Source organism: Anabaena sp. UHCC 0204, assembly GCF_009711975.1.
In the GTDB taxonomy this organism is placed as follows: Bacteria; Cyanobacteriota; Cyanobacteriia; order Cyanobacteriales; family Nostocaceae; genus Dolichospermum.
Genome location: NZ_VIKW01000005.1, coordinates 194,496 through 252,166, shown reverse-complemented (window position 1 = coordinate 252,166; position 57,671 = coordinate 194,496). Strand labels below are relative to the sequence as shown.

Annotated in this window: 45 protein-coding genes (2 of these 45 cut by a window edge); 33 read left to right on the top strand and 12 right to left on the bottom strand. The window is 38.6% G+C overall.

What is annotated here, in order from left to right; genetic code table 11:
• Nucleotides 1-254: the 5' end (the start) of a GTPase Era gene (gene era, locus FJR04_RS06525; RefSeq protein ID WP_168492873.1), read on the bottom strand. 721 nt of this gene lie to the left of the window's left edge; 254 of the gene's 975 nt are visible here — the first part of the coding sequence; its start codon is at nucleotides 252-254; its stop codon lies off the left edge, out of view.
• Between the two features lie 164 nt (nucleotides 255-418).
• Here era and FJR04_RS06520 point away from each other — a divergent pair, with 164 nt between their 5' ends.
• Entirely contained in the window at nucleotides 419-1,795 is a 1,377-nt protein-coding gene (locus FJR04_RS06520; protein ID WP_174764087.1) for a carotenoid oxygenase family protein, read from the top strand.
• A 99-nt stretch (nucleotides 1,796-1,894) separates the two neighbouring features.
• Here the strand turns inward: FJR04_RS06520 and FJR04_RS06515 are convergent, their stop codons facing one another.
• Both FJR04_RS06515 and FJR04_RS06510 read right to left on the bottom strand, forming a co-directional pair.
• Entirely contained in the window at nucleotides 1,895-2,758 is an 864-nt protein-coding gene (locus FJR04_RS06515; protein WP_168492871.1) for an alpha/beta hydrolase, read from the bottom strand.
• A gap of 118 nt (nucleotides 2,759-2,876) precedes the next feature.
• Nucleotides 2,877-4,373, bottom strand: a complete 1,497-nt coding sequence (locus FJR04_RS06510) for an HlyD family efflux transporter periplasmic adaptor subunit (protein ID WP_168492869.1) — start codon at nucleotides 4,371-4,373, stop codon at nucleotides 2,877-2,879.
• A 406-nt stretch (nucleotides 4,374-4,779) separates the two neighbouring features.
• Here FJR04_RS06510 and FJR04_RS06505 point away from each other — a divergent pair, with 406 nt between their 5' ends.
• Nucleotides 4,780-5,655 (top strand): alpha/beta hydrolase, encoded by an 876-nt coding sequence (locus FJR04_RS06505; protein ID WP_168492867.1) that lies wholly within the window; start codon nucleotides 4,780-4,782, stop codon nucleotides 5,653-5,655.
• Nucleotides 5,656-5,983: 328 nt separating this feature from the next.
• Here the strand turns inward: FJR04_RS06505 and FJR04_RS25710 are convergent, their stop codons facing one another.
• The 4 genes from FJR04_RS25710 to FJR04_RS06485 all read right to left on the bottom strand — a co-directional run bounded on the left by FJR04_RS25710 (nucleotide 5,984) and on the right by FJR04_RS06485 (nucleotide 7,645).
• Complete coding sequence (locus tag FJR04_RS25710) at nucleotides 5,984-6,346, bottom strand: hypothetical protein (protein WP_174763511.1); 363 nt, start codon at nucleotides 6,344-6,346, stop codon at nucleotides 5,984-5,986.
• Between the two features lie 11 nt (nucleotides 6,347-6,357).
• The gene (locus FJR04_RS06495) at nucleotides 6,358-6,801 is read right to left on the bottom strand and encodes a hypothetical protein (protein WP_254445220.1); all 444 of its coding nucleotides are present in this window, start codon (nucleotides 6,799-6,801) and stop codon (nucleotides 6,358-6,360) included.
• A 227-nt stretch (nucleotides 6,802-7,028) separates the two neighbouring features.
• A complete protein-coding gene (locus FJR04_RS06490) occupies nucleotides 7,029-7,265 on the bottom strand; it encodes a DNA-directed RNA polymerase subunit omega (RefSeq protein WP_104389471.1) in 237 nt (78 codons plus the stop codon).
• A gap of 20 nt (nucleotides 7,266-7,285) precedes the next feature.
• Entirely contained in the window at nucleotides 7,286-7,645 is a 360-nt protein-coding gene (locus FJR04_RS06485) for a hypothetical protein (protein ID WP_168492863.1), read from the bottom strand.
• A gap of 71 nt (nucleotides 7,646-7,716) precedes the next feature.
• Here FJR04_RS06485 and bchD point away from each other — a divergent pair, with 71 nt between their 5' ends.
• From bchD to FJR04_RS06460, 5 genes are all read left to right on the top strand, one after another.
• Entirely contained in the window at nucleotides 7,717-9,738 is a 2,022-nt protein-coding gene (gene bchD, locus FJR04_RS06480) for a magnesium chelatase ATPase subunit D (RefSeq protein WP_168492861.1), read from the top strand.
• Nucleotides 9,739-9,868: 130 nt separating this feature from the next.
• On the top strand, nucleotides 9,869-10,186 hold the full coding sequence (locus FJR04_RS06475) for a hypothetical protein (protein ID WP_168492859.1): 318 nt from the start codon (nucleotides 9,869-9,871) through the stop codon (nucleotides 10,184-10,186).
• Nucleotides 10,183-10,545: an aspartyl protease gene (locus FJR04_RS06470; RefSeq protein WP_168492857.1), complete on the top strand. Its 363-nt coding sequence runs from the start codon at nucleotides 10,183-10,185 to the stop codon at nucleotides 10,543-10,545. The genes FJR04_RS06475 and FJR04_RS06470 overlap by 4 nt, the downstream gene beginning before the upstream one ends.
• A gap of 62 nt (nucleotides 10,546-10,607) precedes the next feature.
• Nucleotides 10,608-10,874 (top strand): ribbon-helix-helix domain-containing protein, encoded by a 267-nt coding sequence (locus FJR04_RS06465; protein ID WP_168492855.1) that lies wholly within the window; start codon nucleotides 10,608-10,610, stop codon nucleotides 10,872-10,874.
• 181 nt (nucleotides 10,875-11,055) lie between these two features.
• Nucleotides 11,056-13,590, top strand: a complete 2,535-nt coding sequence (locus FJR04_RS06460) for a DEAD/DEAH box helicase family protein (RefSeq protein ID WP_168492853.1) — start codon at nucleotides 11,056-11,058, stop codon at nucleotides 13,588-13,590.
• Between the two features lie 141 nt (nucleotides 13,591-13,731).
• Here the strand turns inward: FJR04_RS06460 and FJR04_RS06455 are convergent, their stop codons facing one another.
• A complete protein-coding gene (locus FJR04_RS06455) occupies nucleotides 13,732-14,685 on the bottom strand; it encodes an RsmB/NOP family class I SAM-dependent RNA methyltransferase (RefSeq protein ID WP_168492851.1) in 954 nt (317 codons plus the stop codon).
• 234 nt (nucleotides 14,686-14,919) lie between these two features.
• Here FJR04_RS06455 and FJR04_RS06450 point away from each other — a divergent pair, with 234 nt between their 5' ends.
• Both FJR04_RS06450 and FJR04_RS06445 read left to right on the top strand, forming a co-directional pair.
• Nucleotides 14,920-16,476: a DUF2157 domain-containing protein gene (locus FJR04_RS06450; protein WP_174763510.1), complete on the top strand. Its 1,557-nt coding sequence runs from the start codon at nucleotides 14,920-14,922 to the stop codon at nucleotides 16,474-16,476.
• A 389-nt stretch (nucleotides 16,477-16,865) separates the two neighbouring features.
• The gene (locus FJR04_RS06445) at nucleotides 16,866-17,597 is read left to right on the top strand and encodes a GDYXXLXY domain-containing protein (protein WP_168492849.1); all 732 of its coding nucleotides are present in this window, start codon (nucleotides 16,866-16,868) and stop codon (nucleotides 17,595-17,597) included.
• A gap of 141 nt (nucleotides 17,598-17,738) precedes the next feature.
• Here FJR04_RS06445 and FJR04_RS06440 read toward each other — a convergent pair whose 3' ends face one another.
• Complete coding sequence (locus tag FJR04_RS06440) at nucleotides 17,739-20,765, bottom strand: Npt1/Npt2 family nucleotide transporter (RefSeq protein WP_168492847.1); 3,027 nt, start codon at nucleotides 20,763-20,765, stop codon at nucleotides 17,739-17,741.
• Between the two features lie 331 nt (nucleotides 20,766-21,096).
• Complete coding sequence (gene infC, locus FJR04_RS06435; RefSeq protein ID WP_168492845.1) at nucleotides 21,097-21,630, bottom strand: translation initiation factor IF-3; 534 nt, start codon at nucleotides 21,628-21,630, stop codon at nucleotides 21,097-21,099.
• A 403-nt stretch (nucleotides 21,631-22,033) separates the two neighbouring features.
• On the opposite strand from infC, the gene FJR04_RS06430 reads away from it, so the two are divergent.
• A complete protein-coding gene (locus FJR04_RS06430) occupies nucleotides 22,034-22,942 on the top strand; it encodes an alpha/beta fold hydrolase (RefSeq protein WP_168492843.1) in 909 nt (302 codons plus the stop codon).
• Nucleotides 22,943-22,944: 2 nt separating this feature from the next.
• On the opposite strand, the gene FJR04_RS06425 is transcribed toward FJR04_RS06430, so the two are convergent.
• Nucleotides 22,945-23,283 (bottom strand): BON domain-containing protein, encoded by a 339-nt coding sequence (locus tag FJR04_RS06425; RefSeq protein WP_168492841.1) that lies wholly within the window; start codon nucleotides 23,281-23,283, stop codon nucleotides 22,945-22,947.
• Nucleotides 23,284-23,386: 103 nt separating this feature from the next.
• Nucleotides 23,387-24,607: an RNA-guided endonuclease TnpB family protein gene (locus tag FJR04_RS06420; protein WP_168492839.1), complete on the bottom strand. Its 1,221-nt coding sequence runs from the start codon at nucleotides 24,605-24,607 to the stop codon at nucleotides 23,387-23,389.
• 312 nt (nucleotides 24,608-24,919) lie between these two features.
• Here FJR04_RS06420 and ilvN point away from each other — a divergent pair, with 312 nt between their 5' ends.
• From ilvN to FJR04_RS06310, 23 genes are all read left to right on the top strand, one after another.
• Nucleotides 24,920-25,438 carry an acetolactate synthase small subunit gene (gene ilvN / locus FJR04_RS06415; protein WP_168492837.1) on the top strand — a complete coding sequence of 173 codons (519 nt, stop codon included), beginning with the start codon at nucleotides 24,920-24,922 and terminating at the stop codon, nucleotides 25,436-25,438.
• Between the two features lie 206 nt (nucleotides 25,439-25,644).
• A complete protein-coding gene (locus FJR04_RS26445; RefSeq protein ID WP_256366788.1) occupies nucleotides 25,645-25,767 on the top strand; it encodes a hypothetical protein in 123 nt (40 codons plus the stop codon).
• 174 nt (nucleotides 25,768-25,941) lie between these two features.
• The gene (locus tag FJR04_RS06410; protein WP_168492828.1) at nucleotides 25,942-27,987 is read left to right on the top strand and encodes a nucleoside-diphosphate sugar epimerase/dehydratase; all 2,046 of its coding nucleotides are present in this window, start codon (nucleotides 25,942-25,944) and stop codon (nucleotides 27,985-27,987) included.
• A 56-nt stretch (nucleotides 27,988-28,043) separates the two neighbouring features.
• A complete protein-coding gene (locus FJR04_RS06405; protein WP_168492826.1) occupies nucleotides 28,044-29,018 on the top strand; it encodes a hypothetical protein in 975 nt (324 codons plus the stop codon).
• On the top strand, nucleotides 29,005-30,273 hold the full coding sequence (locus FJR04_RS06400; RefSeq protein WP_168492824.1) for an oligosaccharide flippase family protein: 1,269 nt from the start codon (nucleotides 29,005-29,007) through the stop codon (nucleotides 30,271-30,273). Before FJR04_RS06405 ends, FJR04_RS06400 begins: the two co-directional genes overlap by 14 nt.
• A complete protein-coding gene (locus FJR04_RS06395) occupies nucleotides 30,248-32,167 on the top strand; it encodes a glycosyl hydrolase family 28 protein (RefSeq protein WP_168492822.1) in 1,920 nt (639 codons plus the stop codon). Before FJR04_RS06400 ends, FJR04_RS06395 begins: the two co-directional genes overlap by 26 nt.
• Nucleotides 32,168-32,264: 97 nt before the next feature.
• Nucleotides 32,265-33,407, top strand: coding sequence for a glycosyltransferase family 1 protein (locus FJR04_RS06390; protein ID WP_254445215.1), 1,143 nt, complete (start codon nucleotides 32,265-32,267; stop codon nucleotides 33,405-33,407).
• 146 nt (nucleotides 33,408-33,553) lie between these two features.
• The gene (locus tag FJR04_RS06385; protein WP_168492818.1) at nucleotides 33,554-34,966 is read left to right on the top strand and encodes a hypothetical protein; all 1,413 of its coding nucleotides are present in this window, start codon (nucleotides 33,554-33,556) and stop codon (nucleotides 34,964-34,966) included.
• Nucleotides 34,967-35,251: 285 nt separating this feature from the next.
• Entirely contained in the window at nucleotides 35,252-36,442 is a 1,191-nt protein-coding gene (locus FJR04_RS06380) for a glycosyltransferase family 4 protein (protein ID WP_168492816.1), read from the top strand.
• Nucleotides 36,443-36,459: 17 nt separating this feature from the next.
• Nucleotides 36,460-37,419: an SDR family NAD(P)-dependent oxidoreductase gene (locus FJR04_RS06375; protein ID WP_217359226.1), complete on the top strand. Its 960-nt coding sequence runs from the start codon at nucleotides 36,460-36,462 to the stop codon at nucleotides 37,417-37,419.
• Nucleotides 37,416-38,564: a glycosyltransferase family 4 protein gene (locus tag FJR04_RS06370; RefSeq protein ID WP_168492814.1), complete on the top strand. Its 1,149-nt coding sequence runs from the start codon at nucleotides 37,416-37,418 to the stop codon at nucleotides 38,562-38,564. The genes FJR04_RS06375 and FJR04_RS06370 overlap by 4 nt, the downstream gene beginning before the upstream one ends.
• A 381-nt stretch (nucleotides 38,565-38,945) precedes the next feature.
• Entirely contained in the window at nucleotides 38,946-39,554 is a 609-nt protein-coding gene (locus tag FJR04_RS06365; RefSeq protein WP_168492812.1) for a sugar transferase, read from the top strand.
• A 50-nt stretch (nucleotides 39,555-39,604) separates the two neighbouring features.
• Nucleotides 39,605-40,261: an acetyltransferase gene (locus FJR04_RS06360; RefSeq protein WP_168492810.1), complete on the top strand. Its 657-nt coding sequence runs from the start codon at nucleotides 39,605-39,607 to the stop codon at nucleotides 40,259-40,261.
• A 162-nt stretch (nucleotides 40,262-40,423) separates the two neighbouring features.
• The gene (locus FJR04_RS06355) at nucleotides 40,424-41,548 is read left to right on the top strand and encodes a DUF362 domain-containing protein (protein ID WP_168492808.1); all 1,125 of its coding nucleotides are present in this window, start codon (nucleotides 40,424-40,426) and stop codon (nucleotides 41,546-41,548) included.
• 245 nt (nucleotides 41,549-41,793) lie between these two features.
• A complete protein-coding gene (locus FJR04_RS06350) occupies nucleotides 41,794-46,359 on the top strand; it encodes a MupA/Atu3671 family FMN-dependent luciferase-like monooxygenase (protein ID WP_168492806.1) in 4,566 nt (1,521 codons plus the stop codon).
• 201 nt (nucleotides 46,360-46,560) lie between these two features.
• Complete coding sequence (locus tag FJR04_RS06345; protein WP_168492804.1) at nucleotides 46,561-47,802, top strand: decarboxylase; 1,242 nt, start codon at nucleotides 46,561-46,563, stop codon at nucleotides 47,800-47,802.
• Nucleotides 47,799-48,827 (top strand): ATP-grasp domain-containing protein, encoded by a 1,029-nt coding sequence (locus FJR04_RS06340; protein WP_168492802.1) that lies wholly within the window; start codon nucleotides 47,799-47,801, stop codon nucleotides 48,825-48,827. Before FJR04_RS06345 ends, FJR04_RS06340 begins: the two co-directional genes overlap by 4 nt.
• A 205-nt stretch (nucleotides 48,828-49,032) precedes the next feature.
• Nucleotides 49,033-49,605 (top strand): hypothetical protein, encoded by a 573-nt coding sequence (locus FJR04_RS06335; RefSeq protein ID WP_168492800.1) that lies wholly within the window; start codon nucleotides 49,033-49,035, stop codon nucleotides 49,603-49,605.
• Between the two features lie 176 nt (nucleotides 49,606-49,781).
• Nucleotides 49,782-50,834 carry a 3-oxoacyl-ACP synthase III family protein gene (locus FJR04_RS06330; RefSeq protein WP_168492798.1) on the top strand — a complete coding sequence of 351 codons (1,053 nt, stop codon included), beginning with the start codon at nucleotides 49,782-49,784 and terminating at the stop codon, nucleotides 50,832-50,834.
• 12 nt (nucleotides 50,835-50,846) lie between these two features.
• On the top strand, nucleotides 50,847-51,473 hold the full coding sequence (locus tag FJR04_RS06325; RefSeq protein ID WP_168492796.1) for an acetyltransferase: 627 nt from the start codon (nucleotides 50,847-50,849) through the stop codon (nucleotides 51,471-51,473).
• Complete coding sequence (locus FJR04_RS06320) at nucleotides 51,474-52,607, top strand: aminotransferase class I/II-fold pyridoxal phosphate-dependent enzyme (protein WP_168492794.1); 1,134 nt, start codon at nucleotides 51,474-51,476, stop codon at nucleotides 52,605-52,607.
• Nucleotides 52,608-52,628: 21 nt separating this feature from the next.
• On the top strand, nucleotides 52,629-54,830 hold the full coding sequence (locus FJR04_RS06315; RefSeq protein ID WP_174763509.1) for a polysaccharide biosynthesis tyrosine autokinase: 2,202 nt from the start codon (nucleotides 52,629-52,631) through the stop codon (nucleotides 54,828-54,830).
• Between the two features lie 581 nt (nucleotides 54,831-55,411).
• On the top strand, nucleotides 55,412-57,671 hold the 5' portion of the coding sequence (locus tag FJR04_RS06310) for a phycobilisome rod-core linker polypeptide (protein ID WP_168492792.1). 1,136 nt of this gene lie beyond the right edge of the window; the window shows 2,260 of its 3,396 coding nt (coding positions 1-2,260); it begins with the start codon at nucleotides 55,412-55,414; its stop codon lies off the right edge, out of view.

Genomic DNA, 57,671 nt, shown 5'->3' with positions numbered 1-57,671 from the left:
ACAAAAATTAATTGGGCTGTTTCTGTGGTTAAAATCCCCTTTAACCGATTGCGAGTAGTTTGGGAGACGGGGGAAGTAATGGCGATTTTTTGCCCAACTAATTCATTCATTAAAGTGGATTTACCCACATTAGGACGGCCGATAATGCCGATAAAACCTGATTTAAATCCAGCAGGTGATTGAGGAATCATTACCCCACCGAAATCAGTAAAAATATTATTATCAATATTAGATACTTGTGATTCTACTTGCATTGTTTAGATTTATGATAAATAGATTATTTTGAATTTGATTAAATTAATTATTACATAATTATGATCATAAAAAAAAGGAAAAATCAGAATTTTACTGTCTCTTATAGCACAAATAGCGATCGCTTATTATATTAAGTAAAGTGTCGCTATCTAACTCACTGACTATGACCATAGCATCAACAGTCATAAATCCCTATTTAGAAGGCAACTTTGCCCCCATAAATACTGAAATCACCACTGACACCCTAGAAGTAATCGGAGAACTACCCCCAAAATTATCAGGGATGTTTATTCGGAATGGTCCTAACCCGCAATGGCAACCCATTGGCCAATATCACTGGTTTGATGGTGATGGAATGTTACATGGAGTAGAAATTAAGAACGGTAAAGCTACTTATTGTAATCGCTACATCAGAACGAAAGGATGGAACATTGAACATGAAGTGGGTAAAGCTGTGTGGAGTGGACTTTTAGAACCACCGCAAATAGATAACCCCCACGGATCTGGCAAAAATACCGCTAATACAGCCCTAGCATGGCATAATCAACAACTTTTGGCTTTATGGGAGGGAGGTGCGCCCCATCAAATCAGCGTTCCTGATTTAGCCACTATTGGGGAACACACCTATAATAATAAACTAGTTTCCGCCTTTACTGCCCACCCCAAGGTAGATCCAGTCACAGGGGAAATGATGTTTTTCGGTTACGGTTTTGAACCACCTTATCTACAATATGGCATAGTTTCTGCCCAAGGTGAATTATTGCGAACAGTACCCATTGACATCCCCATGGCGGTGATGATGCACGATTTCGCCATCACAGAAAATTATACCATTTTTATGGATTTACCCCTGACATTTAGTGTGGAACGAATGCAACGGGGAGAACCAATGATGATGTTTGAGAGCGATCGCCCCAGTCGGTTTGGTATAATGCCTCGTCATGGTGACAACAGCAATATTCGCTGGTTTGAAAGTCCCTCTTGTTACGTCTTCCACACCCTCAACGCTTATGAAGCAGGAGACGAAGTGGTACTTATCGCTTGTCGCATGAATTCTAGTAATGTTCTTGTTTCTGAAGATACATACCGTGACGAAAAAGGAGATATTCCTCTTCTCCACCGTTGGCATTTTAACCTTTCTACAGGTGCAGTCACAGAAGAAAAACTAGATGATATACCGGGAGAATTTCCCCGTATCAACGAAAATCTGTTAGGGAGAAAAACCCAATTTGGCTATGTAGGAAAAATGGCACATAGTCAAAATCCTTTATTTGATGGTGTTATCAAATACGACTTTGAAAATGGTAAATCTCACATCCATGAATTTGGTAAAAATCGCTATGGTGGAGAAGCAGTATTTGCACCATGTCCTAATTCCACAGTAGAAGACGAAGGATGGTTAGTAACATTTGTTCATGATGAAAATTCCCAAACATCAGAACTTGTAGTTATTAACGCCCAAGACATGACTAATGAACCCATAGCACGGGTAATTATCCCCCAACGTATACCTTACGGATTCCACGGAATTTGGATTTAATGTAAGGGTAGCGCCCCCGTGCCTACCCCGTTATTTGGGGCAACCACAGGGGGTTTGCTCCTACGTCATTTATTTAATGTAGGGGTAGCGCCCCCGTGCCTACCCGTTATTTGGGGCAACCACAGGGGGTTTGCCCCTACGGTGATTTTTCTCAACCAAATCAGCAAACTTTTTTAACATCTCTCCATACTTTTCTCCTGCAACAAAAGATAAATCATTATGGCTGGCTTTTTCTACCCAAAAAGAAAGTTTGGGAGAAGATACCGCAGCAAATAATTTTTCTCCATGAGTAAAAGGAATAATTTCATCATTTTTACCATGTATGATCAAAACTGGGGAATTTACCTTTTTGATTTTTGCGCGATTAGTAAATTTATCAAAGGGTAAAAGTGGCACAGGAACAACTACCCGAAAAATAGAAGTAAAGCTACTTTCAACTATTAACCCACCAACAGGTTTTCTTGATGCTAAATCTACGGCTGAACCACCACCAACGGAACGCCCAAATACTATAATTTGTTGAGGAGGAATTTTTAACGTTTGAGTTAAATAATTGTAAGCAGTATCAATATCTTGATAAGCAGTTTTTTCTGTAGGTGTGCCTTCACTTGTACCATATCCACGATAATCATAAGCAAAGACACTAAAACCCAAATTGCGAATTTTTTCTAAATGTGGTTTAATATATCCCAAATCTTCAGCATTGCCATGAGCATAAAGAATTGTATATTTAGCTTGATTATTGGGTAAATAAATAGCAGAAATATTTTTATTATCTGTATTTTTGAGTTTGAGAATATCCTGATTATCTTGATAGCTGGATGGTTGAGGTAAAAAAATCATGCTGTCAGCACGAAAATAAACATAAACCGCAAAAAAGGCGTAAATAAAAAGTAATGATTTTAACATTCGTTTCCAGGTTAAATCACCAATAAGCAGTTTTTGTAAATGCTGTTTATCCATATTTTGTTTTGATTTCGCGCAGAGACGCTAAGGAGCAAAAACGCAAAGGAAGAAAGACAGGAAAACTGTATTCAAACAAAAACTCCTGTCTTTGGTCATTTTTAGATAACTTTTTCCATTATCTCACAGAAAAGGCTTCGCTAAATCGTCGAGTAATTGGTTCAATAATGAATGTCAAAACCGACTTTTTGCGAGTGACAATTTCGGCGTTAGCAGCCATACCTGGATTGAATTCTACCTCTTGTCCGCGCACGTTCAAGGAATGTTTACTTAACTTAATTCTTGTCGGAAAGATTAAACCTAAATCTTTATCAATTATGGCATTGGGACTGATTTGTAATACTTCTCCTTCAACTACACCAAATTCTTGAAAAGGAAAAGTGGCAATTTTGACTTTTGCTTTCATTCCCTGATTAATAAAGCCAATATCACGGTTAAGAACTTTTACTTCGAGGAGCATTTCTTCTCCTGCTGGTAAAATCGAGAGTAGTTCTTCTCCAGATTGTACTGGACCTTTGGTAGCTTTAATTTTGTAAATTGTCCCAGCCACAGGGGCTTTGATAGTTTCTCCGTCTTTTTGTTGTTTAGCTTGTTCTAATTGACCAACAATATTAGCTAATTCTTCTTTACGTCTATTGATTTGGGTGAGAATTTCACTTTGACGTTCTGAGGTTAAACGAATATTTTGATTAAGTGCTGTTTGATAGGCTTGTTCTGCTTGACTCACTGCTTGAAATTGAGCAGCAATATCTTTTTCTAAAGATGTAACTCTATCTTGAGCTTCTGTTAAACTATTTTGAGTTTTTGTAACTTCATCGGAACTTCTAATAATATCTGTATTGGCACGATTTAATCTTTCTTGAGCTTCGAGATAATCAACTCTAGCTAAAGCACCGGGTTGAATTAAGGTACGGAGATTTTCTTCACGTTGTTTAGCAATTGCCAAATTATTATCTAACATAGAACGCAGGCTTTTTACATTCTCTAAGTTTTTTTGAGCATTAGTAAAACTAATTTTTGCATTCGCTAAATTTTCTTGTAAACGACTCAAACGAACTTTGGCTTGATTAATAGTTGATTTTTGACGTTTGGCTTCGGCTTCCGCTGCTGCTTGTTTGGCTTTGTAGTCTAATAAACGGGAGTTTAAAAGTTCATCTTGGATAATTGTTCCTGTAGTCTTACCTCCAGAACGTTCAGCTTGTAATCGTTGTAAGTCGTCTTCAATTAATTTACTAGATTTAGCGAGACGGTTAACATTACTTTGTTGAAAATTGGGATCACGTTCAATTAAGATTTGATCTTTGGTGACGCGATCGCCTTCTTGGACTTTTACTGCTAAAATAGAACCATTACCCAAAGCTGTCACCGGTCTAACTTGGGTGGAAGCAATTAATTCTCCTGGTGCTGTAGCGACTTCATCAATTTCCGAAAAATTTGCCCAGGAAATCGCCCCAAATATAATCATACTAATTGTTCCCGCTAACAATCTTGTATAAAGCGGTGGTAGTTCCTGTACGGCTTTACCCAATTCATAGGATAATTGTTCTTCTGGTTTTGCAAATCGTTCTTTTGTCTGACGGGATTGAACAGCATTTGCAGCTAGGGAGAATTTCATAATTTGTTAGTTATTAGTTGTTTCTGTGAGCGAGTGATAGCAATTTCATGTCAGCCCATATATAACTAACTTCTGATAGCATAGCTCAAGCCATAGAAGAAGAGGCAAAACATGGTAATTTTGTGAAGCTGCATTCAGAATTGCTATAAGCAATAACTAATCACCAAATTGCTAAATTTGTAATACTAAACCCTTTTGGCATAAAGTTTTGTACTGTAAATCACATCTTTGCAGATATATTTTTTAAATTTCCCAAGATCCAACCTCAACTATGCTGGTTATTTTCAGAACATGATAATTTTTGCGGAATTATCTGTATTTCTTCCTACAGTGAGAAGCAATTTTCTCTACAATATACGTTGATAGGCTAGTAGCTTGCTAGTTAAAGACGTAAAAAATTAACTCTATGATTTACCATAGCGACACGATTGCATCTTATCAAGAAGGGACATTTTCAGGTGTGGGGGGGCTGGATTTGTATTACCAAAGCTGGCATCCTGAAGGTGAGTTAAGGGGAATATTAACTATTGTGCATGGACTTGGAGGACACAGCGGACTTTACAAAACTATAGTTAAACATTTGTTATCGAAGGGATATGCTATTTATGGTTTTGACTTACGTGGTCATGGCCGTTCAGCAGGTCAAAGAGGTTACATTAATACCTGGGCTGAATTTCGAGATGATTTACAAGCTTTCCTCACATTAATTCAACAACAACAACCAGGAATCCCAACTTTTCTATTAGGACATAGCCTGGGGGGTGTGATTACATTAGATTATATTCTCCGTTATGTCCAAGATAAATCTGCGTTGCAAGGTGTGATTGCTTTTGCACCCAGCATTGGTAAAGTAGGAGTGCCACGGAGTCGTATAATTTTAGGTAAGTTGCTTTCCCGTGTGTGGCCGAGGTTTTCTTTAAATATTGGTTTGGATTTTAACGCAGGTTCACGAGATCAGAAAATTTTAGATACCTATACTCAAGATAAATTACGTCATACTCTCGCTACTGCTAGGTTATCTACAGAGTTCTTTGCTACAGTAGATTGGATTCATACTCACGCTGAAAAATGGCAACTACCGCTGTTAATTTTACATGGTGGTGCTGATAGAATCGCTTTACCAAAAGGAAGTGAAATTTTTTACCAAAATGTGACTTATCCAGATAAGTTAAGAATTGAGTATCCTGGAGGCTATCATGATTTACACTATGATATTAATTATCTGGAAGTAATGACTGATTTAAGTAGTTGGATGGATCAACATTTAGTTTCTATGGTATAGAAATTTCCATTTTATTGAGGTACAAGAAGAAAGAATTAACCGCAGATGAAAGAGGATAAACGCAGATGAACGCAGATAAATTTGTACCTCGTTAGATGAAGAAATACTATAATGCCATGAGAATCAATATAGCGGTTATTGTTAGCAATACAATCGAGGGCGCAGACCCTGCGCCCCTACAGAGTTTGCGATTGGCTGACTGTATCTCACAAAGAGTGCATACCGCTATAGTTAGCCATGAATAACCATTTAACAATTGACAATTGATAATAATTTAGAGATGTTCTATGGAACGTCTCTAAAAATATTCTAGAATAGGAAATAATCATTAATTAATACGAAATAGATAAAAACCGGCAAGTACAAGAATAAAGATCATAGTTGCAGAATAGACAATTACATCTTTCACCAGAAAGTTAATCCAATCTTTTCTTAATTCTTGTTTAAACTTGAGTTCTCGTAATTTACGTTCAAGTTCTAAATCTTCTTGATTGGGTAATCTGCTGTAAGGACTAATCTGTAAATCGTCAATGACTGCTTCTGTGGAATCTGGATTTTGCCAATTGTCTAATACAGGATGGGATTCAGTAATAACAAGAGGTACATCATCCTGATTGAGGTTTTTGATCTCTTTTTTGATTACTTTCTTAACAATTTTGACAATTAAATCTTCTAAGTTTTTATCCGCCATATCTGCTGAAGTTACATCTTGTTTTTAGGAGGATTAAAAATATCCACTAAAACTTGGACAAGGTTGTTTCTTTGAACACGAGTAAGTTTACTAATAATCAGGCGATCGCTTGCCAAAGGATTTTGTTTTAAACTATCATTACCTGGATAATCATCAGCATATATAGTCTCGTTGGCATCCAAGTAATCAGCTAAAGTCAATTTCCAATCAAGGCGATAAATAGGGGATCTACCTTTATTATAAATATGATAACGAATTAGACGACTAGCAAAAGTATTATTTGCTGCAATTTGTCCTGTTGTTTTACTAATATACTGATTTTCTTGAGGTAAATCAGGAATTTGCTGGTATACTCTTTGCCATACATCACTAGGACTAACTCTTTGGGCTGTTGCGGGTGAAATATGCAATAAATTAGTATTTCCTGTTCCCAAAACAATTATTACCATCGTCATTAAGGTAATAATAAATAGTGTAAAGAATTGCCGATTAAAAATTTTTTGCTGTTTCATTAGCATTACAAAAAAAGGGAACAGGGAACAGGGAATAGGGAACAGGAAGAAGAGAGTTTTGGGCGATTTTACTTTTCTTCACATACCTTTACTTTTTCTGTTCATCTACTTAGCATTACCTGAGAATACCGCCAAACCTATTACAGATATGACGGTGATTAATTTAACTTTTATAATTCGCCAATAATTTCGGGCTGATTTAACTCATCAGACATTTCGATAATTGCTCTGAGTACGGGTTTCATGATTGCATCTTCGTTATTTTCAAAGTCTTCATAACGTCGCCGTTTGGCACGATTTGCGACTTGTACTGTAATGCGGTAGCGATTTGATGCAGCACTAATTAGTTCTTCTGCACGGTGCATGATTTGAGACTGAGTAGTCTCGAATTTTGAACGCTTAAGCATAATTTATGACTTTGGAGATTCTATCCCAGTTTACCCGGATTTTTCGATTTAGGATGATTTTTATTTTTGAGATTAGATATGGGCAACCAAAATGATCCTTGAGCAATTTGTTTAACTAATAAAATGAGATTGAGAATTTGCCGCAGTTGTTGGATTTGCTGTTTGAGGATTTGATTATCTAACCGTAAATTATTAATCTTTTGTTGACCTATATAAATATTTTCTGGTGCTGTGTGTAAAGCTGCATAACTAGCGCGTTCATATTTGTCAAAGCTGGCGGTTACAACTGCTAAAGTATGTTTTATTTTCCATAATTGTTGAGCTAAATAAAAAAGTGCGAAGGAAATCAGGAAGTTAATCAAGACGACGATAGTTACCATACACTTTGAAAACATCTCCTAAATGTGCCAGAAATTGCTATGCTAAAACCATAATAACTATTAAGGAAACAATGCCTGCGCCTACTCTTACCCCGACAATGACTGCTTTTCCGCTGACTGCTGTAGTTGGTCAAGAAGCGATTAAGATAGCCTTGCTGTTGACAGCAGTTGATCCCGTTTTGGGGGGTGTGGTAATTGCAGGTCGTCGCGGTACGGCTAAATCTGTGATGGCGCGTGCTATTCACGCTTTATTACCACCAATTGAAGTTGTTAAAGATTCCGTTAGCAACTGTGACCCCAACCATCCAGAAGAATGGGATGATAAACTCTTGGCGGAAGAAAGACAGGAGATAGAAACGGAAATTATTCCTGCACCTTTTTTGCAAATTCCTTTGGGGATTACAGAAGACCGGCTTTTAGGTTCTGTGGATGTGGAACAGTCGGTTAAACAAGGTGATACAATTTTTCAACCGGGATTACTGGCTACAGCTAACAGAGGTGTGCTGTATGTGGATGAAATCAATTTATTAGATGACCAAATTAGTAATCAACTTTTATCGGTATTATCGGACGGACGTAACCAAATTGAACGGGAAGGGATAAGTTTTCAACATCCTTGTAAACCGTTGTTTATCGCTACCTATAACCCGGAAGAAGGTGCGTTAAGGGAACATTTACTTGATAGAATAGCGATCGCCTTATCAGCAGACGGAGTTCTGGGTATAGATCAAAGAGTACAGGCAGTTGAACAAGCGATCGCCTATTCTAAGTCTCCTTCAGAATTTCTCCAACAATACAGCGAAGACATAGACTCACTCAAAACCCAAATTCTCCTCGCACGAGAATGGTTAAAAGAAGTCACCATTACCCCAGAACAAATTACCTACCTCGTCAATGAAGCTATTCGCGGGGGTGTGGAAGGACATCGGGCAGAATTGTTTGCGGTGCGAGTAGCCAAAGCCGCCGCAGCCTTAGAAGGACGCAATACCGTCAATGCTGAAGATTTACGTCGGGCTGTCGAATTGGTGATAGTTCCCAGAACCACGATAGTGCAGACACCACCCCCAGACCAACCACCTCCACCTCCCCCACCACCACCAGAAAATCAAGACGAGTCGGAATCAGAAGAAGAACAAGAGGAAGAACAGGAAGAGGAAAAAGAAGAAGAACAAGAACAGCAAGAACCCCCAGACATTCCCGAAGAGTTTATTTTTGATCCTGAAGGGGTAATTCTTGACCCGGAAGTGCTTTATTTTACCCAAATGGCACAGCGTCAAGGTAAATCTGGAAGTCGCAGTATTATCTTCTCAGACGATAGAGGACGGTACATCAAGCCGATGATTCCTAAAGGTAAAGCCCGCCGCATAGCCGTAGATGCCACATTGCGAGCCGCAGCCCCGTATCAAAAATCACGCCGTGCCAGACAACCTGATAAAAAGGTGATTGTGGAACAGGGAGATATCCGTTCTAAGCGGTTGGTGCGAAAAGCCGGCGCTTTGGTGGTGTTTGTGGTGGATGCTTCTGGTTCGATGGCTTTAAATAGAATGCAATCTGCTAAGGGTGCGGTAATGCAGCTTTTAACAGAAGCCTATCAAAATCGGGATCAAGTATCTTTGATACCTTTTAGAGGAGAACAAGCAGAAGTTTTGTTACCTCCTACCCGTTCGATTGCTTTAGCCAAAAATCGGTTAGAAAGATTACCCTGTGGTGGTGGTTCACCCCTCGCACATGGTTTAACTCAAGCGGTGCGTGTAGGTGTAAATGCTCAAATGGGTGGCGATATCGGTCAAGTTGTGATTGTGGCAATTACTGATGGACGTGGTAATATTCCTCTGGCTCGTTCTTTAGGTGAACCCATAGAACCAGGTGAAAAACCAGATATCAAAGCCGAATTATTAGATATTGCTGGCAGAATTCGGGCTTCAGGGATGCAATTGTTGGTCATTGATACTGAGAGTAAGTTTGTATCAACTGGCTTTGCTAAGGAATTGGCAAAATCAGCCGGAGGTAAATATTATCACTTACCCAAAGCGACTGATAAAGCGATCGCAGCTATGACTAGAGGAGCGATCGCAGATATGAAATCAAAGTAATTTGATGAAAAATTAGGCAAGGGCGAAGCATTCGGACAAAAAATCAATGGTTTTAGTAATAGGTTATCCCCCAAATGCTTCGCCCCTACTACTCATATTAAAATAATAGTAAAAATGGAGTTAAAAAAATATGACACAATTAACATCACAACAACCAAGAAGAAGAGGCAGAATTTTTCCTGAATTGACTTTATCACCGGAAGAATTAGCTAAACGTAAAGCGGAAGATGAACTATTTTATCAACGTTGCTGGGCAATTTTTGAGCGTTTGCGTCCTGATCTGATGAAAGAACATTATGGTTGGTATATTGCTATAGAGCCAGATAGTGGTGATTATTTCGTTGATCAGAATAAGGAAGTTGCTAGTAAACAAGCACGGGAGAAACATCCTAATCTGATACCTTTTGTATTTGGCATCAATGACACTGGAGTAACTGGCAGAATATGATACAGGGTTATTTTGGTGATGGGGGGCGGTTATTTTTTGAAGTTGAATTAATTACTGCTGATGCTTTAAATCTGCCTGTGGATGCTTTATTTGATACAGGTTTCACAGGCTTTATGGCTATTAACAAACAAGATTTAGACGGTTTAAATTGGTCATTTATATCCAAGGAAAAGTTACGCACTGCACAAGGAGAATCACGATTTGATCTTTATGTAGGTAAGGTAATTTTGGATAATCAAGAGTATGAAATTCCTGTTTATGCTGGGGATGAGTTAACGGAGATTTTATTAGGTTCAGAATGGTTGGAGTTTTTGTCTTTAGTGGTGAATTTCCAAGCTGGTATTTTAACTTTGGGATGATTTTTTGATAAAATAAAAATGGTTGATAGTTAAGCATTAATCTTCCAATTAGAGGTAATTTTATGCAATTAGAAATTCAACTTGATGATGATTGTGTTGAAAAACTTGCTTATATTCAGAAACAGACGAATCAAGATTTTAGTGAAGCTATTAAACAAGCTATTGAAAAATATTATAATCAAGTTCAGGCTAATAATAAACCTCCATTGGCAATATTTAAAGAACTTGGTTTAGTTGGATGTTTTAATGGTGATTCTGATCTGTCTGTTACTTATAAAACAAAAATGGCTGATTATCTTCAGGATAAACAAGAAGAAGAGAGATTATGATCATTGTTGATACTGGTGCTTTTTAGCGATGATTTATCTCACACAGAGACCCAGAGAACGCAGAAACAAAATAAATTATATACTTATACTCCCAGTATCTTACCTGTAACGCCTTAAATTAGCTATACTGTTATATATACGTTAGTACAGTATAGAGTTTAGTGGGAGGCTTGAGCTTACAATGGTAGATTTTAAGAAATTACGTGAATCTAAAATTCAACCAACTGTTATAGACCCAGTAGCAATTTACCGACGCTTGCCACCAATACCCGGTTTCAACGATATTTACACTAGCCAAGCAGAAGTATTAAATAATTGGTTCAATCGTAGACATGAACGTGATCTAGTAATTAAGTTGCACACAGGTGGGGGCAAAACCTTAGTTGCTCTACTTATTGCTCAGTCAATTTTAAATGAACATCGTGAACCAGTAATTTACTTATCACCAACAGTTCAACTTGTGGAACAGACTTTGGCAAAGGCTAAAGAGTACAATATTCCCGCAGTTGCTTACGGCAGCAGATTTTCTGAGGATTTCCTTTCTGGCAAGAGTGTTCTTGTTTGTACCTATCAATCATTATTTAATGGTGAGAGCCGATTTGGACTTCGTGGCGGCATAAAACAAGTTGTTACAGCAGCAGCTATCATACTTGATGATGCCCACGTTGCTTTTTCAAATATGCGGGATATTTTTACATTAAGTCTTGAAAGAAGTAAAAATCAAAAAAATCAAGAGGATTATTCTGAGCTTACAAGTATATTCCGTAGCGATTTTGAGAAACTTGGAAAGTTAGGTTCATTTGATGATCTTGTCAGTGGTAAACCAGGCAGTGGGATTTTAGAAGTTCCTTATTGGAGTTGGAAAGCTAAGTCTGAACAGGTCAGGGAATTTCTGCGTCATAAAGCAGATAATTATACATTTGTGTGGCCATTTATTCGGGATAATTTTAATTATTGTCACTGCCTGATTAGCAAAGATACTTTCGTAATCACACCAATTTTTCCATTGGTAGATATGATTCCAACTTTTGCAGATTGTCCTCGACGTATTTTCCTGTCAGCCACAATAAGTGACGATACTGCTATTGTAAGAACATTTGATGCTGATCCTGTTTCTATATCTAAGCCAATTACATCAAACTCTTTAGCTGGTGTTAGTGAGAGAATGATTCTTGCTCCAGAACTTATGCCTTTCCCTGCTATTGATATTCCAAAAATTATCAAAGAATTGGTTCAAGAAATAGCTAAAAAAAAGATGGGAACAGTAATTCTTGTACCATCGAAAACGGCTGCACAAAAGTGGCAAGATGTGGCAACTTATTCAGATTCATCTGAGAAAGTAGCTGTTGATGTTAAACAACTTCAAGAAGGAAATTCTTATGGTCCTTTCGTTTTTGCTAATCGCTATGACGGAATTGATCTTCCTGGTTCAGCTTGTCGGCTATTAATTTTATCAGAATTACCTCGTGGAAGTAGTGAGTACGATCAATATCGGGCAAATACATTCGTTGGAGGCTCTGAACTCACTAGTACATTAGCACAACGTATTGAACAGGGTATGGGAAGAGGTGCGCGAGGTCATGGGGATTATTGCGTAGTCATACTTACTGGACAAGACCTAACTGCCTGGATAAGCCGTTCCGCTAGTCTCAAATTCTTAAATAAGAGTACCCGCGCACAGTTTGAAATAGGAATAGAAATTAGTAAAAACGTTGTTGATAAAAAAGCCTTGCATGACACTATTATACAATGTTTAAATCGTGACAAAGACTGGATAGAGTACCATTCAGAAACATTAGCTGAACTTACTGAATCATTAGAAGAAGATAAAACTTCTCTGGATCAGGCATCTCTGGAACGCAAAGTATTTAAACTTATGCGTGATGGCTATTTTGAAAAAGCTATTAATAAGCTAGAAAAGTATTGGGAGAATACAGTGGAAATTGATCAAAAAAGCAGAGGATGGTTAAAACAATTAGCTGCTCGTGCTGCATTTTTCTGGGAAAAAACTGATCTGTCTCAAAAATTTCAACAACAAGCATATGCAGACAATTACAACCTATTACGTCCTCAAGTCATTCCACCCTATGTGCCACTTACCAATCCAGGTAAGCAAGCAGAAGCTATGATAAATATAATTATTAGCAACTACAAAAATAATAGACGAGGTTATCTTGCTTGGTTTCGACAAGTTTCTTGTGACTTAGTTCCAGAGGCTTCTTCTAATATATTTGAGAAAGCTCTTGAACATTTAGGCTTGATACTTGGATTTCATGCTGAAAGACCAGAAAAAATTTACGGTGATAAAGGACCAGATGTACTGTGGTTACTTGATGATAAGCTCGGTTTAGTTATCGAAGCTAAAAGTAGAAAATACGAAAATAATCCTTTAAATAAGGATAACTATGGTCAACTATTGGCTTCAGTAGAATGGTTTAAGAAAGAATATCCCAAGCATTCATGTATACCTGTGTCTGTTCACCGGAATACTGACACAACAAAATCTATCGTAATTAACGATTCTAGAGCTTTAACTCTTAATAAATTAAATCAACTTATTACAGATTTAAGTCTTTTTCTTCAAGAACTTTGTGAATCAAGAGTATCTGACGATCAACTTATGATTCGATGTGAACAATTTTTGGATAATTCTAAGTTTAAACCGGACTCATTAATAAAAGAATACCTTGTACCATTTGCAGAAACTGAAAGTTGATACTACAAACTAAACTAGGAGCAAGGTTTTAAAGTTTTAAAATTCACCTTGCTCTTTCATCAGTATTGGATAAATAGAGAAATCTTAAAGATTAGAAACTACAAAAAATTAAGGTTTACCCCCTTTGATAGAAGAGGTATATTACATATTCTGATATCTCCACATAGCAGAAAGATCCTCTAAATCAATCCCCTTAACATCACCTTCCACCGTATTTTTAAACAGCACCGTAAAAGCACCAGCACCCAACCTATCTTGAGGAAACATCCGATAACAAGGAATACTAGTTAAATGAGATTGATAGGCAGATAAATGACCAACTTCCACCGCTTGAAAATCAGGAAATCGTTCTAAAAACCATTCACAAACCTGCTCATTTTCTTCCGGGGAATAAGTACAAGTCATATAAGCCAAATAACCTTGAGGGGCAACCATTTGGGCAGAATTAGCAATAATTCTTTTTTGGCGATTGGCACTTTTATTAATTGAAGTTGAGTGAAAACATCCCGGTGCTTTCTCACCCTTAGCTAATAAAGATTGCCCAGTACAAGGGGCATCAACCATGACTAAATTACTCGAAGCCGGTAACAATTCCGCAAAAATACTAGAATCTCTATTTACTACCCCACTGGGTTTAATTTGGCAACGTTTTAAATTAGAAATTAGCATTCCCAACCGTTTCCCAATCACCTCATTACTAATTAATAAATCAGGTTGTAAAGCCCTCCAAGCAAACACACTTTTACCACCAGGGGCAGCACACATATCAAAAACAACAGATATTGATTCTGGAATAGCCAACAAAACAGAAGCAGAAAATACCGAAGAAAAATCTAAACAATAAAAAGATCCTTGTTGATGTAAAAGATGTTTACCAGGTTTTTCTCCCACAGATAACCTATCTACAAAATGCGGTTGCCAAAGTGTTGGCATTTCCACAGCAAAAGGCGAAATATCTGGTTTATCTTGACACCAGAGAATACAAGGTGCAAAAGGTTGGGGATGAACTAAAGCATCAATAAACTTTGTTTGTTCATCTACATTTGTAAATAACCGACGGGTAACTTTAAGCAATAAATTAGAAGCTTTTTCCATATTAATTTTCACAAAATTAAGTCAGCAGAGAAAGTGTTACAGAAGAACAATGCAATCAATATATTTGGCTGCATACTGAAAAGACAATGACCACCCTAAAAAATTGAATATTCAGATGGCGTTTGTAAAGCGCGTCCAGTACGGCTTGTGGCTAGAAGCTAACCTTATTTTGATATAGCAGGGAACGGGAAGGATCAGGAAACGGGTTTAAAAGTCTTTTGTACCGGAGAGGTCATGATATTTAACAATTTTCTGCAAAAACTGCGCCAAGAAGCACAACGTTGGCGAGATGAAGGAATTATTAGTTCTTCCCAGTATGACCAAATAGCCAAGCGTCATCAATTTAATAACATAGAAGAGTCTACCCGTGAGAGTTTTGGTGCGATCGCTATTGTCATCGGTGGCTTACTTTTAGGGTTAGGTTTAATGACCTTAGTGGGCGCAAATTGGCAAGGTTGGTCACGGGAAGTCAAGTTTATCTTGTTAATGAGTTTATTTCTCTCCACCGCCATTACTGGTTTTTTAACCTGGAGAGAACCAACCATGATCACAAATCAAGGTAAAAAGTCTCAAAAGGGTAAACGGGCAATCGGGGAAGCATTATTAATTCTCAGTGCTTTCATTTTAGGGGCAACTTTACTGTTGATGGCACAAATATTCAATATTAGCGGTTCAGCTTCCGAGTTATTTTTAGCTTGGGGGTTTGGAGTGTTAGTCATGGCTTATAGTCTTTCCCTCAACTCTTTGGGAATTATGGCCATTGTCCTCATCCAAATTGGCTATTGGATAGGAATTGGTGATTTATGGTCTGGTTCTGGGGAAGTGACTTGGGCGCGGTTAGCTGTGCGCCATATGCCCTTATTATCATGGTTACTGTTTGTCCCCCTAGCTTATATTTGCAGATCCCGGTGGATTTTTGGACTAGGGGTTGTAGCATTTACTGTATCTTTGCAATATAACCTCAGACCTTTGCCACTGTTGACATTTTCTGATGTCGTGCCATGGATAGCTTCCTTTGCTTTAGCCCTTCCAGCCGCCTTACTTTGGAGTTATGACGATTTACTTTTCCCCACAGTTAATTACAGATTGTTTCAACCCCTAGCCCGGAATTTAGGCTTGATCTGTTTTGGGGTAGTTTTTTATCTTCTGTCTTTCCGTTGGCAATGGCAAGCTGTAGATTTCAGCTATTCTCAATCTAACAATTTATCAAGTGTATTCCGGTCTTTGCCAATCATTGATTTAGGGATTCTCAGTGGTTTAGCAGTGTTGCAATCGTTGTTTCTCATCCGTCATAGCAACAGTCCTCTCCGTCGGGAAGTATTTTTCACACTTGGCATCATTACTACTTTTTTGGGATTCATTCTGATTACTCCCTTTTGGCATCAAGCTATCACCAGAATTACAGAACTAGGCATTTTTATCTTCAATGTTTTGTTAGCGATATTAGCCTGGGGATTAGTTCAAGAGGGATTAAAGTTACGGAATAGAACCTCTTTTTGGTGTGGTATGCTATTATTCACCCTGCAAATTATCAGCCGGGTTTTAGAGTATAACACTGATGTCCTTTTCCGAGCTTTAGTATTTGGTATTTGCGGTTATTCCCTAATTGCAGCCGGACTTTGGTTTGAACGTCGTTTTACTACTTCTAAAACTAGTAATAGTGGTGGTAGTTGGAATAGCGGTGGTAGTGGAAACAGCGGTGGTAGCGGAAATAGCGGTGGTAGCGGAAATAGTGGAAATAGCGGAAATAGTGGAAATAGTGGAAATAGCGGAGGGAGTAATAAAAAGTAATAGAGCAATTTCGACTAAAATGAAGACATATTCATGAAAGAGAATTCAGTTGTTAAAATCAGTTATTTGGTGATACTCTAACGGATATTGCTACATCTATAAATGATTCTGAATTCTTTCTATATAAATCTCTGCGTATAAATTCCTATCAAAAAATCCGAGGTAATGGGAAAAGTATTTTTTCCTATTATCTATTAACCCAAGTTACGGGTAATAATCTAGGAGTTGTACGGGCGAAGCATTCGGACGGAAAATCAATGGTTTGAAGAATAGGTTATCGCCCGAATGCTTCGCCCCTACTATTTATTTTACCCAGCACTCCCTAAATCATCATGACTATAACTAGCAACTTGGGTTATTACCTCCTTACCAATTACTAAATTAATCACATGAAAAGTGACTCCCCTGAATCAAAAAGAACCTTAACTCCCGAAATGGAATTTTCCGAAAAGTTGACCTTTCGGGATTATCTAATTGCTACAGAACAAAAGGCTAATAAACCTTTACCAATTTGGCGATTAATTGCCCCTTTAATAGTCCAGGTAGGTTTGATTCTCGCTGTACCTGTCCAAGCAATGTACACAGATGTCACTGGTAAAACAGTAATTTTGCAAACTACATCTGCAAATTCTAATGATGTGTTACGGGGTTCTTCATTAAACTTGGATTATAATATTTCCCGTCCCGAAACTTTGAGAAGAGTAAGAGGTTGGAATGAATGGTTACAGAGAAATTCCCGCAGAAATAGACAAATTATTCAGGGAAGTACCTTATACCTAATTTTGCAAGAACGACAATCTTTTGATAGAAGTGAACTTCAGTCTTGGCAACCTGTACGGGTAAGCAGTAATCGTCCTAATACTCTTCCTAATAATCAGGTAGCCTTAAAAGGTAATTATCAAGATGGCTTGGTTAATTATGGTTTGGACAACTATTTCATTTCTGACGAACAAAGACAGCAAATTAATAATGATCTGGCACAATTCCAGGGAAACAGAAATAGCAATAGAAATAGAAATAGTAGACAACAACCAATATTCGTCCGAGTAAAAGTAGATCCTCAAGGTAATGCTATTCCTTTGGGTTTATCCATTAGAAATCGCAATTACCGTTTTGAGTAAGTGTCACACTAAAAATCTGGGCATTGCTGATAGCCTGCGTGGCGATAGCCATATTAGGGGATAAAATTGAAAAATCAATGATTTCAAACTCTTACTCTCTGCACCTCTGCGCCTCTGCGTGAAACAAAATCATACTCTTAATCAGCAACGCCCCGATTTTTTCATTAATTCCTGAACTTGAGCCGCAACTAAAGGATGTGGATCTGTTTTTAAGTAGGGAAGAATTTCTTGGATAACCTGTCCAGAAACAACACTCAGATAGGAAATAGCTGCTTCCCGAACAAAGCCTGTAGGATGACGCAAAGTTGCCACAATTTCATCAGAACTCACTCGGATATGAGCCGCTTGGGCAAAATGAAAACAACAAGCCAAACACCAATCAGAAAGCAAGTTACCGAGCATAATTAACTTACGAAGACGATTAGCAATAATCGTGGATTCTTGCTCATTTATTCCTGGTCTTTTTTCACGTTCCACAATCCCATTGTCTATAAGATACTGGAGTTTTTCGTATGGAGAACGGCGGTCTAAAATATGTAGTAAAATTGATTTAGATGCTAACTTCACTGTGTGATCTAAGATTTCTAAACCTCTGGATAAACTTACCACTGACTCAGATTGAAGGTTTAAGGATGCCGCTTGGATCTTCGCGGGAGAATAAAGTAATTTTAGTAGTAATAGTAAGCGATCTTTAACGTCAATTTCTACTTCTAATAGTGCGGTTTGCAATAATTCACCAATGGCAATTAGTCTTTCATGGGAATGATGATGATCTAGGGAATTGATCATTTCTAAATCTATATAAGCAGCATAGATTTCTCCTAAAAATCGCACTTCTTCTTTAATTAAAGCTTCTATCCTCGTTTCATCCAATTTATCGCCAACATGATTGTTTTCTGACTGTTGGAGGATTTTGATTAAGCTACGGAGAATATATTCCCTGGTACTACCCCAAGATGTATCCAAATTCAGCCATAAACTTTCCTGTGCTTCTACAGTACCGATTTGGGCAATTGTCCGCCAAGCGTGCATTCGCACTACTTCGGGTTTATAAATATTTGTTGCTAATTGTAATAACAAATGGAGTCCTTCATTCTCCAATCGCACTAAGGAACGGATGGCGGTAGTGCGGGTAGATTTGTAATATAGGGCTGCTAATAGTGTCGGATAGTATTCTTCTAATCTAGTTGCAGCGATCATTTCTAAGACGGCGCAACGCACCCGCAATGATTGATCTTTTAATAAGTTGGGGATATATATTTGTAGTTCTTGTAAATCTACAGATTCGCGGAAAGCTTTGACCGCATTGATCCGTTCTTGCTCTTGAGGATGAGTCAGCATTCCTCGCATAGTATCGGTGGCTGCTATTCTTTGCTGAGTTGTTCCTTGACGCAGAAGTAAGGCGGCAGCGGTAGCTCGAATTAGGGAATGATGTTGGGGGTGTAGGTATTTTTCTAAGAGACTCAAATCAGGATTAGGATCAGCTAACCAAATGTAGCGCAAAGCGAGGGCAAACACTTCCGGTTCAAATGCTTCTGGGGATTGTTCTAATAGGGGGCTAACTGCATTCGTATAGGCTGGGTTTGCACCTGCTAACAGCATGACTTCTAGGCTTTTAGATTGTAAATCTGGTGGTAATTGTCCAAGTAAGGGGGCTAAAACCTGGGCTGCTCCCTGGAGATCAATTTGGGCTAAAAGTTCGACACAAGCGCCTTTATCGGCTGCGTTGCCTGTTTCTACTAAGGCTTTGACTACCCCTTGTTGAAATACTCGTAAACCGACGGTAGCAGCACTGACTTCGCCTCTTTCGGCGCTTAATACTAATAGATCAACGTAGCGCGATCGCAATTCCCAAACTACTTTTAAACAACTGGCGGCGATAATCACTGTTTCTCCCACAAACACCCATTTTTGTAAGGATGTAGGCACATATTGTTCGACAAAAAACAAAGTGATAAAAATTGCTATCCCCGTTAAACCAGATGAGATTGCTTCGGCTGTACCACCGGATAATGTTTGTATCCAACTGCGAATTTCTTCGGGAATGGGTTGATATAAGACGGGTCCACTACTGACAACAAAGGTATAACGGAGGAGTTCATCACAGAACTTCAAGCTGACTAAGCCCCAGAATACTGTTTGTGCTTGAATAGCAGGAAAGAAACTCAAAAGAGCGATCGCTGATGGTAATAAAAATCCTACAGTGATTGGTAAAAGTGCTGCTGTCGAAAATACCCCAATCTTCTCAATTAACCGACTAGAAACAAACCATTGGGTAAATAATTCACATACCCCCACAATGCCACCAAACAGCCCCAAAAAACTCGCTAAGTCCTGATTACCAAAATTAGAATTTAGTTCTCTCAAATATTGAAAATCTATTAACAAGCCCATGACTTGCAACAGAGCTACAAAAATAAATAAATACCAGACATAACGTTTCAAAGGAGTTTGCAAGCGACGATGGCGAGAACCTTGTTCTTCGGGAATATCCCTTTGAGGCTTACTAGGAAAAGCGCCACGATATTTATAAGTTAAAAGAAATAAAATTACTGAACCACAAAGAACCACCAAACAAGCCATAATGATCACCTGATTCAGTGACATTATTTTCACTAACCAAGGTAAACTAAAACCGCTGATTACATCTGCTACCAACAAACCACTACTAACTAGTGGGTAAGTCCGCTTAATTTCCCGAATATTGAATAGTTGATTAGCAACAATGGAAGCATTGAGATCAGTAACTACATAACAAGCATCTACCCACAATCGCAGTAGAAAAATAATTATCATAGATACGGACGGAATACTTATTCCCCACCGCAATAATACTAATAAAAATAAAGGCACGATCATACAAGGGACAATCCCTACAATCACCCAACGCAGAGGGAAAATCCTTTGCAACCAAGAAAATAAACCTACTAATCCTGCACCCAGAGCAGCACTAGCAATATAAATCCAAGGTAATTGTCCCGCTCCATATTGATCTAAAAATAGGGCTACAGTGCTATCTTCTGCCCATCGTAATCCTACAGCCACAGTTGTGTAGAAGGCAAACATCATCCAAGTCCGTTCAACTTCTTCCGGACGGAGATTCACCCACTGAAGCAATCGGGACAGAAAGCCTCGATTGGCATTAAACCCTTGATTTTTCAATTCCATGTAGTTTGATTTTCTGAGTTAATTAGGTAGAAATAACTATACTTTAGTCAGGATAAGGACAGAGGAAAAAGACTTTTACACTTTCAGTTTAATGAAAGACAGTAACAAATGTCAGAAAGGAAGAATCATCATCAGATTTTTCCCATAGCAAAAGTCCTGAACAACTGAGTCTTATCTTTCCCACTCAGCCGTCAGGACTATCACTTTGAAATAAATTTACAAGAATATAGCACTGATGAACGCTGAGGGGATGGAAAAATCCTCTGATCTCAATCTTAGGTAAAATTATTACCCAATTTATACAGCATTCATCACCAGTTTATTGACAAGATTATTTTTTGGGTGAAATAAGCATCATCATATTTCTTCCTTCTTTCTTTGGTGATTGCTGTACTTCACCAAAAGGCTCTAGATCCGTAGCCATTCGCTTGAGCAGAGTTTCTGCCAAGTCACTGTGTTGAATTTCCCGACCTCGGAACATCACAGTAGCCTTAACTTTATCGCCATCCTTCAGGAAGCGTTCAGCTTGCTTGACGCGCACATTATAGTCATGCTCTTCTATTTTATAGCGCATCTTCACTTCTTTCACATCAGCCGTGTGCTGCTTCTTCCGGGCTTCCCGCGCCTTTTTCTCCTGCTCAAACTTATATTTCCCATAGTCCATGATTCGACATACTGGCGGATCAGCCTTGTCACTGATTAGCACTAGGTCTAATTCCTTTTCTTCTGCTAATTGTATGGCTTCTTGGGGAGTGATGATTCCCAGTTGTGCGCCATCAGTGTCAATCACCCGAATTTTCGGGAAGCGAATCCGTTCGTTAATTTGGGGCAGATCGCGAGTTCTTTTTTTCTCAATCACAGGCATTATGATTAGTGGCAGCTCTTTAGTTAAGAATTTGGGTTGGTCTTGGTGTTTGCTATGCCAATCAAGGCAAAATACAACAATAACTCAGAATCGAAAAACGAGTATCCATCTCTAGGGTAGGTGACGTATATATTTGTTATTCTACTCACTTCGAGATAATTTCTCTACATTAGTTATAGATATCAGATATCTATAAGGGTATTTCTAGCATAGCAAAATTAACTAGACATTGAAGTGAATCAAATATAATGTAACATTTTAGTAAATCAGGAACAAAGCTAAAAACATAAAATCAGGTAGGTTGGGTTGACGCTCTTGTTACCCAAAATTTACGGACTTTTGTTAGGTTGCGCTGTCGCACGAAGCCAACCTACAAAAACTAGCTAATCAGCGAGGGGGAAATGTGACAACCACAATACATTGGCAGCACCGAGTGGGTAATCAAAGGGACTGGGTGTGGCGTGGTTGGCAAACCCGTTATACTTACATTCGTCCCGCCACTAATCATCTAAAAACAACACCTTTAATTTTATTACACGGATTTGGCGCTTCCATTGGTCATTGGCGACACAATTTAGAAGTTTTAGGTGAATATCACACCGTCTATGCTTTAGACATGATTGGTTTTGGTGCTTCCGAAAAAGCTGCAACTAGCTACAACGTAGAACTCTGGGTAGAACAAGTTTACGACTTTTGGAAAACCTTTATTCGTGAACCAGTAATTTTAGTAGGTAATTCCATTGGTTCACTAATTTCTCTAGTCGCAGCCGCTACCCATCCTGACATGGTAAAGGGCATAGTGATGATGAGTTTACCAGATCCCACACTCGAACAAGAAATGATTCCTACTGTCTTACAACCTCTCGTTAGGGGGATCAAAACTATATTTACCTCAAGATTGATATTGAAACCGATATTTTATTTTGTGCGTCGTCCCAGTCTCCTGCGCCGTTGGGCTAGTTTAGCTTACGCTAATCCAGAGGCTATTACAGATGAACTTATAGATATTTTGGCTGGACCCCCCCAGGATAGAGGATCTGCTCGTGCTTTTAGAGCTTTATTTAAGGCAACAACAGGAGTAAACTTTAGTCCTAGTGTCAAGAAGATTTTACCAAACTTAACAATTCCGATGCTATTAATGTGGGGACAAAAAGATAGATTTGTTCCCCCCACACTAGCGCATCAATTTGTCCGCTACAACGAAAAACTACAGTTACTATATCTAGAAGATGTCGGTCATTGTCCCCATGATGAATCACCAGCACAAGTTAACCAAGCAATTTTAGATTGGGTTAATAACCTGCTTGTCTAAATTTAACTAATACTGACTGCTGTAGTATCAATGTTGCTACTGCCATTGACAGTATTAGCAACGGAAACCATCTTGTTGAGAATATCTTGACTAGGAACTTTACCTTTTAATACCACAGTGCTACCCGTTTGAGCAACCCATAGAGTATCAATATCATTAAGCTGAGGATCTTGATCAAATGCTAATGCTACCCGCTTGGCTAAACCACTTTGGTCATATTCTCCATTTAATCCCATGCGTTCTGGAGGTATTGTTTGTGTGGTCGTATCATTATTAGCAGTAGGATTAACTTGGTTGCTTTTCGATTGTTCTAAGCCAAAAAGTCTTTTTAACCAACTCATAAATACTTCATTCCCCTCAATGTTCACTTTTATTAAATAATATAAGCTCTTAAGCCAACGGCTGCATCTATCCGAAAAGAGATAATTTTCATAATTGACACTCTCAGATATAAAGACACTGAGATTCTTTGATCGACGATATGACTTGCTCATACAGGATTTCTCCGGCACAAGTAGAGGCCTTATCTCCTAAAGCGTTGCTTGCGTCTAGCGCAAAAGTTCCGGTATGCCCTACCGTACCCAATCCTCGACTTAGGATATTTCTAGCTGCGTTTTCATCTCTATCCATTACACAACCACACTTGCAAGCGTGGGTTCTGGTGGATAGAGTTTTTTTGACGATTTCACCACAGCTAGAGCATTCTTGACTCGTGTATTGCGGATTAACTGCAACCGTGACTCTCTTAAATACTTTTCCAAAATATTCAAGCCAGACACGAAACTGATACCAAGATGCGTCGTTTATTGACTTAGCTAAACAATGATTTTTTACCAGATTTTTAATTCTCAAATCTTCATAGGATATCAAGTCGTTTGACTGAACTACGCACCGTGCTAATTTCACAGCATGGTCTTTACGTTTCCTACTTATTTTGAGATGGCGTTTCCCTAAAATCTGTCTAGCTTTGCCTCTATTCTTTGACCCTTTAACTTTTCTGGAAACACGGCGTTGAGAACGTTTAAGAACCTTTTCTCCTTCACGAAGAAACTTAGGATTCTCCACTATTACGCCATTGGAATCGGTGTAGTATTCTTTCAAACCTACATCTAATCCAATTGTATTTCCTGTTGGTTCTATATTTTCTTGGCGGTTAACATCAATGCAAAATTGACAATAATAACCGTCAGCCCGTTTAACTAATCTAACTCGTTTGATTTGATTGATTTGATAGAAATGCAAATCACGAGTTCCCTTGATCTTTAGCCTACCGATACCTTTTTTATCGGTAAAAGTAATAGATTTACGATCATCCGCAAGTTGCCATCCAGATGTTTTGTATTCAACAGAACGACAATCTTTTTGGAATTGAGGATATCCCTTTAAGCCAGGAATATTCTTCTTGCAATTATCATAAAAACGGGCAATGGAAGACCATGCTCTTTCAGCACTCGCTTGTCGTGCCATCGAATTAAGTTCATTAGCGAACGGAAAATTAGCAGCTAATACAGCGCAGTATTTCTGCAAGTCGTTTTTGCCTGTTCCCTGAACATCCATCCATAGCCGAATACAGCTATTGCGAACGAATTGAGCAGTCCGAATTGCATCATCTATTGCTGTTAACTGAACTGATTTTCCGTAAACTTTAAACTCAAAAACTAGCATTGTTCTTACCTTCCCTTCACTCTTATACTATTACCCCTGGCGTAAAACTGTCAAGGTAGTTGATATAAGGCTAGACTGTGGCAAAACGAACGTGTAAGATTGAAGGCAGTTAAAACCGTGGTCAGTGAGCTTGCCGAACTGCCCGTGTCGCTTGTATCTCAGCACTAAAGTGACTGAGCTTTACGCTTGCCGGATATTTCTGTAACGATTAAGTTTAGAATAAGAATTCAGACCGACAATTCAGCGTGGTAAAAACTAGCTTCGCAGTCATGAGTGCCGGTCTGCGTTCATGCCATGCTTTTTTAGTCGAAGATGAAACATACGCTGTCAGTTATCGTTGAAGATGAAGCGGGAGTTCTATCCCGCATTTCCAGTTTATTTGCTCGTCGGGGTTTTAATATTGAAAGCCTTGCTGTTGGACCAGCGGAACAGGGAGGGGTATCTCGGATTACTATGGTTGTACCTGGTGACGATCGCATTATTGAGCAACTTACCAAACAACTATATAAGTTAGTTAATGTTCTCAAAGTGCAAGATATTACAGAAATCCCTTGTGTAGAAAGAGAATTGATGCTTCTTAAAGTAAATGCTACTAGCAATAATCGTTCAGAAATTATTGAATTGTCTCAGATTTTCCGAGCGCGAATTGTTGATGTAGCTGAAGATTCTTTAACTTTAGAAGTTGTTGGCGATCCTGGTAAAATGGTAGCTATAGTTCAAGTTCTACAAAAATTTGGACTGAGAGAAATTGCTCGAACAGGTAAAATCTCTCTGACTCGTGAATCGGGTGTAAATACGGAATTACTAAAGTCTTTACAAGCAAAAATCTAGCTTGATTACAAGATAGTAAAGCAGCAGATATAGTGTAAATACTATGTTTGCTGCTATTATTTTATTTTGATTAGGAATTATGTCAAACTGGCGTTACTTAACAAGTGAAAACCTGATAAAAAGTTTATAGTTCAAGACAAAAAATAATAACCCATAAATTAATGTTCATGTTTGCTTAGTAAATATAAATAATATAGCACTGTGATGTGATTAATGAAGATAGATTATTGCAAATTATCACCCCAGAAGTAGGATATATTTTCATTGATCAGTTATTGATGCTATATGATTTGACACAAATAATTTCTGGATTCCCCTTTACAGGTTAATGACATGAAAACAGACTCAATCATTCTATAGAGTTAAGTAGATGAACAGAAAAATTTAAAGGTATGTGAAGAAACCAAAACTCTCTTTCTGTTCCCTTGCCCTTCTAGTTTTTAATTAAAGTTCCAGGTGTTTATCCAGTGAAAGCTTCTGCAAATTTTCCTGGAGATACGGATATGAATATCATATTTTTCGCTTCTCATTTCACTATTCAAAAAATAGTTAGTAATTTATCAATTCAATTAAGTAAAGTTAGAAATAGACATTGGTTTATTTGTGACATCATTATTTTTACCATCACACCATTGTTAGCATTGTTCTTGCGTTTAGACGGTAATCTAAATTTACAGGAATATATTTCACAATTAGGAATTGCGACAATTTTGTTTTTAGTAATTAAACTAATTGTCCTGTCATGCGGTAAATTTTATAGACGCTATTGGAGATACGCAAGTATTGAGGAAGTAATATATATAGTCACGTTGATGATGGGGATAATAGTTATCCAAACAACGTTGTTTAATATATTATATAAAACATTCAATTTTCCATTAGATAAGTTACCACAATCACTACCAATTCTGGAGGGATTGCTATCCTGTATTTTTGTGATTGTATTACGGTTTAGTTTTCGAGTTGTAGAAAGGTTAAATCATCGGCAAGAAATAGTTCAAAATAAAGAAAGAGTCTTGATTATTGGTGCGGGTAATGCGGGAGTTTCTCTTGTAGAAGATATGCAAAGAAATCCTCAATTTGGGGTTTATCCTGTAGGATTTATTGACGACGATATCAAAAAAAAGCAAATACATTTAAGAGGAATTCCTGTATTAGGCGATCGCTATCAAATATCCGAGATTATCAAAAAACTAAAAATCCAGAAAGTTATCATTGCCATGCCCACAGCTTCTGGAAAAGTAATTAGAGAAATTGTCGATATTTGTCAAACTAATGGAGTGCAACCTAGCACATTACCAGGAGTATATGAAATATTGAATGGTCGCATCAAATTAGATAGTGTAAGAGACATTAAAATTGAAGATTTACTCAGACGTGAACCAATTCAGATAGAAAGAGAAAGAGTCTCCAAATTTCTCAAAAATAAAACAGTATTAATTACAGGTTCAGGTGGATCAATTGGTAGTGAACTATGTCGGCAAATTTTCCGTTGTCACCCAGCGAAAATCATCCTAATTGGACATGGAGAAAACTCTGTGTTTAATATTCAACAAGAACTAGAACAACTGATCCAAACACTCAAAAACAACGGTAAATCAGCCATAAATATTCCGCAGATTTATACATTCATTGCTGATATTCGAGTGCAATCGAGACTAGAACACGCATTTGAAAGATTTAAACCAGATGTAATTTTCCATGCTGCGGCTCATAAGCACGTTCCCTTGATGGAATTAAATCCCGCAGAAGCAATTACTAACAATGTGATTGGTACAAGGAATTTATTACAAGTAGCACTGCAATATGATGTAGAACATTTTGTAATGATTTCCACAGATAAAGCAGTCAATCCTACGAACGTTATGGGTGCTAGTAAAAGAGTAGCCGAAATGTTAGTTTTACAAGCTGCAAGAGAAAGTGGTAAATCCTACGTTGCTGTGCGTTTTGGTAACGTTTTAGGAAGTCGTGGTAGCGTAGTTCCTACTTTTCAAAAACAAATTTTAGCAGGTGGACCAATTACAGTTACTCATCCCGATATTTGTCGTTATTTCATGACTATACCAGAAGCAGTTCAACTAGTTTTACAAGCATCTGTTCTTGGTCGTAGTGGTGAAGTTCTAATGCTCAATATGGGTGAACCAGTAAAAATTGTAGACTTAGCAAAAGAACTGATTCATCTTTCAGGATATGAAGTTAATAAAGATATTGACATCGTATTTACAGGGTTAAGACCAGGAGAAAAGCTGTTTGAAGAATTGTTTATTGAAGGAGAAGAGTATGAAAAAACTGAACATGAAAAACTGTTAGTTGTGAAAAATGCCAGTCAGATTATCCCTAGTTACTTGGATATTACTGTAGAAAGATTGTTAGGAGTTGCAGCTAAAAATGATACCCATTCTATTATCTTTTTACTGTCACAATTAGTAGCAGGTTATAAACCAAAATTCCCAGAAGAAAGCAGTGCCTTAGAATCCGCCAAATATGCTAATCACGGATCGAATATACAAGTAAATGTTCTAACAAATATCGAAAAAAAGAGCGCGTAAATATATCAAATGTTTGGATTTTGCCTTCATAAACTTGATAAACATTAATAGAGAATATGGAATTAAAAAATAGCAATAAAACGGAATCTTTTCTCCAAAAAATAGCAAAAACTTTTGTGAGAAGAAAGCAGGATTGGTCAATAGGAATTTATACAGGTGAATCACCATTTAAGTTAAGTTCTCCAGAAAATATCCAGAATCCAGTTCTAACAGCTAAAGATGTTACTGATATAACAGCCAAATTTGTAGCTGATCCATTTATGGTTTATGAAAATGGGACTTGGTATATGTTTTTTGAAGTTTTAAATGATGTAAATAATCGAGGAGAAATAGGACTAGCAACTAGTAATAATGGATTTAACTGGAATTATCAACAAATAGTCATCAAGGAAAACTTTCACTTGTCTTACCCTTATGTATTCAAAGTCAAAGATGAATACTATATGATTCCAGAAAGTTATGAAGCGAATTCGGTTCGGTTATACAAAGCCGTTGAATTTCCAACTCAATGGACATTAGTCAAAACATTACTAGAAGGTGATAATTATGTAGATTCTTCGATTTTTAATTTCGATGAGAAATGGTGGATATTTACAACATCACCCCAAGGAAATACTCTGCATCTTTACTATGCTGATGAATTAATGGGAAATTGGATTCAGCATCCCCAAATCCCTCTAATAGAAGAAAACTTAAATACATCCAGACCGGGAGGTAGAGTATTAGTTTGGAATGGTAAAATTTTCCGTTATACCCAAGATGTTGAAGGTAATTATGGTAATCAGGTGCGTGCTTATGAAATTACCAATTTGACAACTACTAATTATCAAGAAAAGGCAATTGTTGATAATCCAATTATTAAAGCCAGTGGTTATGGTTGGAATAAAATGGGAATGCACAATATTGATCCTCATCAACTTGATAATGGTAAATGGATAGCCTGTGTAGATGGTTATCAAATAGTATTTGTATTTGGCATGGCACAACATAAACAAGTCAAGAATATGACTAAAGCCAATGCTAGAAAATAAACCAACCCTACGGCGCAATTTCTCTTGGACTTTTGTTGGTAATTTTGTTTATTCAGGTTGCCAATGGGGAATGTTAGTAGTTTTAGCTAAACTTGGTAGTCCAGAGATGGTAGGGCAGTTTACCTTGGGTTTAGCGGTAACAGCACCGATAATGATGTTTACAAATCTCCAACTACGAGTTGTCCAAGTAACAGATGTTAAACAACAGTTTTTGTTTAGTGATTACTTGGGATTGAGACTAATATCCACAGGTTTAGCACTTCTAATTATTACATTCATTAGCTTCTCTGGTGGATATGAGACAGAGACATCTTTAGTTATTTTCTTAATAGGATTAGCCAAGGCATTTGAGTCTATTAGTGATATATTTTGTGCGCTAATTCAGCAGCATGAACAGATGGATAGAATTGCCATATCCTTGATAATTAAAGGAGTTCTATCATTACTACTATTAGGCATTGGCGTATATCTATCTAGACGGGTTTTTTGGGGGGTATTAGGGTTGGTTTTTGCTTGGATTGTGGTGTTATTTAGCTATGATATTCGTAATGCTTTAATAATAGTGAAGCAGAGGTCAGAATTACAACCCCGTTGGCATTTGCAAACCCTAGTAAAGCTTTTATGGCTCAGTTTACCCTTGGGATTTGTGATGATGTTAATTTCATTTAATGCCAATATTCCCCGTTATTTTATTGAGCGATATTTAGGAGAGAGAGAATTAGGAATCTTTGCTGCTTTAGCCTACTTGATGGTAGCAGGTGGAATGCTCATTAATGCCCTGGGAGAGTCAGCTAATCCCAAACTTGCCAAATATTATGCAGAAGGCGATCGCCTAGCTTTCCGTACTCTTTTGATGAAACTGCTGGGAATTGCGGCTGCACTAGGTGGAATAGGTGTCTTAATAGCCGTTATCGGTGGGCGATCCATTTTAACACTGTTATATAAACCTGAATATGGAGAACAAACAACGTTATTTGTTTGCTTGATGGTTGTTGCAGGAATTAACTATATGTCATCATTTTTGGGCTATGGAATGACCGCAGCACGATACTTTCGGATTCAAATGCCTTTGTTTATGACTGTAGCAAGCATCTCCGGAATAGCTTGTTTTTGGTTATTACCAAAATTAGGTTTATTGGGGGGAGCAGTAGCCCTTTTATTGGGATCAATTACCCAACTCATTATTAGTATAGGAGTCATGATCTATATCCTTTATAAACTTCAAAAATATGAAAATTCCCAATCAGCAGCATAGTTTAGTTAAACGTCGCCACGTTATTTACTTATTAACTTTTGGCGGTGTAACATTATCATTAATAGCCGGAAATACTTCTCCAGTTATTAGTCAGCCCAGGATTTTGGAAGTATACTCTACACCTAAAATTGCCAAAAAAAGCAGTAGCTATCAAGTTACAGTTAACGGTCAACCAATCTTCGTTCATAAATACAACTCCATTAGTTATGTTCACTTTGCTTTTGCTGGCATAGCAGACATTAATATCAGCTATAAACAACCAATCAAAAGCTATACCCTTAGCCCCAAAAGTGCCAATATTTCATCACGTCATAACAGCAATAAAATTTCTTTTTCTCTGCAAACTCCGAGAAAACTGATTCTTCATAAAATCAATGGAGTGAGTGAGGAATTGTATATTTTTGCAGACCCATTAGAAAATCAGAAACCTGATCAAAGTAATCCTAACGTCATTAACCTCATGAATTATGGCGTAGATAATACAGGTGTAAATGATGTTACTGATAAAATTCAACAAGCAATTGACGAAGTTTCTGCTCGCAAAGGAATTCTTTATATTCCTCCAGGAGTTTATAAAACTCAGCAACTTAATCTCAAAAGTAACATGACCATGTATTTAGCAGGTGGATCAGTTTTATTGGCAACAAAAGAGATCAATCCCTCCTATGGTCGTGGAGTCTTGCATTTAGAGAATGTTAGCAACGTTAAAATTATGGGACGTGGATTACTGTATGGAAATGGATCTTATTGGCGACCAAGAGGGGGATGGTACAGTTTAATTCAGTTGGTTAATACTAATAATATTAGTGTTGAGGATATTCTATTTATAGATGCGGCTGTAGCAAATGTTTGGATGGGTTACACAGATAATTGTACATTTTACAATGTGAAAATTTTGGCTAATCCTGAACCTATTTTTGCGAACACAGATGGCTTTGGTTTTTGGTCATCAAGAAATATCACCATTGATAATGTACTCTATAAAGGTACAGATGATGCTACTTCTCATGGCGGTAGCAAATTAAGAAGCATCACAAATAACGAGAATATTAATGTCAGAAATTCGGTTTTTTACAATTACTATTCTGGTGGCATCTTTAAAATTGGGACGACAGTAGAACAAGATGTTATTCGCAACATTACCTATGAAAATATAGATGTAGTTTTTGCAGGTGAATTATCAGGATTTTGGCCAGTGACAGGGGCAAACTTTGAAAATATTTATTTTAAGAATATTAGAGTAGAAGAAATAGTTAGCCAAAAAAAAGGAGATGCCTCATCTTCACTATTTCAGTGGCATATCATCAAAGCTAATTGGGAACCTACATCCACGCTAAATACTTTAGGGTATATTAAAAATATTTATTTTTATAACTTAAAAGTTGATGATCTTGGCAGAGAACCATCAATATTTCAAGGACATAATCGAGAAATAAATATTAGCAATATCAACTTTGATAATATGTATGTTAACGAAAAACTAATTACCAATCCCACAGATGCAAACTTTGAGCTAAAAAACCAATATGTTGATTTACAATTTACTCGTAGCAACCCTACAATTGTGGAAATAGTAGCAGCTAAATTGTATACCTCTAAATCTGATCATTCTGGGCATTTCCGCATCAATCGTACAGGTGATATCAGTCAGGATTTACAAGTTAAATACACAATTAGAGGCACAGCAAAAAATGGAGTTGATTATCAAAAAATCTCTAATTTTATCACGATTCCACCTGGAAACAAAGAGGTATATATTGACATTAAACCTATAAAAACTACTCAACAAAAAAGGATTTCAACCGTGATTTTAAGTTTAGAGAATATTCCGAATAAAAATGATTACCTAATTGGGTCAAACTTTTTAGCAGCAGTGAATATTTCAGAAGATTAAATTGACTAATTACTGAATTATCCGCTTGCTAATAATGGTGATTTTGTTCTGGGTAAAGCAATAGTTTTTTTATCTAAATAAGGAGTGAATGCAAATCATGAAACAGCATATTCTTCATGTTGTAGGCGGGATGAATCGGGGGGGGATTGAAACCTGGCTAATGAATATTCTCCGTCATATTGACCGCGATCGCTTTCAAATGGATTTTCTAGTTCATACCGATCAACCTTGTGCTTACGATGATGAAATACTCGCCCTTGGTAGCCAGATTATCCCTTGTTTAAATCCCTCAAATCCTTGGCTATATGCTGCCAATTTCCGACAGATTCTCCACAAACATGGACATTATGATATCATCCACAGTCACGTTTATCACTTCAGTGGATATGTCTTGCATTTAGCCCAACAAGCTGGTATACCAAACCGTATTTTCCATAGCCATTGTAGCTCGGCACTAGAAGCCAACCAAGGAATATATCGGCAATTGTATCTAAGGTTGACAAAATATTTGATTAAGTATCATTCTACTATTGGTCTGGGATGCAGCGAAGTTGTTAATGCAGATTTCTTTGGTCAAAATTGGCAAAACGATCTTCGTTGGCAAATACTTTACTGCGGTATCAATTTGACCCCTTTCCAACAATCTATAAATAGGTTTGAGATTCGCAATGAATTGAATATTCCAGCAGATGCTTTTGTTATTGGTCATGTTGGTCGCATTGAGAAAGAAAAAAATCATCAATTTCTTTTGAAAATATTCGCCACTATTGCCAGCCAAGAACAGCAAGCATACCTTTTAATAGTAGGAGAAGGTAGTTTAATCTCGGAAATCAAACAGCAAGCTAGGGATATTGGTATTGCTGATAGAGTCATCTTTGCGGGTAGTCGCCCTGATGTCGCCAGAATAATGCGGGGTGCTATGGATGTATTTGTATTTCCCTCCTTCACAGAAGGATTACCTTTAGTATTAATTGAAGCCCAAGCAGCAGGATTACCTTGTATTTTATCGGATGCGATTCCAGAAGAAGCAGACATAGTAAAGCAATTAGTCAAGCGACTTTCTCTCCACCAACCTGTTTCCGAGTGGGTTCATGAGATCCTGTCTCAACAATCTAAACTCTCTCATAATATGCAACCAGATTCTTTGGGACTTGTAAAAACTAGTCCTTTCAATATTGAAACTTCCGTACAGCAGTTGGAAAAGATTTATCAAACCCAGTTTACCAAAGCAATTTCATAATGAATCACAAAAGAACTTTCCCCAAAACTTATGTAAATAGCATCTTTATTTCTGTTTTTATCTGCTGCGTCATACTGTTGTGGTGTCTTCAAAGCTCAAAACAATTCGAGCATTGGTTTTTAATACCTGTCACATTAAGTGGAATTGTGATTGGTATTGATGCTATCAAATGGTTTCGCAATCACCTAAATATATTTGACCCAGTGGGAATTATCGGTGTATTAGGTTTCCATTTCTTTTTTTTAGCCCCCATACTTCATGTGAGTTGGGACCGTTGGTTAGAGGCTTGGTTTGACTATCCACCAGACTGGAGACCGTGGTTAGGTGGTATGGCAATCCTCAATTTATTAGGTCTTTTAGCATATCGCTTTTGCAGAAATCTCGTTGTCAAAAAACCAAAAAATCCGTCAACTCAAATTGTATGGCAAATCAATCTCAAGCGTTTTTATTTTATTGTTAGCTTTGCTATGATCTTTTCTGCGGTACTTCAGATTGGAGTCTATCAGCAGTTTGGTGGAGTGATGGGTTATATTGCTTCTGCCACTCAAGAGGGTGAATCAAATTTAGAAGGTATGGGAATTGTATTCTTATTTTCAGAAACTTTCCCTATCTTGGCAATGATGGTATTTAGTATTTACGCCCAAAAAAATAAACGTTTTCAATCTTGGCCAATATTAATTTTAGTTTTGCTAGTATTTCTAGTATTACAGATGTTTTTTGGTGGTCTTAGAGGCAGTCGTTCTAATACAATTTGGGCTTTATTTTGGGCGGCAGGTATGATTCATTTCATGATTCGTCCAATTACTAAAAAAGAAGTAGCTATAGGAATAGTTTTTCTGCTCTTTTTTATGTACTTGTATGGTTTCTTTAAAGCGGGAGGACTGGATGGAGTCAATACGGCGCTAGAAAGTCGTGAAGATGCTGCCCAATTGGAAGAGAAATCAGGACGAACATGGCAAGGCTTGCTGCTGGGAGATATTGGACGCAGTGATGTCCATGCTTATATGCTCTACAGATTGATGCTTCCTCATAGTGATTATGAATATGTTTGGGGAGAAACTTATATAGCAGGAGCAACTATTTTAATACCCAAATTCATTATGCCTGATAAGCCTTTTAAACATAAGGTTATGCAAGGAACAGAACTATTTTTTGGTAAAGGATCTTACAAAATGGGTGTATGGGAAACTTCCAAAGTCTACGGAATTGCAGGAGAAGCAATGCTTAATTTTGGTTTTTTTGCTGTCCCCCTAGCATTTATTCCACTAGGGATTTTGGTTGGCTGGGTTCAGCGTTGCCTGCTTAGTTGGAAATCTTCAGATAGTCGCTTGATTTTATTGCCGATGCTTGTCAATTTTTGTTTTATGGTGCTTACAAGTGACTTTGATAATGACATCTTTTTCTTAATCAAAAATAGTGGGTTGCCTGTTTTAGTTGTTTGGTTAAGTTCTCAAAAGGAATTGATAGATATAGTAGGTGATAGGGAACAGGTGACACTTCGACAAGCTCAGTGCATCGCGGGTGACAGTGCAAGAAGCCTTTTCTTGTCTAAGTTTTAGGATTAGTTGATGTTCTAACTGCCTTGTCCATTGCTATCAATCAATTTTTTTTAACTGATCATCAGTAGATTAAGTAATGTAAAAAAGTCTGGAGATAATTTCGTCGTGAGGAATTTATTGCTCATTTGAGGACTGAAGTCCTCACTACGAACTTTAAATGATTTAGTTGGTTTTACTTATTTTGTAGGGAATTTATGCAAAGTAAAAAATATCGTTTTTTTCGGTTTACCTACTTAACTGGCTTTCATATACGTACAGAAAAAACTCTTCATTTTGTCAAATGTTATGAATATTATCGTTGCACTTGAATACCGTTTCGATCGCACACCGGATGGAATGGTATGGACACAAACACAGTTCCCATATTCATTTTGGCAGCGATATCTGGAGGTTTTTGATCATGTGCAGGTGGTTGCCCGTGTTCGGAACTTACCCACAGTACCATCTGATTGCAAAGAGGCTAATGGCGATCATGTTTCCTTTACTGCTATTCCCTATTATATTGGACCAGTGCAGTATTTATGGCGATCGCTCCAAGTCAAACGGATTGCTCAACAGGCTGTAAATCCAGAAGATGCTGTAATTTTGAGAGTCAGTTCGACAATTGCCTCCTGTATCGAACCCAAACTCCGCGCTACCCATCATCCTTATGCTGTAGAAGTCGTTGCCGATCCTTATGATGTCTTCGCTCCAGGTTCTATTAGACATCCTTTGCGTCCGTTTTTCCGGTGGTGGTCTCCTCAAATATTGCGCCGACAATGTGCCAATGCTTGTGCAGCAGCTTATGTCACCAAAGAGGCTTTACAAACTAGATATCCTTGTCCTCATTATTCAGTAGGCATATCAGACGTAGACATCCCAGAGGAGTTTTTAATTTTAACTCCCCGTCAATTTCACCAGATGAAGACATTGCATCTGATTTTTGTGGGTACTTTAGCTCAACTCTATAAAGCGCCTCATATACTGCTCAGTGCCATGGCTATCTGTATACAAAAAGGAATAGACCTGAAATTGACCATGATTGGCGATGGTAAGCACCGCACTGAACTGGAGGAACAAGCAGCAGCCTTGGGTTTAAAAGAGCGAGTCTGTTTCCGTGGTCAGTTAGCGGCAGGAAAAGCTGTCACTACTGAGTTAGATCAAGCTGACTTATTTGTTTTACCTTCTTACCAAGAAGGGCTACCTAGAGCAATGGTAGAAGCAATGGCGCGGGGACTACCCTGTATTGGCTCAACAGTAGGCGGTATTCCCGAACTATTGCCAATTGAGGATATGGTAACGCCCGGTAATGTAGATGCTTTAGCCAGCAAAATCCAGGAGGTTGTGACTGACCCAGAACGCATGGCGCGAATGTCAGCCCGTAACCTAGAGAAAGCGAAAGATTATAGAGATGAAGTGCTGCGCGAGCAAAGAATTGGATTTTACCGTTATGTGCGATCGCAGACCGAAAAATGGCTTTTGACTCAGAAACCTTAGTAAATAAGTGAAAGACGATGAAAATAGCTCAGAAAACCGTCTTAGTAACTGGTGGTTGTGGATTTATTGGATCGCATATTGTCGAAGCCCTAGTTCAAAAAGGCTATAAAGTGCGGATTCTGGACAATCTTTCGACTGGGAAGTTAGAAAATATTGCTACTCTTCATCCCCAGGATATTGAAGTTATCATCGGTGATGTTGCAGATTTAGCCACCGTTGATGCTGCAATGCAAGGATGCAAATATGTTTTCCATGAAGCCGCGATCGCTAGTGTTCCCAAATCTATCAACGATCCCATCGGTAGTAGTAAAGTCAACTATGGTGCTACTCTCAATGTTTTGGAAACGGCACGCAAACATAGTATTCACCGTGTGATCTTTGCTGGCAGTGCTGCTGCTTATGGTGATGAACCAACTTTGCCAAAACTAGAGTCAATACCTGCAAACCCAATCACACCCTATGGAGTAGACAAACTAGCCTCAGAACTGTTGGGTCACTTCTATGCCCGGACTTTAGGGGTAGAATTTGTCTGCTTACGGTACTTTAATGTTTTTGGTTTACGTCAAGATCCATCCAGTCCTTATTCAGGTGTAATTTCTATATTCTGCGATCGCATCCGTCAAGGTTTAGCCCCCATCATTTACGGTGATGGTTTGCAAAGTCGTGATTTTGTTCACGTTTCTGATGTCGTTGCTGCTAACCTCATCGTCATGGAACACCCAAACGCCACAGGTAAAACCTTCAATGTTGGCCGCGGTGTCGCCACATCTTTACTAGACATCGTTCATATCCTCAACGATTTAACAGATCAAAATTTGCATCCCATTTACAAAGAATCCCGCCCTGGTGATATCCGTCACAGTCTCGCCAATAATGCCGCCCTCAAAGCTTTGGGATGGTTGCCAAATATCAGTATTCGTCAAGGTTTAGCAGAGTTGTTAGAGACAACACACAAACGCTTACAAATCAAAACATGAAGAAAATTTTAATAGTAACGACTATTCCCGCTACTCTACGTGCTTTTCTCCTACCTTTTGCCCGTCACTTTCGTGATCAAGGTTGGCGTGTAGATGGTATGGCTTGTGGTATTTCGGCTTGTGGAGATTGCGTACAAGAATTTGATCATGTTTGGGATATCCAGTGGTCACGTAACCCCCTAGATCCACGGAATTTGCTGGGAACACCGCAAATTATCCAAAATATAGTCAAACAAGAGAAATATGACATAGTTCATTTGCATACGCCTGTCGCTGCTTTTGTGACTCGGTACGCCCTGAGAAACTTAAAAAAGCATCTCCATACAAAAGTCATCTATACTGCTCATGGCTTTCACTTTCATCCTGGTGGAAAACCGTTAAAGAATGCTTTATTTCTAGGGTTAGAAAAACTAGCAGGAAATTGGCATGACTATTTAATCGTGATCAATCGTGATGATGAACAAGCCGCAAAGTTCCATAAGATTAAATCTCCTGAAAAAATCTGCTATATGCCGGGAATTGGCTTAGATACCAATTATTACAGTCAGGATGCTATTGCCGAAACTCAAGTTGAGCAACTACGCCAAGAATTAAAGTTAGCACCAGAAACCTCACTATTCTTGTCAGTGGGAGAGTTAATTCCCCGCAAACGCCCTCAAGATGTGTTAAAAGCTTATGCTGGTCTAGCTCGACCTGATACCCATCTAGCTTTTGCTGGAGATGGTCCCCTGATAAATCAGATGCAGCAGTTAGCAATGCAATTGGGGATACAAGATCAAGTTAGTTTTTTGGGTGTGCGTCATGATATTACAACTTTAATATCTATATCAGTGGCTACTATATTGGCTTCTGAACAAGAAGGATTACCCCGATGTGTAATGGAGTCAATATCACTACAAACTCCTGTGATTGGCACAGCAATTAGGGGAACTAGAGACTTACTAGCGGACGGTTGTGGTCTTCTTGTGCCAGTGGGTGATATAGAAGAACTAACAAAAGCAATGGCATGGATATTAGATCATCCCGAAGCAGCTCGTATCATGGGTCAAAAAGGGCGTAACCGGATAATAGATTATGACCTCCGCCACATTATTAAGTTACACGAAGCTTTATATGAAGAAGGTGACAGGGAAGAAAGAAGGTGACAGGTGACAGGTGACAGGTGACAGGGAAGAAGGGGGAAGAAGAGGAAGAGGAAGAACAGTCTTTAATCTGGATTATTAAGCATTTTCAATTGTCAATTGTCAATTATCAATTGTCAATTATCTTAACTAAATATTGTTCATCAAATATTCATAAAAGTAGTGCCAGGCTGGCGATTTGATTTTAGAAATCAAGTCTATCCTGTAAATTATTCACGGTGCAAAAAAGACTTCAAAAAATCAAATAAGGCTTGATAGATTTAATGGAATTCAATAATTTCATTATTTGCTGATTAGTGAAAACATCAAGCAGGTATTTTTGCAAATAAATTGCTGCTTAATATTTCGTATTCATGGTTTTTGGTTTGAATAAAAGGTGAACTCATGAACAAATATAGCAGATTTCTCAAATCAATACTAGATAGATTTGTAGCAGCGATCGCCTTAATTATTCTTTCTCCGATTATGCTAGGTGTCGCGATCGCTATCTACATAAATATGGGTAGTCCAGTTCTTTTTATCCAACCTCGTCCAGGTAAAGATGCACGGGTTTTTAACTTCTACAAATTCCGTACCATGACCGATGAGTGCGATGAAAAAGGTAATCTACTTAGCGATGAAAAACGCTTGACATCTTTTGGTCAATTTCTCCGAAAAACAAGTTTTGATGAACTTCCCCAACTATGGAATATTCTCAAAGGAGATATGAGTTTTGTCGGACCACGACCATTATTAGTACAATATCTTGATCGTTATACCCCAGAACAAGCACGACGACAGGAAGTAAAACCAGGGATTACAGGTTTAGCACAAGTTCGAGGTCGAAATGCCCTGAGTTGGGAAGAAAAATTTAACCTAGATATCTTGTATATCAACCATTGGAGTTTATTACTAGACTTGAAAATAATTTTCCTGACTGTTTGGACAGTTATGCAACAAGAAGGGATTAGTCAACAAAATCATGCCACAATGGAAGAATTTATGGGAGATTAAATTAGCCATGAAAGTTAACATCAATAAAAGATATAATTGGAGTATAAATCATGGCTAAAGTTGTTATTTTTGGAAGTAGTGAAATAGCCGAAATAGTCCATTTCTATCTTCAGAGAGATTCCGAACATGAAGTAGTTGGTTTTACTGTTGATGAAGCCTATCTGAAAACAGAGAGTTTCCATAATTTACCAATTGTTCCCTATGAAAAATTAGAAAAGTATTATCCGCCTGATCAATACAAATTATTCATAGCCATTAGTTACCAACAAGTTAATAAATTGCGGGCAGAAAAATACTTGAATGGAAAAGAGCGAGGATATAGCTTTATTTCCTATATCAGTTCTCAAGCATCTTATTATGGTACACCAGTGGGTGAAAACTGTTTTATCATGGAAAATAATGTTATTCAGCCTTTCACCTCCATCGGCAACAACTGTCTACTTTTGGGTGTGAATTCTATCGCCCACCATTGTGTGATCAATGATCATTGTTTTCTGACTTCTCATGTCGTTCTTGGTGGTGGAGTCAACATAGGAGAATGCACTTTTTTGGGTTTGAATACTACTATCCGCAATTACATCAAAATTGGCAAAGAAAATATTATTGGTGCAGGATCAATCATTCTCAGTGATACAGAAGACAAAGCTGTTTACTCCCCTGGGGAAACTGTCAAGTTTGAAGTCCCAAGTAACTTAGTCCGAATCTAATAACAATTGACAATTGACAATTGATAATTGACAACGTTTAATAATCCAGATTCGAGACTAATCTTTTTCTTCCTTCTCATGACTGGGCGCAGGCCCTGCGCCCCTACCTCCTGATTCCTGCTTATTCCTTCTTACCTGTAACCTGTCACCTTACTTAGTGTTATGCGTAGTCAATCTTCTCATCCCCGGCGCACAAGGCGGAATATTCTCCAATTAGCTGGAATCGCTACGGGGGCGGCTATTGTTGCTCCTGTTCTTCACAACCTGAAAATATCGGGGTTTTCCCCTGCATCTGTTATTCATACCCTGAAAACGTCTAAATCTATTCTGGAGGCTGCTAATGCCAAGAATAGTCAGGCCATGAAAATAGTAGCATCACCAAAACCGACTGGTATTAGCAAAGTTGTCTTAGTTCACACCGAAGATCGGGTATCAGGGACACAGCAAGCACTTGACTTATTACAGCCAGATGGGATCGAAGGAAAAAGTATTTTTCTCAAACCCAATTACAATACCGCCGATCCATCGCCAGCAGCTACAGATACTAAATTATTAGCAGCCTTGGTGGAAAAACTGCAAAAAGCTGGAGTGGGAAAAATTACTGTAGGCGATCGCTCAGGAATGGCTCAGACTCGTGAAGCTATGAAGCTAAAAGGGGTGTTCCAACTGGCAGAACGCTATGGATTAGAAGCGATGGTTTTTGATGAAATGTCTACTGAACAGTGGCAATATTTTTCACCATCAGGAACTCACTGGCAACAAGGTTTCGCCTTTGCGCGGCCAATTCTCCAGGCTGGAGCGGTTGTTAATACCTGTTGTTTGAAAACTCATAGGGGAGCGCATTATACCCTGTCACTCAAAAATACAGTAGGTATGGTAGCAAAGTATGTTCCTGGTGATCCCTTCAACTATATGAATGATTTGCATACTTCACCATATATGCAGCAGATGATCGCGGAAATTAATGCCGTCTATCAGCCCAGTTTGGTCTTAATGGATGGTGTGGAAACCTTTGTGGAAGGGGGACCAGAGTCTGGGAAGAAAGTGGCGGCCAATGTGATTTTGGCCAGTACAGATCGGATAGCTATTGATGTTATTGGGTTAGGAATGCTGCGTTTGCTAGGCAGTACAAATGAAGTTACCCAAGGATCTATTTGGAAGTTAGCACAGATTAGCACCGCCGTAGAGTTAGGTGTGGGAGTATCTCATCCAGATCAGATTCAACTAATTACCGCTGACAGAGCTAGTCAAAGAATTGCCGATCAGATTCGGCGCTACATAACTTAACTAATTGACAATTGATAATTGACAATTGACAACGCTAAATAACACAGATTCGAGACTATTTTCCCTTCTGGCGTTGCTAAATCGAGGTATGAAATCCACCCAGTCCAACCTTGAAACCTCTTACCTTTGCGTCTTTGCGCCTTTGCGTGAGGCTAATTCATACTTCAATTATGCAACGCCTCCCTTCTTAGCTGTCAATTATCAATTGTCAATTGTCAATTATTTTCTTCGAGGATAGATGAATTATGTCCAGTTTTTCTTGTTTTGTTGTCGGCGATGGTGTCCTGCCTTTGAGTTGTTTAGAAATTTTGTTGCAGAAAAACTGCCAAGTGCTGGGAGTGTATTCCACAGATCATTCATTGCAAAAGTGGTCTCAAGAACATGGCATCACTCATGCTCCTTCTCGACACGTTTTCCATAAAACACTCTTGGAGGCTGAGTACGATTATCTTTTTAGTATTAATAACATCAAATGGATCATTCCCGCCGATGCGATCGCTAGGGCAAAAAAAGCTACTATTAATTACCATGATTCCCCATTACCTAAGTATGCAGGTTTGTATGCAACTTCTTGGGCTTTGCTGAATGGTGAAACTGAATATGCTATTACCTGGCACGAAGTAGCTTGTGAAATTGATGCTGGGCGGATCTTTAAACAAAAAGCTGTGCCGATTCTGCCAGACGATACAGTATTTAACCTGAATGTTAGCTGTTTTGATGCAGCCGTTAATTCCTTCACCGAACTGGTGCAAGAACTGGCAATGGATCTGATAGAGCCTTGGCATCAAGACCTATCACAACGAAGTTATTTTAGCTCTAGCGATCGCCCTGATGCGGCTGCTCTTATTTCTTTTGATGTTAGTAGTAAGGATATTTGTAATCTGGTCAAAGCCTTAGATTTTGGCCCCATTCGTAATGAACTAGGTTTACCCAAGGTGTGGTTGCCAGGAGGAGTGGTTGCTGTCGGTTCTGCCCATGTCATCAAAACTGCTTCTGGTACTCCAGGACAAGTGCTAAAACTAGGAGAGGAGGGAATGTGCGTTGCCACTATAGATGGGGCTGTGCAGTTAAGTGGTTTAACGACATTAAGGGGAAAGAATATTTCCCCAGCACAATTGAGAAAAGATTATAGTGTGTGCGTCGGTGATGTCTTGCCAGTAATTGATGGGGAAGTCAGGGAGGCAATTAATCAACGCAATGCAGCTATTTGTCGCTATGAGCAAATTTGGTCACAACGGTTGATGCAGCTTGCACCCTTTAGACATCCTTATTTGCCAAGGGAAATGCCTAATCAGTCTCTAGATATCTCCATGGATTGCTATGGCATTTTGTTGTCCACGGAGCAGGTAGAAGCTAAGTCTTTGCTGGCTATGTTTGCGGCTTACTGTGGGCGCTTGGCAACGGAAATGGAATTTGATTTGGGACTGCAAACGGATTCACAACGTAGCATTGCGCCCGAAATATTTGCTCAACGAGTTCCTATCCGTGTGCAAACTCAGATAGGGGAGTCATTTAGTCAATTTCAAAAGCGGTTTGCAATTGCTTTAGATGATACTTCGCGGTTGGGTAGCTTTAGACATAGCCTGTTGAGACGTTATCCAGAATTACAAGATAGCCTCCAGAGTAATTTTCTGCCTGTAGCAATCGCCTTAGCAAGCAGTCCAGATTGCCTAGATTGGCATTATTTGGAAGCATCTATGGTTTTTGTGGCTTATGAGGATGGCAGTTTACCAGAGTTAATTCATACTAGCTCTCTGAATGAAGCTGACTCTCAAGCCATTGTTCAACAACTCCAGAGTTTTATCACTGCTTGTATAGAGCATCCTCAACAACCGCTACATCAATTACCGCTGTTATCGGTGTCCGAACAGCAGCAAATTTTGGGGGATTGGAACGATACAGCACAGCCTTTGCCTACAAATCGGTGTATTCATGAGTTGTTTGAAATTCAAGCCGAATCTACTCCTGATGGTGTAGCGGTGGCTTTTCAAGAGCGACAATTAACTTACCGGGAATTGAATGAACAAGCCAATCAATTAGCCCACTATTTGCAACTACAGGGGGTTGGTCCCGATGTTTTGGTAGGTATTCATCTCGAAAGATCATTAGAAATGATGATTGGGTTATTGGCAATTCATAAAGCCGGTGGGGCATATCTTCCCCTTGACCCCGATTTCCCCCCAGAGCGTTTGGCTTTGATGCTGGCAGATTCCCAAGCTCCGGTGATCTTAACTGAGGAGAAATTAATTCCTAAACTGGTTGTTAATGATGATGTCTGCATTATCCCCATTGATATGATCTGGGGCGAAATTACTCAACAACCAATCATAAATCCCCATAGTGGGGTGAAACCGGAAAACCTGAGTTATATCATCTACACTTCCGGCTCAACGGGGAAGCCTAAAGGTGTAATGGTGGAGCATAGGAATGTGGTCAACTTCTTCACTGGTATGGATGCTGTGATTGACCATGATCCGCCGGGGGTATGGTTGGCTGTCACCAGTTTATCGTTTGATATTTCCGTCTTGGAACTGTTTTGGACATTGGCACGGGGGTTTAAGGTTGTCATTTATAACCCCAAACAAGAACGGCAACAGTCAACTTTGCCGCCGTCAAATCAATTAAAACACACTGATTTTAGTCTTTTTTACTTCTCCAGCCATGAGCAAGGTGAAGATGCAGCGACCAAGTATAGACTGTTGCTAGAAGGGGCTAAATTTGCTGATGCCAACGGCTTTAAAGCTATTTGGACTCCTGAACGTCATTTTCATGCTTTTGGTGGCTTATTCCCCAATCCTGTGATTAGTAGTGCAGCGATCGCTACTATTACCAAGCATATCCAAATTCGTGCCGGTAGCTGTGTTTCTCCTTTGCATCACTCGGTGCGATTGGCTGAAGATTGGGCTTTGGTTGATAATCTTTCTGGTGGTCGAGTTGGTATATCCTTTGCAGCAGGTTGGCAGCCTAATGACTTTGTGCTGTGTCCCCAAGCCTTTGAGAACCGCAAGGAAATTATGTTTGAGCAAGTTGAGGAGGTGCGGAAACTCTGGCAAGGTGGAACTTTAGCATATCCCAACGGTAAAGGCGAAATCGTCGAGGTGCAAACTCTGCCCCGCCCCATTCAGCCTACTCTCCCAGTCTGGATTACAGCGGCAGGCAACCCGGAAACGTTCCATCAGGCAGGAGCAAGCGGCGCTAATATTTTAACTCACTTATTGGGGCAGGGTTTAGATGAGTTGGCAGCCAAGATTGCTATTTATCGTCAAGCTTGGCAAGAAAATGGACATTCTGGACAGGGAATTGTCACTGTGATGATGCACACTTTTGTGGGGGAAAGTGATGATATTGTCAAAGAAATTGTCCGTCAACCCATGCGGCAATATTTGGCTAGTTCTTTGGATTTAATCAAGCTTGCGGCTTGGTCTTTCCCGACTTTCAAGCAGAAAACTACGGACGAAAAGGGACGGTTTGCCATATCTCATTTGTCTGATCCGGATATGGTTGAGGTGCTAGATTTTTCTTTTGAGCGGTATTTTGAAACCAGTGGTCTGTTTGGGACTGTGGACACCTGTTTGCAGATGGTGAATCGAGTGAGGGACATTGGTGTTGATGAAATTGCCTGCCTGATTGACTATGGCGTAGATACGGATAGGGTGCTATCTCAACTACCTTTGCTAAATGAATTGAAGACACTGGCTAATGATCCAACTCCGACTGAATCTATAGCTGACCTGATTCAAGGTCATGGGGTAACACATCTGCAATGTACTCCCTCTATGGCAAATTTACTAATTGCAGAAACCGCTACCCGCAAAGCCATGGGACAACTTAGGGAGATGATGGTGGGTGGAGAAGCTTTGACTGAGGCTTTGGCAATTCAACTCCAGGAAATTGTGCCGGGACGGGTTCACAATATGTATGGTCCAACAGAAACCACTATTTGGTCAGCAACCCATACTCTCGGTAAAGTTGATGGAGTAGTTCCCATAGGTCGTCCAATTGCGAATACTGAGTTATACATTTTGGATAAACATCAGCAACCTGTTCCTGTTGGTGTTGCTGGTGAATTGTATATTGGCGGTAAGGGAGTGACGCGGGGATATTTGCATAGACCGGAGTTAACTCAGGAAAGATTTGTACCAAATCCCTTTAGTACGGATGCCACGGCACGTTTATACCGGACTGGGGACGAGGTTCGCTACGGAAGGGATGGGAATGTGGAATTTTTGGGACGAATGGATTTTCAGGTCAAGGTGCGGGGATACCGGATTGAATTGGGAGAAATTGAGACAATTTTAAACAGACATGAGGCAATTCGGGAAGGGGTGGTGGTTGTCCGTGAAGATGTGCCGGGGGATAAGCGTCTTGTGGCATATTTAATCCCACAGCCTGGACATGAGCCGACCAATGCAACTATGCGAGAATACCTACTCTCTCTATTGCCTGAGTACATGATTCCTTCTAATTTTGTCTTGCTGGCAGCATTTCCCCTTACCCCTAATCAGAAAGTTGACCGTCAGGCTTTACCTGCACCGATGTTAGTTGCTGCGGCTGGGGATACTTGCAATTCAAGAATCTCTCAAAATCAGATTGAACAAACTTTAATTGAACTTTGGCAGCAGGTACTTCAGATTTCTCCAGTGGGAATTAAAGATAATTTCTTTCATCTGGGTGGAAATTCTTTAGTTGCAGTTAGGTTAATCGGGGAAATTCGCTCAGTATTTAATGTGGATTTACCTTTAATTTGCTTATTTCGATCTCCGACTATCAGCGATATTGCGAAACTAATTTCAAACTCTTACTCTCTGTGACTCTGCGCCTCTGCGTGAAACGAAATCATACTCTTAATCAGCAACATCACAATTGACAATTGTTTACTTCGATCTTTAAAACTTTTTTTAATGAACCACGAAGGAACGAAGAACACGAAGAGAAGAGGGTTCAGAGATATTTTGCGTAAGTCCTAATGTTTAACAACTTCCTAATTTTTTAATCAATATTGAGCTTTTAAAATGCAACTTTCTTGGCAAAGACTTTTTGAGTTAGAAACAGAATTTGGTGATTCCTTTTTTATTCTTGATCTAGAAAAGTTTGCAAGTAACTATCAAGAGTTTCTGCAAAGTTTTCGCTCGATTTATCCCCATACCAACTTAGGCTATTCTTATAAAACTAATTACATTCCCAAATTATGCCAAACCGTGCATTCTTTGGGAGGTTATGCAGAAGTTGTTTCGCAAATGGAGTATGATTTAGCGATCGCTATTGGTGTCTCTCCATCTAGAATCATCTTTAATGGTCCTTTAAAGTCTCCAGAAGATTTGGAAAATGCCATCCTGGCTGGTTCTATTGTCAATTTGGATTGTTTAGAAGAAGTGGAAATAGTTACATCCTTAGCGCGAAGATTGCCAGAACAAAAGATTGCAGTCGGTTTAAGATGTAATTTTGATGTTGGTGCAGGTAGGATCTCTCGCTTTGGATTTGATGTGGAAGGAGGCGCTTTAGATGATGTTTTTAAAGAATTTCGAGAATTAAATAATTGCTCAGTCTTGGGATTGCATTGTCATATTTCCACATCAACAAGAAGTGTAGAATCCTATAAAATACGCACGCAGAAAATAATAGAACTCACTGATTATTATTTCCCAAATCAACAGCCTCAATTTATTGATCTTGGTGGTGGTTTTTTCGGAAGAATGCAAGATGATTTAAAGGCGCAATTTGATTGTCATATTCCCAGTTATCAAGAATATGCAGAGGCAATTGCCCCTCAATTAAGAAGTAGATTTCCTGATGATTCTGCACCAGAGTTAATCATTGAGCCTGGCGTTGCTGTTGTTGCTGATGTTCTGAAGTTTGTCGCTAAAGTGGTGGGAATTAAAACAGTTAGATCCCGACAAGTTGCGCTGGTAGTTGGAAGTATTCACAATATTAAACCAACTTTAACTGACAAAAAATTGTCATTACAAGTTTATAGAAATGGGGAAATTTCTCACAATTCAAAACTCAGCGGTTCTGTAGATTTGGTGGGATATACTTGCATGGAACATGATTGTTTATATCCAGATTATGCTGATGAAATAGGCATTGGTGATTATGCAGTTTTTGATAATTTAGGTGCATATACAGTGGTATTTAAACCGCCGTTTATTCGTCCTAATCCTCCAATCATTAGCTATGATTCTACTCTAGAAAAGTATACATTAGTCAGACGCAAAGAAACTTCTCAAGATGTATTTTCTACTTATGTAATATGAACAACAAAAATATGAATGTCATGTTAACTTGTGCAGGAAGAAGAAATTACCTTGTGAAGTTCTTTCAAGCAGCTTTAGAAGGTCGAGGATTAGTATTTGCGGGGGATGCTAGTCTAGAAGCGCCAGCATTACAGGAAGCAGATGAAAGTTTTTTATTACCATTTGTCAATGATAGTGATTACTTTGATAAACTCCTGTATATCTGTCAGCAAAAATCAGTTAAGTTACTTATTCCTCTCAACGATTTAGAACTGCCATATTTAGCAAAACAACGTCATAAATTTCTGAAAATAGGAACTATCCCAGTTGTTTCTTCACCGGAAATTATCAATATTTGTTTTGATAAATGGGCAACTTTTCAATTTTTAGCAAGCCTGGGTATTTCTACACCAAAAACTTATCTGTCTATTAGGGAAGCACAAGCAGCAATTCAGCGCGGAGAAATAGGTTTTCCTTTAGTAGTTAAACCCCGCTGGGGAAGTGCATCAATTGGGATTGAATATCCTGAAGATGATGAAGAATTGGTATTAGCTTATCAGTTTGTCAAAAAATCACTGATGAAATCGTTTTTATCTCAAGTAAGTGCATCTGATATTGACAGATGTATTCTGATTCAAGAACGACTTATTGGCCAAGAATATGGTCTTGATATCATTAATAATTTAGAAAATTCTTACATTACCACTTTTGTTAAACGCAAGCTTACCATGCGAGCGGGAGAAACAGATCGGGCTGTCACTGTCGAAAATCCAGAACTGCAAAAACTAGGTGAAACAATTGGCCAAAAACTAGGTCATATTGGCAATCTAGACTGTGATGTAATTGTGGGAAAAAAAGGTAATAGTGTGTTAGAAATGAATCCCCGTTTTGGTGGTGGCTATCCATTTTCTCATATCGCAGGAGCAAATATTCCCGCAGCATTAATAGCTTGGGTAAATGGGGAAACTCCTGATGATGAATGGCTAAAAGTGCAAATTAATACAATGAGTGCCAAATGCGATCGCCTTGTCACTGTTTTTACATAAAAAGGGCGAAGCATTCGGGCAATAAATTATCGGTTTTTTCCCAAATTTATTTTCCGAATGCTTCGCCCCTACAGTTTACAGAAAATAGGCGTATATATCGCCTATTTTTTGATCAAGATAATGCCAAAATGACAAGATTATTTCCAGGTATTTAGTGTAGTTATTAAATGGATTAGTAAATTAATATAATTTTCTAGAGGAAAATATGGTAAATCGTCAAGAAATACTAGAAACGTTAAGTGAAGCCATGGAAATTAATGGTGCATATCTTACGGAAGAAACAGCACTAGAAGAATTAGGATCTGCATGGGATTCAGTTTGCAGACTATCCGTAATATCAATGCTTGATAGTTATACTCATCGTGCTATTCCTGTCAATGCTATCGTCGAAAGTAAAACGATTAAAGACCTGATTGATCTTATCTGTCCCAGTGCAAATCAAATAATTGGTTATGAAACAATGATTAAGGAAAATAATGTGTTAAATACAATCAGGGAAGAGGTTGTCAAAATCATCAAAACAGCATTTAAAGCAGTTGCAGATAACTCGAATATTCATTTACCTGCCAATATAGATGAAGAAACCAGGATTTTAGGAGGAGATTCACCTTTTGATTCTATACATATTATCAATCTTATTTTTCTCATAGAAGAAAATATTATAGATACATTTGATCTTGATATTACTCTTGCCAATGATCAGACTATGTGCAAGGAAAAAAGCCCGTTTATATCAATTAGTAAATTAGCAGATTATATAGTAGGGCATTTTCACTAAAACAGAAATTACGCAAAACAGAATGGAAGTAGGGGTAATTCATGAATTACCCCTAAGCAAGAATCAGGTTTTGAGTTCAATCTTGCGTCAGTCCTATAAAAATAATCTTGATAAAGCTCGGATTGTTGCAGAATTCATTTAGCAAAACATGAGAATCTTTGATTTTGGCAAAATCTATGAATAAAACAAGTATTCCTAACATCAGTATGCGAGGAATAGCAGTTGCTTTACCTCAAGAAACTGAATTTAATCATGAATTATCTGATGTATTAGAACATGATGAAATAGAACGGATTAGTCAAACAATTGGCATTTATAGCAGAAGAGTTGCCGAAGAGGGAATAACAGCTTTTGATCTGATGTATCAAGCTGTGAATAAACTTTTAAACACTACCAATATTAGGAAAGAAAATATAGACTGTCTTGTTTGTATTACCCAAACTCCAGATTATCTAATTCCCGGAAATTCCTTTCTTTTATGTCATCAATTAGGGTTAGATCCCAAAGTATTGACATTAGATATAAATACTGGCTGTGCGGGATTTACACATGGTCTAATTGTCTTGGGAAAATTACTTAATAATGGTGATCTTAAATGTGGACTATTGGTGATTGGAGATACAATCACAAAATTAGTAAATAACCAAGATAAAGCCGCGCATTTATTATTTGGTGACGGTGCGGCTGCTTGTGTCTTGGAATTTGATCAGAACAGTCAAGGATTAACAGCTTTTTGGCGAACAATTGCCGATGATTATGATAAGTTGATTGTTCCTGCTGGGGGAATGAGAAAGCCAATTAGCCAGGAAACAAGTATTACTACTTTCAGAGGAAATGGTATCTACAGAAGCGATAATGATTTGGCAATGGATGGTGCTGCTGTTTTTTCATTTTGCATTAAAGAAGTGCCAGATTTGGTCAATTTCGCTTTAAGAACTTGTAATTTAAGCAGTGAAGATATTGATTTATTTGTATTTCACCAAGCTAATAAATTTATGGTTGATTACATTCGTAAAAAACTCAAATTGAGTGCAGAAAAAGTTCCCATATTGGTAGAAGGAATCGGAAATACAAGTGGTGCATCTATCCCCATTGCTATTAGTCGTTATGCCTACAATCAAGGAATAAATAAAATTAGTGGTCGGCTTTGTTTAACAGGATTTGGAGTAGGTTTGTCTTTGAGTAGCATCATTATTGAAGTAGAAGATTTAATTGTCACTTCCCTATAATTTCATGATGTTATGAATCAAAAAAAAGTAATTGTAATTGGTGCAGGAGGTCATGCCAAAGTCGTAGCAAGTACGCTCATGGCAGCAGGACACCACGTAGTCGGTTTTTACGATGATGATCTGCAAAAGAGGGGAACGCATATTTCTGGTATTCCGGTTGTTGGTCCCGTCAGTGAGCTTAAATATGGCGATTTTTCTCATGCAATCATTGGTGTTGGCCAAAATGAAAAAAGAAAGCGGTTAGTAGAAGAACTTAATCTTGATTGGATTACCGTAGTTCATCCCTATGCGTGGGTTCATCCTGATGTTTCATTAGGTATAGGTACAGTAGTATGCGCCGGTGCAATCATCCAGCCCTCTGCAAAAATTGGATCGCACGTAATTATTAATACTAAAGCGAGTGTTGATCATGACTGCTGTGTGGGAGATTACGTACATATGGCACTCTCCCATCTGGCAGGAGGGGCAACAGCCCAGGAGGGGGCTTTTTTAGCCCTGGGAAGCATTGTATTGCCAGGAATTCAGGTGGGAGCTTGGGCTACTGTCAGTGCCGGCTCAGTAGCCATGAGGGATGTGATGCCAAACAGTACAGTAGCAGGTGTACCTGCTCGATTAATTAAAGAAACTACTTTAAATTAAATGAATAAACCAATTCTCCTCTCAACTCCTCATATCGGAAATCAAGAATTAGAATTTGTTAAAGAAGCATTTGATACTAATTGGATCGCCCCTGTTGGACCCCATGTTGATGCTTTTGAACAGGAATTTTGTCAAGTTACTGGTGCTAGTTATGCGGCTGCTGTTAGTTCGGGAACTGCGGCTTTACATTTAGCTTTGCAATTAGTTGGAGTCACTTCAGGAGATGAGGTTTTCTGCTCTACTTTAACCTTTGCAGCTACCGCTAATCCAATTGTTTATTTAGGGGCAAAACCAGTTTTTATTGATAGCGATCGCCTTTCCTGGAATATGAACCCAGATTTGTTGCAGGAAGCTTTACAAAAACGTGCCTATCTTGGTAAGTTACCCAAAGCAGTTATTGTTGTTCATTTATATGGTCAAAGTGCCGATATTGAACCTATTTTCAAAGTCTGTGATCACTATAATATCCCTCTCATAGAAGATGCGGCTGAGGCTTTAGGTGCTACTTATAAAGGGCTGTCTCCAGGTACTTTTGGGCGATTTGGCATTTACTCTTTTAATGGTAATAAAATCATCACTACATCTGGTGGAGGAATGTTGGTTTCTCATGATGATCTATTAATTGCCAAAGCTAAATTTTTAGCAACTCAAGCCCGCGATCCTGCCCCCCATTATCAACATTCAGAAATTGGTTATAACTATCGTCTCAGTAATGTTTTAGCGGGTATTGGTCGGGGTCAATTACGAGTTTTAAATCAAAGAGTAGCAGCAAGACGACGCAATTTTGAAGTTTACCAACAGGCTTTAAATGATCTTCCTGGAATAGAATTTATGCCTGAAGCAAAATTTGGAATTTCTACTCGGTGGTTAACTTGTTTAACTATTGATGCTGATAAATTTGGTGCAGATAGAGAATATATCCGGCTGCAACTTGCTCGCAGACAAATTGAAGCTCGTCCTGTTTGGAAACCATTACATCTCCAACCTGTGTTTTCTGAATGTGAATGTATTGGTGGTGAAGTGTCCGAAGATTTATTTACAAAAGGTCTTTGTTTACCTTCTGGTTCTAATCTTACAAATGCAGAGTTAGAGCGAGTGATTGATGCTATTCAAGCCATTTACTCTACAACTTAAAAAATAAAAATTTAATTTATTATGGAACTACAAGAACCTTCTATATCACTAGAAAGATATTGGACAATCATTAAACGTCGCTGGCTCGCTACTTTATTTATTACTGTTTCTGTTTTCGTAGTCGCTCAGTTAGCTACATCTTTAAAAAAACCTATTTATTTGGCAGAAGGTAAATTGCGTTTTCACAGAAATAATGCTACTTCTTCTATGACAGGATTAGGAACAGAAATAAGTAGATTAGATCCTCTCATAGAAATGAGTAATCCTCTCACTACAGAAGTAGAAGTAATTCGTTCTCTGCCTCTGATAGAAACAACTATTAACCGACTAAATCTCCAAGATAGTCAAGGTGTTCCTTTAAAAATTAAGAAATTTCTCAATCAACTTACTGTCAAAGAAGTTAAAGGTGCTGATGTTATCCAAATTACTTTCAATCATACTAACCCTAAAATTGCTGCTCAAGTTGTCAATGAATTAATCAAAATCTATTTAGAGCAAAATGTATCTTCACGTAGAGCCGAAGCAGCCACAGCACGTCAATTTATAGAAAAACAACTCCCAAAAGCTGAATTAGTAGTTCGTAAAACTGAATCTGAATTAGCAGCTTTTAAAGAGAAAAATAAAGTTGTTTCGTTACAGGAAGAAGCTACAAATGCCATAGCAGTGATTGGGGATCTACAATTAAGAATTAACGATACTCAATCTCAATTAGCTAATTTTGAGTCACAGGCTCTAATCATTAGTCAACAATTAGGAATGAACCCACAACAGGCATTAGTAGCAACTTCTATTAGCCAAATTTCTGGAGTTCAAGATATTCTCAAGGAAATTCAACAGCTACAATCACAATTAGCAACTAGACGGACTGTGTTACAGGATAGTCATCCACAAATCATAGAGTTACAAGATAAAATTACCTCTTTAAATAGAGTTATTGATAATAGAATAGTTCAGGTTTTAGGCAAAAATGAACAACAACTAAAAGGCAATTTAGAATTAAGTACCTTACAACAATCACTTGCTAGTAGATTAGTAGAATTAGAATCTAACCGTCTAGGTTTAGCAAGTCAAGCTAAGTCTTTATTAAATTTACAATTTGCTTATAAACAACGATTGAATAATTTACCCAGACTAGATCAGCAACAACGTCAAATAGACCGTAAACTACAAGCCGCACAGTCTACCTATTCTCTGTTACTTCAGAAGTTACAAGAAAGTCGTATTGCGGAAAATCAAAATTTAGGGAATGCAACTAAGATTGCTGAAGCTAGAATTCCTGACGAACCTAATTTTTCTCCTCTGATTTCCTATCTCAGTTCAGCGTTATTAAGTATCATAGCTGCCTTGGCAACTATATATATTTTAGAAGTCAAAGATAAATCTATCAAGACTATTGAAGAAGCTCAGGAATTACTAGGAATGACTTTATTGGGAATACTACCGACAATTAATAACCTTAAACCATATATGCGGAAAAAAGATGATCTGGAATCCTATCAACAAAGAGTTGTGATTCGAGATTTTCCGCGCTCTTCTATTAGTGAAGCTTACCGAATGCTGAGGGCAAATTTGAACTTTATGAGTGCTGATAAAGAGCTAAAAGTTATTGTTGTCACTAGTTCAGTACCCAATGAAGGTAAATCAACAGTTGCAGCTAATTTAGCTACAGCGATCGCTCAAATGGACCGTCAAGTGTTATTAATAGATGGAGATTTGCATCGTCCAGTTCAACATAAAATTTGGAACTTGATGAATAATCAAGGTTTAAGTAATTTGATTGTCAGACAGGAAGATATGACCACGACAATCAAAAAAATCATGCCTAATTTAGATATTTTGACTTCTGGAATAGTTCCTCCTAGTCCTGCATCTCTTCTTGATTCACAACGAATGGCGGCTTTAATGGCGAATTTTTCTGATAAATATGATTACGTAATTGTTGATACACCAGCCTTAAATGTAGCTGCTGATGCGGTTACTTTGGGACAAATGGCTGATGGTGTTTTATTAGTAGTTCGTCCTGGTGTTGTTGATTCTGTAAATGCTAATTTTGCCAAAGAACTATTAGCCAAATCTGGTCAAAATGTTTTGGGACAGGTGGTTAATGGTGTAATTCTCAAAAATGAACCTCACAGTTATTATTACTTTACTAAAGAAGACTATTTACAACCAACTCATCCAGAATCTGTAGAAACTCCACTAGTAAGTAATCGTGCAAAATAAATTGTACATTTAGGAGAGGGAACAGGGAACAGATAAGCACTACAGGGATTTGTATTTGTTCCAAAAATATGCAATTAATTTTGCTCAGGTACTTACCGCTTTCTCGAAAGTAAGGAAATTGTCAGAAATGGCTATAGCTTGCGTGACGACGTAGGAGTCATACGACACGCTGCGCTATCAGGATGTCTGTTTACTGAGCGATAGCCTGCGTGGCGAAGCCATAGTCGAAGTACAGGATTTAAGACTAAGATTTTATCACCAATCACCAATCACCAATGTCAAACAACGTAGCATTCATGTAATATTTGCTACGTATTCTTTTGTTTTACTGAGTTTAGTCCTGATATTAACAGTTCGCTGATTGATCTCCTGATCATGTCGAATATCAAATTTAGATTACAGATTCGTCATACTTCTTAATAAACCAACAGCGTAAACGCAAAACGTTCTAATCTAAAAATTGACTTGGTTAATTTACTGGGTTTTGCAGGCTTAATATTCACAAATACGCAAAAATGTCAAGCCTTAAAGCAACTCAGGCTTAACACATAAACGATTATGATAGGAGTTTTAAGAATCCAATGAGTGTTAAGGCAAGCGGTGGAAGCTCAGTTGCGCGTCCGCAACTATATCAAACTGTACCAGTAGCTACTATTTCCCAAGCGGAACAACAAGACCGCTTTTTGGGAAGAGGTGAACTGAGTGAACTCAGCAGTTATTTTTCCTCTGGTGCAAAACGTTTAGAAATTGCCCAGATTCTTACAGAAAATTCCGAAATCATCGTCTCTCGTGCTGCTAACCGGATTTTTATCGGTGGCTCTCCCATGGCTTTCCTAGAAAAGCCCCAAGAGCGAGAAATGGCAATGGTTGGCGCTGGTGGTATGAGTGTCCAAGAGGGCATGACATTAGGAACTGTCACCTACGTTGAAAGTCGTGGTGGTTTCTTTGAAAACCTGCGTTCTATCTTCAATACTTCTGCTGGTGGACCCACACCTCCAGGCTTTAGACCCATTAACGTTGCTCGTTATGGTCCTAGTAACATGGCTAAGAGCTTACGGGATTTATCCTGGTTCTTGCGTTATGCTACCTATGCGATTGTGGCTGGCGACCCCAACATCATCTCTGTCAATACCAGAGGTTTGCGGGAAATTATTGAAAATGCCTGTTCTGGTGAAGCAACCATCGTGGCTTTGCAGGAAATTAAATCAGCGTCTTTATCCTATTTCCGCAAAGACCCTGTAGCCACAGAAATTGTGACTCAGTACATGGATGTGTTGCTGACAGAATTCCAAGCACCCACACCTTCAACCAAAGTCCGTCAACGTCCTTCTGGCGACCAACAAGGGTTACAACTGCCGCAAATTTATGCTAATGCCGCAGAACGTCGTCCTAAGTACGCCATGAAGCCCGGTTTGTCTGCTTCTGAGAAAACTGAAGTTATCAAAGCGGCTTACAGACAACTATTTGAGCGGGATATTACCCGTGCTTATAGTTTGTCTATTTCTGACTTGGAATCCAAAGTCAAAAATGGCGATATCTCCATGAAGGAGTTTATTCGTCGTTTAGCTAAATCTCCCCTTTACCAAAAACAGTTTTATCAGCCTTTTATTAACAGCCGGGTGATTGAATTGGCTTTCCGTCACATTTTAGGACGGGGACCAAGTAGCCGGGAAGAAGTGCAAAAATACTTCTCCATTGTTTCCAAAGGTGGTTTAGCAGCTTTAGTTAATGCTTTGGTAGATTCTACCGAATACAGCGATTACTTCGGCGAAGAAACAGTTCCCTACATTCGGGGTCTGGGTCAAGAAGCTCAAGAATGTCGCAACTGGGGACAACAGCAAGACCTGTTTAAATACAGTGCGCCTTTCCGGAAAGTTCCTCAGTTTATTACTACCTTTGCTGCTTACGAACAGCCATTACCTGACCAACATCCCTACGGCTCTGGTAATGACCCCTTGGAAATTCAATTTGGGGCGATTTTCCCGAAAGCAACTCGCAACCCCAGCAGCAGTCCTGCACCTTTTAGTAAGGATACCCGCCGGATCTTAATTCACCAAGGACCTGGTATTAATAACCAACTTAGCAATCCTAATGCTCGGAGTGTCGCTCCTGGGACTTTGGGCGCGAAGGTGTTCAAGTTAGACCAATTACCTGGAACTATTGGGAGAAAAGCTGCTAAGGGTGCAAGTGTCAAGTTCTCGGAAAGCTCTACTCAAGCGGTAATTAAGGCTTGTTACCTGCAAGTTTTCGGTCGTGATGTTTACGAAGGTCAACGCCTCAAGGTTGCGGAAATCAAGCTGGAAAACGGCGAAATCACTGTCCGCGAGTTTGTGCGGATGTTGGCGAAGTCGGATTTATTCCGCAAGATGTATTGGACTTCTCTTTATGTCTGTAAAGCGATTGAATATATTCACCGTCGCTTGTTGGGTCGTCCTACTTATGGTCGTCAAGAGAATAATAAGTATTTTGACATTGCGTCCAAAAAGGGCTTCTATGCGATCGTTGATGCCATTCTAGACAGTGAAGAATACAGCCAAGCATTTAATGAAGATACAGTTCCTTACGAACGCTATCTAACTCCTGCGGGTGTGTCTTTACGTCAATTGCGCGTGGGGACTATCAACGAAGATTTGGCGAATGTTCAGAAACAAGAAACACCTCGCTTTGTGGAATTGGGTGCAGTCACAGAAATGCGGACTGAACCAGATATTGAATTCCGCATGAACCAAGGTGTTACTAAGCAACGTGAGCAAACCAAGGTCTTCAAGCTCACAGCAAGTAGTAATGACAAGGTTGCTGCTGACACTGTGATTAGCGGTGCTTATCGGCAGATTTTTGAGC

Excerpts from the sequence above, each read along its gene's own strand:
- FJR04_RS06520 (WP_174764087.1), top strand. The coding sequence starts at position 419 with ATGACCATAGCATCAACAGTCATAAATCCCTATTTAGAAGGCAACTTT.
- FJR04_RS06515 (WP_168492871.1), bottom strand. The coding sequence starts at position 2,758 with ATGGATAAACAGCATTTACAAAAACTGCTTATTGGTGATTTAACCTGG.
- FJR04_RS06510 (WP_168492869.1), bottom strand. The coding sequence starts at position 4,373 with ATGAAATTCTCCCTAGCTGCAAATGCTGTTCAATCCCGTCAGACAAAA.
- FJR04_RS06505 (WP_168492867.1), top strand. The coding sequence starts at position 4,780 with ATGATTTACCATAGCGACACGATTGCATCTTATCAAGAAGGGACATTT.
- FJR04_RS25710 (WP_174763511.1), bottom strand. The coding sequence starts at position 6,346 with ATGGCGGATAAAAACTTAGAAGATTTAATTGTCAAAATTGTTAAGAAA.
- FJR04_RS06495 (WP_254445220.1), bottom strand. The coding sequence starts at position 6,801 with ATGACGATGGTAATAATTGTTTTGGGAACAGGAAATACTAATTTATTG.
- FJR04_RS06490 (WP_104389471.1), bottom strand. The coding sequence starts at position 7,265 with ATGCTTAAGCGTTCAAAATTCGAGACTACTCAGTCTCAAATCATGCAC.
- FJR04_RS06485 (WP_168492863.1), bottom strand. The coding sequence starts at position 7,645 with ATGGTAACTATCGTCGTCTTGATTAACTTCCTGATTTCCTTCGCACTT.
- bchD (WP_168492861.1), top strand. The coding sequence starts at position 7,717 with ATGCCTGCGCCTACTCTTACCCCGACAATGACTGCTTTTCCGCTGACT.
- FJR04_RS06475 (WP_168492859.1), top strand. The coding sequence starts at position 9,869 with ATGACACAATTAACATCACAACAACCAAGAAGAAGAGGCAGAATTTTT.
- FJR04_RS06470 (WP_168492857.1), top strand. The coding sequence starts at position 10,183 with ATGATACAGGGTTATTTTGGTGATGGGGGGCGGTTATTTTTTGAAGTT.
- FJR04_RS06465 (WP_168492855.1), top strand. The coding sequence starts at position 10,608 with ATGCAATTAGAAATTCAACTTGATGATGATTGTGTTGAAAAACTTGCT.
- FJR04_RS06460 (WP_168492853.1), top strand. The coding sequence starts at position 11,056 with ATGGTAGATTTTAAGAAATTACGTGAATCTAAAATTCAACCAACTGTT.
- FJR04_RS06455 (WP_168492851.1), bottom strand. The coding sequence starts at position 14,685 with ATGGAAAAAGCTTCTAATTTATTGCTTAAAGTTACCCGTCGGTTATTT.
- FJR04_RS06450 (WP_174763510.1), top strand. The coding sequence starts at position 14,920 with ATGATATTTAACAATTTTCTGCAAAAACTGCGCCAAGAAGCACAACGT.
- FJR04_RS06445 (WP_168492849.1), top strand. The coding sequence starts at position 16,866 with ATGAAAAGTGACTCCCCTGAATCAAAAAGAACCTTAACTCCCGAAATG.
- FJR04_RS06440 (WP_168492847.1), bottom strand. The coding sequence starts at position 20,765 with ATGGAATTGAAAAATCAAGGGTTTAATGCCAATCGAGGCTTTCTGTCC.
- infC (WP_168492845.1), bottom strand. The coding sequence starts at position 21,630 with ATGCCTGTGATTGAGAAAAAAAGAACTCGCGATCTGCCCCAAATTAAC.
- FJR04_RS06425 (WP_168492841.1), bottom strand. The coding sequence starts at position 23,283 with ATGAGTTGGTTAAAAAGACTTTTTGGCTTAGAACAATCGAAAAGCAAC.
- FJR04_RS06420 (WP_168492839.1), bottom strand. The coding sequence starts at position 24,607 with ATGCTAGTTTTTGAGTTTAAAGTTTACGGAAAATCAGTTCAGTTAACA.
- ilvN (WP_168492837.1), top strand. The coding sequence starts at position 24,920 with ATGAAACATACGCTGTCAGTTATCGTTGAAGATGAAGCGGGAGTTCTA.
- FJR04_RS06410 (WP_168492828.1), top strand. The coding sequence starts at position 25,942 with ATGAATATCATATTTTTCGCTTCTCATTTCACTATTCAAAAAATAGTT.
- FJR04_RS06405 (WP_168492826.1), top strand. The coding sequence starts at position 28,044 with ATGGAATTAAAAAATAGCAATAAAACGGAATCTTTTCTCCAAAAAATA.
- FJR04_RS06400 (WP_168492824.1), top strand. The coding sequence starts at position 29,005 with ATGCTAGAAAATAAACCAACCCTACGGCGCAATTTCTCTTGGACTTTT.
- FJR04_RS06395 (WP_168492822.1), top strand. The coding sequence starts at position 30,248 with ATGAAAATTCCCAATCAGCAGCATAGTTTAGTTAAACGTCGCCACGTT.
- FJR04_RS06390 (WP_254445215.1), top strand. The coding sequence starts at position 32,265 with ATGAAACAGCATATTCTTCATGTTGTAGGCGGGATGAATCGGGGGGGG.
- FJR04_RS06380 (WP_168492816.1), top strand. The coding sequence starts at position 35,252 with ATGAATATTATCGTTGCACTTGAATACCGTTTCGATCGCACACCGGAT.
- FJR04_RS06375 (WP_217359226.1), top strand. The coding sequence starts at position 36,460 with ATGAAAATAGCTCAGAAAACCGTCTTAGTAACTGGTGGTTGTGGATTT.
- FJR04_RS06370 (WP_168492814.1), top strand. The coding sequence starts at position 37,416 with ATGAAGAAAATTTTAATAGTAACGACTATTCCCGCTACTCTACGTGCT.
- FJR04_RS06365 (WP_168492812.1), top strand. The coding sequence starts at position 38,946 with ATGAACAAATATAGCAGATTTCTCAAATCAATACTAGATAGATTTGTA.
- FJR04_RS06360 (WP_168492810.1), top strand. The coding sequence starts at position 39,605 with ATGGCTAAAGTTGTTATTTTTGGAAGTAGTGAAATAGCCGAAATAGTC.
- FJR04_RS06355 (WP_168492808.1), top strand. The coding sequence starts at position 40,424 with ATGCGTAGTCAATCTTCTCATCCCCGGCGCACAAGGCGGAATATTCTC.
- FJR04_RS06350 (WP_168492806.1), top strand. The coding sequence starts at position 41,794 with ATGTCCAGTTTTTCTTGTTTTGTTGTCGGCGATGGTGTCCTGCCTTTG.
- FJR04_RS06345 (WP_168492804.1), top strand. The coding sequence starts at position 46,561 with ATGCAACTTTCTTGGCAAAGACTTTTTGAGTTAGAAACAGAATTTGGT.
- FJR04_RS06340 (WP_168492802.1), top strand. The coding sequence starts at position 47,799 with ATGAACAACAAAAATATGAATGTCATGTTAACTTGTGCAGGAAGAAGA.
- FJR04_RS06335 (WP_168492800.1), top strand. The coding sequence starts at position 49,033 with ATGGTAAATCGTCAAGAAATACTAGAAACGTTAAGTGAAGCCATGGAA.
- FJR04_RS06330 (WP_168492798.1), top strand. The coding sequence starts at position 49,782 with ATGAATAAAACAAGTATTCCTAACATCAGTATGCGAGGAATAGCAGTT.
- FJR04_RS06325 (WP_168492796.1), top strand. The coding sequence starts at position 50,847 with ATGAATCAAAAAAAAGTAATTGTAATTGGTGCAGGAGGTCATGCCAAA.
- FJR04_RS06320 (WP_168492794.1), top strand. The coding sequence starts at position 51,474 with ATGAATAAACCAATTCTCCTCTCAACTCCTCATATCGGAAATCAAGAA.
- FJR04_RS06315 (WP_174763509.1), top strand. The coding sequence starts at position 52,629 with ATGGAACTACAAGAACCTTCTATATCACTAGAAAGATATTGGACAATC.